At 61.6% G+C, this 56828-nt stretch carries 55 protein-coding genes and 1 pseudogene (1 of these 56 running past the window's edge); 29 read left to right on the plus strand and 27 right to left on the minus strand.

Features of this window, described 5'->3' with window-relative positions:
* Window positions 1–384: pseudogene (locus GR198_RS32375) on the plus strand (hypothetical protein); the annotation flags it as partial.
* 105 nt (window positions 385–489) lie between these two features.
* Window positions 490–1422 (plus strand): ribose-phosphate pyrophosphokinase, encoded by a 933-nt coding sequence (locus tag GR198_RS32380; RefSeq protein WP_025395455.1) that lies wholly within the window; start codon window positions 490–492, stop codon window positions 1420–1422.
* A 221-nt stretch (window positions 1423–1643) separates the two neighbouring features.
* On the opposite strand, the gene GR198_RS32385 is transcribed toward GR198_RS32380, so the two are convergent.
* Together GR198_RS32385 and GR198_RS32390 are read right to left on the minus strand one after the other, a co-directional pair.
* Entirely contained in the window at window positions 1644–3188 is a 1545-nt protein-coding gene (locus GR198_RS32385; protein WP_029873292.1) for a hypothetical protein, read from the minus strand.
* Window positions 3189–3290: 102 nt separating this feature from the next.
* A complete protein-coding gene (locus GR198_RS32390; RefSeq protein ID WP_029873291.1) occupies window positions 3291–5375 on the minus strand; it encodes a putative bifunctional diguanylate cyclase/phosphodiesterase in 2085 nt (694 codons plus the stop codon).
* 296 nt (window positions 5376–5671) lie between these two features.
* Between GR198_RS32390 and GR198_RS32395 the strand changes: the two genes are divergently transcribed.
* The 5 genes from GR198_RS32395 (at window position 5672) to GR198_RS32415 (ending at window position 10935) form a co-directional block, all read left to right on the plus strand.
* Window positions 5672–6280, plus strand: a complete 609-nt coding sequence (locus tag GR198_RS32395; RefSeq protein WP_029873290.1) for a 50S ribosomal protein L25/general stress protein Ctc — start codon at window positions 5672–5674, stop codon at window positions 6278–6280.
* Window positions 6281–6464: 184 nt separating this feature from the next.
* Window positions 6465–8816 (plus strand): EAL domain-containing protein, encoded by a 2352-nt coding sequence (locus tag GR198_RS32400; RefSeq protein WP_029873289.1) that lies wholly within the window; start codon window positions 6465–6467, stop codon window positions 8814–8816.
* 25 nt (window positions 8817–8841) lie between these two features.
* On the plus strand, window positions 8842–9555 hold the full coding sequence (locus GR198_RS32405; RefSeq protein WP_029873288.1) for a substrate-binding periplasmic protein: 714 nt from the start codon (window positions 8842–8844) through the stop codon (window positions 9553–9555).
* A 190-nt stretch (window positions 9556–9745) separates the two neighbouring features.
* Window positions 9746–10477 carry an aminoacyl-tRNA hydrolase gene (gene pth, locus GR198_RS32410; RefSeq protein WP_029873287.1) on the plus strand — a complete coding sequence of 244 codons (732 nt, stop codon included), beginning with the start codon at window positions 9746–9748 and terminating at the stop codon, window positions 10475–10477.
* 5 nt (window positions 10478–10482) lie between these two features.
* On the plus strand, window positions 10483–10935 hold the full coding sequence (locus tag GR198_RS32415; protein ID WP_029873286.1) for a GNAT family N-acetyltransferase: 453 nt from the start codon (window positions 10483–10485) through the stop codon (window positions 10933–10935).
* A gap of 31 nt (window positions 10936–10966) precedes the next feature.
* Here GR198_RS32415 and clpS read toward each other — a convergent pair whose 3' ends face one another.
* Window positions 10967–11278, minus strand: coding sequence for an ATP-dependent Clp protease adapter ClpS (gene clpS / locus GR198_RS32420; protein ID WP_003541733.1), 312 nt, complete (start codon window positions 11276–11278; stop codon window positions 10967–10969).
* Window positions 11279–11619: 341 nt separating this feature from the next.
* Between clpS and ychF the strand changes: the two genes are divergently transcribed.
* A complete protein-coding gene (ychF, locus tag GR198_RS32425) occupies window positions 11620–12723 on the plus strand; it encodes a redox-regulated ATPase YchF (RefSeq protein ID WP_003541736.1) in 1104 nt (367 codons plus the stop codon).
* 72 nt (window positions 12724–12795) lie between these two features.
* Here the strand turns inward: ychF and GR198_RS32430 are convergent, their stop codons facing one another.
* Window positions 12796–13908 carry a hypothetical protein gene (locus tag GR198_RS32430; protein WP_029873285.1) on the minus strand — a complete coding sequence of 371 codons (1113 nt, stop codon included), beginning with the start codon at window positions 13906–13908 and terminating at the stop codon, window positions 12796–12798.
* 81 nt (window positions 13909–13989) lie between these two features.
* On the opposite strand from GR198_RS32430, the gene GR198_RS32435 reads away from it, so the two are divergent.
* Window positions 13990–14481 (plus strand): MaoC family dehydratase, encoded by a 492-nt coding sequence (locus GR198_RS32435; RefSeq protein ID WP_029873284.1) that lies wholly within the window; start codon window positions 13990–13992, stop codon window positions 14479–14481.
* 16 nt (window positions 14482–14497) lie between these two features.
* Window positions 14498–14965 (plus strand): MaoC family dehydratase, encoded by a 468-nt coding sequence (locus GR198_RS32440; protein ID WP_029873283.1) that lies wholly within the window; start codon window positions 14498–14500, stop codon window positions 14963–14965.
* A 24-nt stretch (window positions 14966–14989) separates the two neighbouring features.
* Here the strand turns inward: GR198_RS32440 and GR198_RS32445 are convergent, their stop codons facing one another.
* From GR198_RS32445 to petA, 4 genes are all read right to left on the minus strand, one after another.
* The gene (locus tag GR198_RS32445) at window positions 14990–15532 is read right to left on the minus strand and encodes an adenine phosphoribosyltransferase (protein ID WP_003541749.1); all 543 of its coding nucleotides are present in this window, start codon (window positions 15530–15532) and stop codon (window positions 14990–14992) included.
* A gap of 116 nt (window positions 15533–15648) precedes the next feature.
* Complete coding sequence (locus GR198_RS32450; RefSeq protein ID WP_003541750.1) at window positions 15649–16533, minus strand: cytochrome c1; 885 nt, start codon at window positions 16531–16533, stop codon at window positions 15649–15651.
* Between the two features lie 25 nt (window positions 16534–16558).
* Window positions 16559–17827, minus strand: coding sequence for a cytochrome b (locus tag GR198_RS32455; protein ID WP_003541751.1), 1269 nt, complete (start codon window positions 17825–17827; stop codon window positions 16559–16561).
* Between the two features lie 14 nt (window positions 17828–17841).
* Complete coding sequence (petA, locus tag GR198_RS32460; RefSeq protein WP_003541752.1) at window positions 17842–18420, minus strand: ubiquinol-cytochrome c reductase iron-sulfur subunit; 579 nt, start codon at window positions 18418–18420, stop codon at window positions 17842–17844.
* Between the two features lie 283 nt (window positions 18421–18703).
* Here petA and GR198_RS32465 point away from each other — a divergent pair, with 283 nt between their 5' ends.
* Window positions 18704–19636, plus strand: a complete 933-nt coding sequence (locus GR198_RS32465) for an endonuclease/exonuclease/phosphatase family protein (protein WP_029873282.1) — start codon at window positions 18704–18706, stop codon at window positions 19634–19636.
* Here the strand turns inward: GR198_RS32465 and GR198_RS32470 are convergent.
* Window positions 19592–21505 carry an ABC transporter ATP-binding protein gene (locus GR198_RS32470; protein ID WP_164070315.1) on the minus strand — a complete coding sequence of 638 codons (1914 nt, stop codon included), beginning with the start codon at window positions 21503–21505 and terminating at the stop codon, window positions 19592–19594. The genes GR198_RS32465 and GR198_RS32470 overlap by 45 nt on opposite strands.
* A 162-nt stretch (window positions 21506–21667) precedes the next feature.
* Between GR198_RS32470 and GR198_RS32475 the strand changes: the two genes are divergently transcribed.
* Window positions 21668–21898 (plus strand): CopG family ribbon-helix-helix protein, encoded by a 231-nt coding sequence (locus GR198_RS32475; RefSeq protein ID WP_026159969.1) that lies wholly within the window; start codon window positions 21668–21670, stop codon window positions 21896–21898.
* 346 nt (window positions 21899–22244) lie between these two features.
* Here GR198_RS32475 and GR198_RS32480 read toward each other — a convergent pair whose 3' ends face one another.
* Both GR198_RS32480 and GR198_RS32485 read right to left on the minus strand, forming a co-directional pair.
* On the minus strand, window positions 22245–22514 hold the full coding sequence (locus GR198_RS32480; RefSeq protein WP_003541771.1) for a ribbon-helix-helix domain-containing protein: 270 nt from the start codon (window positions 22512–22514) through the stop codon (window positions 22245–22247).
* Window positions 22515–22616: 102 nt separating this feature from the next.
* Window positions 22617–24473 (minus strand): ABC transporter ATP-binding protein, encoded by a 1857-nt coding sequence (locus GR198_RS32485; RefSeq protein ID WP_029873280.1) that lies wholly within the window; start codon window positions 24471–24473, stop codon window positions 22617–22619.
* Between the two features lie 386 nt (window positions 24474–24859).
* On the opposite strand from GR198_RS32485, the gene GR198_RS32490 reads away from it, so the two are divergent.
* Both GR198_RS32490 and GR198_RS32495 read left to right on the plus strand, forming a co-directional pair.
* On the plus strand, window positions 24860–25321 hold the full coding sequence (locus GR198_RS32490) for a tRNA (cytidine(34)-2'-O)-methyltransferase (RefSeq protein ID WP_029873279.1): 462 nt from the start codon (window positions 24860–24862) through the stop codon (window positions 25319–25321).
* A 216-nt stretch (window positions 25322–25537) separates the two neighbouring features.
* On the plus strand, window positions 25538–27184 hold the full coding sequence (locus GR198_RS32495) for a Na/Pi cotransporter family protein (RefSeq protein ID WP_029873278.1): 1647 nt from the start codon (window positions 25538–25540) through the stop codon (window positions 27182–27184).
* Window positions 27185–27187: 3 nt separating this feature from the next.
* On the opposite strand, the gene GR198_RS32500 is transcribed toward GR198_RS32495, so the two are convergent.
* A complete protein-coding gene (locus tag GR198_RS32500; RefSeq protein ID WP_029873277.1) occupies window positions 27188–27448 on the minus strand; it encodes a hypothetical protein in 261 nt (86 codons plus the stop codon).
* 178 nt (window positions 27449–27626) lie between these two features.
* On the opposite strand from GR198_RS32500, the gene hemF reads away from it, so the two are divergent.
* From hemF to GR198_RS32515, 3 genes are all read left to right on the plus strand, one after another.
* Window positions 27627–28538: an oxygen-dependent coproporphyrinogen oxidase gene (gene hemF, locus GR198_RS32505; protein WP_029873276.1), complete on the plus strand. Its 912-nt coding sequence runs from the start codon at window positions 27627–27629 to the stop codon at window positions 28536–28538.
* A 103-nt stretch (window positions 28539–28641) separates the two neighbouring features.
* Window positions 28642–28911, plus strand: coding sequence for a hypothetical protein (locus GR198_RS32510; protein WP_024319518.1), 270 nt, complete (start codon window positions 28642–28644; stop codon window positions 28909–28911).
* A gap of 114 nt (window positions 28912–29025) precedes the next feature.
* On the plus strand, window positions 29026–29211 hold the full coding sequence (locus tag GR198_RS32515; protein WP_027683567.1) for a DUF1059 domain-containing protein: 186 nt from the start codon (window positions 29026–29028) through the stop codon (window positions 29209–29211).
* Here GR198_RS32515 and GR198_RS32520 read toward each other — a convergent pair whose 3' ends face one another.
* The 3 genes from GR198_RS32520 to GR198_RS32530 are packed head-to-tail and all read right to left on the minus strand — an operon-like array spanning window position 29212 to window position 31732.
* Window positions 29212–30465, minus strand: a complete 1254-nt coding sequence (locus GR198_RS32520; protein ID WP_017994828.1) for a CCA tRNA nucleotidyltransferase — start codon at window positions 30463–30465, stop codon at window positions 29212–29214.
* On the minus strand, window positions 30462–31112 hold the full coding sequence (locus GR198_RS32525; protein ID WP_017994829.1) for a CoA pyrophosphatase: 651 nt from the start codon (window positions 31110–31112) through the stop codon (window positions 30462–30464). Before GR198_RS32525 ends, GR198_RS32520 begins: the two co-directional genes overlap by 4 nt.
* Window positions 31109–31732, minus strand: coding sequence for a DUF1285 domain-containing protein (locus GR198_RS32530; protein WP_017994830.1), 624 nt, complete (start codon window positions 31730–31732; stop codon window positions 31109–31111). The genes GR198_RS32525 and GR198_RS32530 overlap by 4 nt, the downstream gene beginning before the upstream one ends.
* 158 nt (window positions 31733–31890) lie before the next feature.
* On the opposite strand from GR198_RS32530, the gene GR198_RS32535 reads away from it, so the two are divergent.
* From GR198_RS32535 to GR198_RS32555, 5 genes are read left to right on the plus strand one after another with little or no spacing between them, the layout of a single operon-like run.
* Window positions 31891–32901 carry an AAA family ATPase gene (locus GR198_RS32535; RefSeq protein WP_029873273.1) on the plus strand — a complete coding sequence of 337 codons (1011 nt, stop codon included), beginning with the start codon at window positions 31891–31893 and terminating at the stop codon, window positions 32899–32901.
* Window positions 32902–32914: 13 nt separating this feature from the next.
* Window positions 32915–33835, plus strand: a complete 921-nt coding sequence (locus tag GR198_RS32540; protein WP_029873272.1) for a DUF58 domain-containing protein — start codon at window positions 32915–32917, stop codon at window positions 33833–33835.
* A complete protein-coding gene (locus GR198_RS32545; protein ID WP_164070316.1) occupies window positions 33832–36645 on the plus strand; it encodes a DUF4159 domain-containing protein in 2814 nt (937 codons plus the stop codon). The genes GR198_RS32540 and GR198_RS32545 overlap by 4 nt, the downstream gene beginning before the upstream one ends.
* Window position 36646: 1 nt before the next feature.
* Window positions 36647–38716 carry a hypothetical protein gene (locus GR198_RS32550; RefSeq protein ID WP_164070317.1) on the plus strand — a complete coding sequence of 690 codons (2070 nt, stop codon included), beginning with the start codon at window positions 36647–36649 and terminating at the stop codon, window positions 38714–38716.
* Between the two features lie 4 nt (window positions 38717–38720).
* Window positions 38721–39137, plus strand: a complete 417-nt coding sequence (locus GR198_RS32555) for a GNAT family N-acetyltransferase (RefSeq protein WP_164070318.1) — start codon at window positions 38721–38723, stop codon at window positions 39135–39137.
* A gap of 1 nt (window position 39138) precedes the next feature.
* Here GR198_RS32555 and GR198_RS32560 read toward each other — a convergent pair whose 3' ends face one another.
* Entirely contained in the window at window positions 39139–39702 is a 564-nt protein-coding gene (locus GR198_RS32560) for a GNAT family N-acetyltransferase (protein ID WP_164070319.1), read from the minus strand.
* 267 nt (window positions 39703–39969) lie between these two features.
* Between GR198_RS32560 and GR198_RS32565 the strand changes: the two genes are divergently transcribed.
* Complete coding sequence (locus GR198_RS32565) at window positions 39970–40980, plus strand: glutathione S-transferase family protein (protein WP_164070320.1); 1011 nt, start codon at window positions 39970–39972, stop codon at window positions 40978–40980.
* A gap of 23 nt (window positions 40981–41003) precedes the next feature.
* On the opposite strand, the gene GR198_RS32570 is transcribed toward GR198_RS32565, so the two are convergent.
* Window positions 41004–41483 carry an NUDIX domain-containing protein gene (locus GR198_RS32570; RefSeq protein WP_164070321.1) on the minus strand — a complete coding sequence of 160 codons (480 nt, stop codon included), beginning with the start codon at window positions 41481–41483 and terminating at the stop codon, window positions 41004–41006.
* A gap of 70 nt (window positions 41484–41553) precedes the next feature.
* On the opposite strand from GR198_RS32570, the gene GR198_RS32575 reads away from it, so the two are divergent.
* The 4 genes from GR198_RS32575 to GR198_RS32590 all read left to right on the plus strand — a co-directional run bounded on the left by GR198_RS32575 (window position 41554) and on the right by GR198_RS32590 (window position 44727).
* Window positions 41554–42462 carry a metallophosphoesterase family protein gene (locus tag GR198_RS32575; RefSeq protein WP_029873265.1) on the plus strand — a complete coding sequence of 303 codons (909 nt, stop codon included), beginning with the start codon at window positions 41554–41556 and terminating at the stop codon, window positions 42460–42462.
* 159 nt (window positions 42463–42621) lie between these two features.
* Entirely contained in the window at window positions 42622–43182 is a 561-nt protein-coding gene (locus GR198_RS32580; RefSeq protein ID WP_011652984.1) for a tetratricopeptide repeat protein, read from the plus strand.
* 187 nt (window positions 43183–43369) lie between these two features.
* Window positions 43370–43879, plus strand: coding sequence for an RNA polymerase sigma factor (locus tag GR198_RS32585; protein WP_003541801.1), 510 nt, complete (start codon window positions 43370–43372; stop codon window positions 43877–43879).
* A 2-nt stretch (window positions 43880–43881) separates the two neighbouring features.
* The gene (locus tag GR198_RS32590) at window positions 43882–44727 is read left to right on the plus strand and encodes an anti-sigma factor family protein (RefSeq protein WP_164052758.1); all 846 of its coding nucleotides are present in this window, start codon (window positions 43882–43884) and stop codon (window positions 44725–44727) included.
* A gap of 57 nt (window positions 44728–44784) precedes the next feature.
* Here GR198_RS32590 and GR198_RS32595 read toward each other — a convergent pair whose 3' ends face one another.
* Window positions 44785–45765 (minus strand): quinone oxidoreductase family protein, encoded by a 981-nt coding sequence (locus tag GR198_RS32595; RefSeq protein WP_164052756.1) that lies wholly within the window; start codon window positions 45763–45765, stop codon window positions 44785–44787.
* A 5-nt stretch (window positions 45766–45770) separates the two neighbouring features.
* On the opposite strand from GR198_RS32595, the gene GR198_RS32600 reads away from it, so the two are divergent.
* Window positions 45771–46280 (plus strand): winged helix-turn-helix transcriptional regulator, encoded by a 510-nt coding sequence (locus tag GR198_RS32600; RefSeq protein ID WP_204329240.1) that lies wholly within the window; start codon window positions 45771–45773, stop codon window positions 46278–46280.
* A gap of 91 nt (window positions 46281–46371) precedes the next feature.
* On the opposite strand, the gene leuA is transcribed toward GR198_RS32600, so the two are convergent.
* The 3 genes from leuA to GR198_RS32615 form a co-directional block, all read right to left on the minus strand.
* The gene (leuA, locus tag GR198_RS32605) at window positions 46372–48123 is read right to left on the minus strand and encodes a 2-isopropylmalate synthase (RefSeq protein ID WP_027664091.1); all 1752 of its coding nucleotides are present in this window, start codon (window positions 48121–48123) and stop codon (window positions 46372–46374) included.
* A 429-nt stretch (window positions 48124–48552) separates the two neighbouring features.
* Window positions 48553–49782, minus strand: a complete 1230-nt coding sequence (locus tag GR198_RS32610) for a benzoate/H(+) symporter BenE family transporter (RefSeq protein ID WP_164070322.1) — start codon at window positions 49780–49782, stop codon at window positions 48553–48555.
* A 209-nt stretch (window positions 49783–49991) separates the two neighbouring features.
* Window positions 49992–50576, minus strand: coding sequence for an ATP-dependent Clp protease proteolytic subunit (locus GR198_RS32615; RefSeq protein WP_003561390.1), 585 nt, complete (start codon window positions 50574–50576; stop codon window positions 49992–49994).
* A gap of 232 nt (window positions 50577–50808) precedes the next feature.
* Between GR198_RS32615 and GR198_RS32620 the strand changes: the two genes are divergently transcribed.
* On the plus strand, window positions 50809–51585 hold the full coding sequence (locus GR198_RS32620) for a DUF2076 domain-containing protein (protein WP_164070323.1): 777 nt from the start codon (window positions 50809–50811) through the stop codon (window positions 51583–51585).
* A 125-nt stretch (window positions 51586–51710) separates the two neighbouring features.
* Here the strand turns inward: GR198_RS32620 and queF are convergent, their stop codons facing one another.
* The 6 genes from queF to GR198_RS32650 all read right to left on the minus strand — a co-directional run.
* Window positions 51711–52175, minus strand: coding sequence for a preQ(1) synthase (gene queF, locus GR198_RS32625; RefSeq protein ID WP_029873256.1), 465 nt, complete (start codon window positions 52173–52175; stop codon window positions 51711–51713).
* The gene (gene emfA, locus GR198_RS32630; RefSeq protein WP_029873255.1) at window positions 52175–53089 is read right to left on the minus strand and encodes a CDF family cation efflux transporter EmfA; all 915 of its coding nucleotides are present in this window, start codon (window positions 53087–53089) and stop codon (window positions 52175–52177) included. Before emfA ends, queF begins: the two co-directional genes overlap by 1 nt.
* Before the next feature lie 153 nt (window positions 53090–53242).
* The gene (locus GR198_RS32635; protein WP_029873254.1) at window positions 53243–53914 is read right to left on the minus strand and encodes a DUF2161 domain-containing phosphodiesterase; all 672 of its coding nucleotides are present in this window, start codon (window positions 53912–53914) and stop codon (window positions 53243–53245) included.
* A 14-nt stretch (window positions 53915–53928) separates the two neighbouring features.
* Window positions 53929–54168, minus strand: coding sequence for a hypothetical protein (locus GR198_RS32640; protein WP_017961519.1), 240 nt, complete (start codon window positions 54166–54168; stop codon window positions 53929–53931).
* A 121-nt stretch (window positions 54169–54289) separates the two neighbouring features.
* Entirely contained in the window at window positions 54290–56479 is a 2190-nt protein-coding gene (locus GR198_RS32645; protein WP_003541832.1) for an anthranilate synthase, read from the minus strand.
* 266 nt (window positions 56480–56745) lie between these two features.
* Window positions 56746–56828, minus strand: the 3' portion of a protein-coding gene (locus GR198_RS32650) for a TonB-dependent hemoglobin/transferrin/lactoferrin family receptor (protein WP_164022815.1). The gene runs 2173 nt beyond the window's last position; only the last 83 of its 2256 coding nucleotides appear in the window; its start codon lies beyond the right edge, outside the window; it ends in the stop codon at window positions 56746–56748.

A 56828-nucleotide genomic window follows, 5' to 3' on the forward strand; every position in this document is an offset into this window, starting at 1 on the left:
AGTTCCTCCTCCGCCCGCGGCAATACCGTGCGCTTCCTGCCGATCATCGGCGCGCCGGTGCAGGCCGTGACACCGCTCTCGCGCCAGCTCGGTGCCGAGGCGCGCGCACACGGCCTTTCCATCAAGAGTTCGAACGACGCGAGCAGCGACTACATCCTCAAGGGCTACCTCTCCGCCTTCAGCGACGACGGCAAGGTCACCGTGGTCTATGTCTGGGACATTCTCGACAGCGGCGGCGGCCGCCTGCACCGCATCCAGGGACAGGAAAGCGTGCCGACGGCCGCGGCCGATCCATGGGCGGGCGTTCCGGCCTCGGTGATGCAGCAGATCGCCTCGAAAACCATCGCGGAATTCTCTTCCTGGCGGCAGGCTCAGGGCGGTTAGTCACAAACTTTTTGCAAATATGGAAGCCTGTGGCGCCTTTGCCCTTGCATTCACGGGGAAGCTGACTAAAAAGCGCGGCTATCAGCGCGTAACAGGCGGACCAAAATGAAGGTTTTCGCGGGCAATTCGAACCGGCAACTCGCCGAAGCGATCTGCAACTATCTCAATGTTCCCTTGGGGAAAGCCAGTGTTCGAAGGTTTGCCGATCAGGAAATCTTCGTGGAAATCCAGGAAAATGTGCGCGGCGAGGACGTTTTCCTTGTACAGCCCACCGCTTTTCCCGCAAACGACCACCTGATGGAACTGCTGATCATGATCGACGCCATGCGTCGTTCGTCAGCCCGCCGCATCACCGCCGTCCTTCCCTATTTCGGCTATGCGCGTCAGGACCGCCGTGCTTCAGGCCGCACGCCGATCTCCGCCAAGCTAGTCGCAAACCTGATTACCGAAGCCGGCGCTGATCGCGTCATGACGCTCGATCTCCATGCCGGGCAGATCCAAGGCTTCTTCGACATTCCGACCGACAATCTCTTCGCCATGCCCGTGCTGACGCGCGACATCAAGAGCCATTATGACCTCAGCAACGTCGTGGTCGTCTCGCCTGACGTCGGTGGTGTGGTTCGCGCCCGCGCGCTTGCCAAGCGGCTGGACTGTCTTCTGGCCATCGTCGACAAGCGTCGCGATCGGCCGGGTGATTCCGAAGTCATGAACATCATCGGCGACATTGCCGGCAAGGACTGCCTGCTGATCGACGATATCGTCGATTCCGGCGGCACGCTCTGCAACGCGGCCGACGCGATGCTGGCCAAGGGCGCATCCAGCGTCACCGCCTATATCACCCACGGCGTTCTCTCGGGCGGCGCAGTCACCCGCGTCACATCCTCGAAGCTGCGCGAACTCGTCATCACGGATTCGATCCAGCCGACCACGGCGGTTCTCTCGGCGCACAATATCCGCATCGTGACCACGGCCCCTCTGATCGGCGAAGCCATCAGCCGAACGGCTCAGGAAGAGTCCGTCTCCAGCCTGTTCGATTAAAGAGAGCCGGCATTCGACCGGCTCTTTCAATTTCTGCATCAGATGGACCAAGCTATTACCGGGCATGCTCTCCGAGCCGCATGAATTGCTGGCCGTTGGTTGTCGCCGAGCCGCGTTCGGTGACAACAAAAGCCCGGAATAACCCGCCGTTGCGATCGTTGGGCACAAAAAAGCCGGCACAAGGCCGGCTTCCGTTCATTTCTGATCCCAATTGATAACGCTCAAGGCTGCTGCGGCGGCGCAGGTACCGCGTCCTGACCCTGGTCCGGTTCCTGCTCCTGGTCTGACTCCAGCCCTTGATCCTGATCCGGACCATCCGGCCCCTTGACCACCTGCCCGTTGACGGCGATCGCGCCGTCGCGGCTGACGCTGATGTCCCAGCGCGAGCGGCCATCTGCATCGGTCTTGGCGAAACCCTTCACCATCATGATGCCGAAGGAGACCTGGTTGAGGTCGGGATCCGTCTTGGCAAGCTCCTGAACCGCGGCAATCGTCTTGTCGAGATCGCGGGCAAGGATCGTCGCCTCCATCGAATAGTCCTTTTCGGTGTCGACCCGCCCCTCGATCTTGCCGGTCATGTCGACGTCGTAGACATCGGACTTGGCGCTGACCTTCGGAAACTCGACGGTGAGACGACCATCAGGGAAGAGCTTCTTGCTCATCTCCTCGCCACTCGTCTCCGGCGCCTTGTCATTGAAATCCATCGCCATGAGGGCTTCGCCAAAGGTGGCGAAATCCAGATTCGGCATGGCGAGTTGCAGCTCGAAGCTGGCCGGCACGAAAGGTGAATAGCTTGCCGGCATCAGCGGGCTGTCGAGGCTGATATCCTGCGCATTGATGCCGAAGCCGAAACGCATGGCGTCGCTCGGCCCGTCGACAGCCACATTGTAACCGAATGCCTTGACGCCGCCATTGCCCATCTGGCTGCTGATGGTCAGATTATTGACCCCGATCGTCTCGCTGAACGAGGCAAGAATCGGGAAGGCTTGCTTGAGCATTCCCTTTATCTTGTCGCTATTCTCCGGGCTTAGTTCCTTCTCCTCGAGATGGTCGAGAACGAAAAGGACGATCTCGCGGATTTGCTTGGCCGGCAGGCCGTTCACCTTGGCATCGAAATCGATCGAATCGGCACGGATTTCAACGGGCGGCATTTGCAGTCCGGAAACCTGCTCGACGAAAGTCGACATCGAGCCGCTGCCCGCAAAATCGATACGTCCGTTGCCGCCTGCACTGTCCGTCGAACTCAGCTTTTGGTCGATCGCGGCGATGCTGGCATGGACTTCCTCGGTGTCGGACTTGCTGGTGACCTTGATGTCCTTGCCGGTGAAGGTGCCGGAGCGCAGATAGCTGATCGCCGGGTCGAAGACGCCGGTGTAGACAAGCGAAGCGATGGAGTAGGAAAAATCCGTCGGCTTCTGGTCGGGGCCTTTGAAATGACCGGAAACGTTGAGGTTGTTGTCACCCTCGATGTTCCAGAGCCCGCTGTCGAGCGGCGTGGCGAACATCGAGAACGGCGTCAGCCCGTTGATCGCGAATGTCGCCGGATCGGCCTTGGCAAGCAGCTTCGCCAGATCGTAGATGATCTCGTAGCGTGTGCCCGCCGGATTGACGGTGACCATGCCGCTCTTCGCCAGATCCTCGGGAAGCAGCTTCGTCAGCGTCTCCTTGACCGCATTGGCGCCATCCTGATTGATCTCGACACCCTGGGCCGTGGTGACAAGGCAAAGTGCCAGCAAGCTCGTTGCCGTGACAAGTTTGAGACGCATAGTCCGATTTCTCCTCAGCCGCTTTTTTGAATGCGGGCCATCCAAAGATGCGAAGCGCGCCGATGTCAACCTCAGCTGCGGCAGAGAATGGCAATTTGCCGCTCACGCGGCCACGGATTTCTTCACGGCCGGCGCAAGAACCCTTTCCTGCTGTACGGTCGGCACCTCGCCGTTGACGATCGCCTCGATGCCCGAGCGCGGTCCCGGCTTACCGAAGAGGAAGCCCTGCACCTGCAGGCAGCCTTCCCGTCGCAGGAAGTCGATATGGTCTTCGTTTTCGACGCCTTCAGCAAGCACCGGTATGTCGAGGCTTGCCGCAAGAATGAGCGTCGAACGCACGATCGCCGCAGACTGCTTGTTGGTGACGACGCCGTCGACGAAGGCGCGGTCGATCTTGATCTTGTCGAACGGGAAGCTCTGCAGTGTCGACAGTGACGAATAACCCGTGCCGTAATCGTCCATCGCCACCTTGACGCCGAGCGCTTTCAGCCGGCGGATTGCCTGCAGCGCATGTTGATGATCGGCGATAATGCCGGATTCGGTGATCTCGATCTCGAGTCGCGCCGCCGGCAGGCCGGTCTCGAGAAGGATCTGATGCACGATCTGCGGTAGGCGGTTGTCGCCGAGCTGCTGCGGCGCAACATTGACGGCGATGCGCAGCGGGTTCTTCCAGGTCGCCGCTTCCGTGCAAGCGGCCCGCAGCACCCATTCACCAAGCTCCATGATAAAGCCGGTCTTTTCCGCGATCGGAATGAATTCGACGGGTGAGATGTAGCCGCGCACGGGATGTCTCCAGCGCAGGAGCACTTCCAGGCCAACGATGTCGCGCGTCATCGTGTCATTCTGCTGCTGGTAGAACAGCTCGAATTCACCGCGCGCCAACCCCTCCCGCATCTCGCTCGCCAGCGCGTTGCGTTCGCGCGCTGCCTGGTCCATCGAGGGCTCATAGAAGCATATGCTGTTGGTCGCTGTCGATTTTGCCCGATACATGGCGATATCGGCCTGCGACAGCAAGTCGTCCAAAGTGTCCGCCTGTCCGGGATAGGTCGAGATACCGATACTGGAGCCGACGGTCAGCGCATGGCCGTTCCATTCGATCGGCCGGGCGATCTCGTCGAGCATGCGTTGTGCCAGTCCCTTGGCGTCCGAACGGACGAAATAATCGCACATGACGGCCACGAACTCGTCGCCGCCGACCCGCGCCACGAACTGGCCGTTCTGCGTGATCTTGGACAGCCGCTCGGCGACGGCGCGCAGCACGGCATCGCCGGCGGCATGGCCATGAACGTCGTTGATTTCCTTGAAACGGTCGAGGTCGAAGGAAAGCACGGCGATATTGGCCGTCATGTCCTTCGGCTTGTTGACCAGCGCCGACAGATGCTCGTTGAAGGCGGCGCGATTGGCAAGATTGGTCAGCGGGTCATGCAGCGACAGATGGCGGTAACGCTCGACGGCTGCCTGCGTCGACTGCATGTCGATGATATAGGTGGAGGCACCCAGCGCCAGGATGATGATCATGACGGCGCTGACGAGACCGGTCATGATGCCGTCCGAGATGATCTCGGTGGGTGCAGCAACAGTGGCATCCGGCAGGATCGTCAGCCCCGCCATGCCGGTGAAATGCGTGAGCACGATCGCAAGCATCAGCGAAAGGGCAGCCCCGTGGCGGCAGAAACGCGTGATCGGCCGGCAGACGCGATTGGTGGCGACTGCGCCGAACAAGCCGGCGAAGACCAGCGAGGCGACGACATAAGAGGTCTGCCATTCGAGACGACCCTCGATCTCGTAACCGGCGATCCCGACATAGTGCATGACCGCGATGCCGAGGCCGACGATCACGCCGCCTGCCTCGATAAGCGCGCTCTTCTGCGCGATTGACGCGATGGCAAAGCCGGTCATCGTCGTCGCGACGGCGGCAAACAGCGACAGCAGCGTCAGCGTCGGCTCATAGCCGTTCGCCACCGGCGTCTGGTAACCGAGCATGGCGATGAAATGCGTCGTCCAGATGGTCGAGCCGCCAACGAAACCGGAGAGAAACAGCCAGTTGGTTTTCTGCAGCCCCTGCGATCGGCGCACCCGGGTGAAGAGGCGCATCGACAGCATCGATCCGAGCACACAGATAACGGTGGCGAAGATCAGATGCGGAAGGCTGTGTTCGACGGTGATACAGGAAAGGACGCGCAACATGAGAGGCAACCGGCAACTTGAGACGGCTCCGCTTATATTGGCGGGTAAACGCAGGATTTATTAATCGCCGCCGATTTCGTTTTCGATGGTTAAACCTTGGCGAAAGCGTGTATATGGGCAAAAAACAACCCAAATCCGCAACTTGCGTTTCCGATCGACTTATAATATAGGCCACCGGTCCGTGTAGACACCCTTGGAGGCAACGCGGATGAGGTCGGGTCATACCGCCTCCGGTTCGTCGGAACAAGGCTTTTGCCCGCCGCCGAACTCTCCAAATAACCTCGAAAGGAATAGCCATGAGCCAGGAAACTTACGAGCTCAAGGCCGAGGCGCGCGAACGGGTTGGTAAGGGGTCCGCCCGTGATCTTCGCCGCAACGGTTTGATTCCCGCTGTCATCTATGGTGACAAGCAGGCCCCCATTGCCATCGCTCTCAACACCAATGAGGTGACGAAGCGCATTCACGCCGGTGGTTTCATGACCACCGTGGCGACGATCGACGTCGACGGCAAGAAGCACAAGGTTCTGCCGAAGGACTACCAGCTCGATCCGGTCCGTGACTTCACGATGCATGTCGATTTCCTGCGCGTCTCCGGCAACACCCAGGTGACCGTCGAAATCCCCGTGCACTTCATCAACGAAGAGAAGTCCCCGGGCCTCAAGGTCGGCGGCGTTCTAAACATCGTTCGCCATGAAGTCGAAGTTCATTGCCCGGCCGATGCGATCCCTGAGTTCTTCAACATCGACCTCAGCGGCAAGAAGATCGGCGACAGCATCCATATCGCGGAAGTCACCCTGCCGAAGGGTGTCACTCCTGTGATCGACCGCGACTTCACGATCGCGACCATCATTGCCCCGGCTGGCGGCATTGACGAGACTGCTGCGGAAGGTGGAGCCGAAGCCTGATCGCTTCGACCAATTTGTAAAGCATATGGCCCGCTTTCCCCTGGAAAGCGGGCTTTTCATTGCCCGGAAACGCCCCGTTTCAGCAACATTTAACAAATTCGTGAAAGCATGCTCCGTCAGTTGCGAAGAAGCCCGCCTCAACGCACGACAGCAAATATGGCCGGCCTGGGGAGTAGACGGAACCATGAACAATTCCGTTGAGAACAGATTTTTTGCGATAGTTTGCGGAGCGCTGCTTGTTTTTGTCGCTCCCCTCTTTGTTCTCTTCCTTTTTCTTTCCTCGGAGCGGGCCGACAAGGAAATACGCGACCATATCTCCGTTCTTCTTGTCGCCAATGCCCAGGCGCTGGCCAAACCCCTTTGGGACCTCGATGAGGACAGCGTCACCCAGATCAGCGCGACGGTCGTTTCCCAGGGCGCCATCGTCAAGGTCGAAGTGCGTGACCAGTCGGGCCAACTCGACGTCAGTCAGTCCACCATTCCGCGCTCCTTCGACGGCAAGCTCGTGCAGGTGTCGCGCGCCATCATCTACAACACCGTCGACGGTCCGAAGAACCTCGGCAGCATCAGCGTCTATTATCCTGCGCTCGGCCTGTTTTCCGGCCTGAAGCAGGAAGAGGTCGTCTTCATCTCGATCTTCATCTTCGCGGTGCTGACCGTTTTCGGCACGGCGCTGATCGGCAACCGCTTCTTCGTCATCCAGCCACTGATGCGGCTGACGGCGGCAATCGAGGCCACCCGCCAGCTAGGCTCCCGCCATCATGTCGACTGGCAGTCGAACGACGAGATGGGACGGCTTGCCCAAAGCTTCAACGAGATGCAGACCAAGCTCGAAAGCGAGGAAAAGGAGCTGAAGCTCGCACACCGCCGCGCCACCGACATCTACAATCTGACGCCCGCCATGCTCTTCTCGCTCGACGAGGAAGACCGCATCACCGCCGTCAGCGATTATTGGCTGCTTGCCACAGGTTATAACCGCGCCGCCGTCATCGGCCGCAACTTCGCCAATCTCGTCACCCCCGCGACCCGCGACAAATTCGTCAAGCGCCGCCAGGCCGAAAGCGGCATGACCGTCACCGTCAAGTTCGTTTGCCTGGATGGCCGCACCATGGACGTCCTCATCATGGAATCGGAGGCGGGAGCTGGCGCTCAAGACCGCCTCTCGCTATCGGTCATGACCGATGTGACCGAACTCAAGGCCTCCGAGGACCGCAACCACCGTCAGGCAATCACCGATCACCTGACCGGGCTTCTCAATCGCCAGGGCTTCGAAGCCGTCCTCGACAACAAGATCGCCGCCGCCGATGCCGCCGGCCAGGAACTCGCCTGTCTCTTCGTCGATCTCGACCGTTTCAAGTGGATCAACGACAATATGGGCCATGCCGCTGGTGACATGGCGCTGGTCGAGCTCGTCGAGCGCCTGAAGACCCATCTTGCCCCCTCCGACGAGGCGGCCCGTCTCGGCGGCGACGAATTTGCCATCCTGCTGCCGGCCAAGGACGCCGAAAACCGCGCCAAGGTGATGTGCGAGCAGATCGCCTCGATCTTCGAAACGCCATTCGCCCCCGACATGCATCTGAGCGCTTCCGTCGGCATCGCCATCTATCCGCATCATGCCGAAACCGCGGCCGAGCTGCTGCAAAAATCCGACATGGCGATGTATGCCAAGAAACGCGACGGCAAGAACGGCGCCCAGCTCTTCGACAATGCTATGCTCGACCGCGCTCGCAGCCGTGCCGAAATCGAGGCCAATATCGAAGCCGGCCTCGTCGACAACTGGTTCGAAGCCTTCCTGCAGCCGATCGTCACCCTGAACGGCCGCGGGATTGCCGGTTTCGAGGCGCTGATGCGCCTCAACCATCCGCAGAAGGGCTTGATGCCGCCGGCCGAGATCATCAGCGTCGCCGAGGAAACGGCAAAGATCGTCCGCGTCGGCAACGCCATCATGGAAAAGGCGATCGCCAACCTCGCGAAGATTTCCCGCATATCAGGCATGCAGGATACCTATCTCGCCATCAACTTCTCGCCGCTGCAGTTCGAGCCGGCGCTGCCGGCCCGTCTTGCCGCCATCGTCGGCCGCCACGGCATCCGCCCCGAGCGCATCGTCGTCGAGATCACCGAAGCCGTGCTGATGCACGACAACCCACAGATCCGCTTGATCGTCACGGAGCTTCGTCGCTTCGGCTGCCGCATCGCGCTTGACGATTTCGGCACGGGCTATTCGTCGCTGAGCTACCTCAATCGCTTCCCCGTCGACATCATCAAGATCGACCAGTCGTTCACCCGCGCGATCAACGACGGCGACGACGACGTGCGCCAGAAGAGCCGCATGCTGATCGAAGGCATCACTACGCTTTCCCACAAGATGAACTGCACCGTCATTGCCGAGGGCATCGAGACCGAAGAGGAATGCCGCACGCTCCATCAGATGGGGCTTGACTACGGCCAGGGCTATCTCTTCCATCGTCCGCAGCACGCCGCCACGCTGATCGAGCAACTGACGGCCTCGCAATCGGCCGTCGCACGCGCCTCGTGAACGAAGAACCAAGGAGATGAGACGGATGAAAAAGCTCCTGCTTCTCGCATGGCTGGCGCTGCCCTGCACCGCCCATGCGCAAACGGTGACGTTCACGACCGAGGACTATGCCCCCTTCAACTATCGCGAAGGCAAGGAGATCAAGGGCGCAACCGTCGAGCAGGTCGAAAAGGTGATGGCCGCGATCGGCGTCGACTACACGATCGAGATCATGCCCTGGGCGCGCGCTTTTAGCCTTGCCCGCACGGCGCCGATGACTTGTGTCTTTGCAACCGCCCACAACGCCGCACGCGACCCGTTGTTCAAATGGGTCGAGCCGCTGCTCATCGACCGCAACATCCTGATCACCCGCAAGGGCTCGGGCGTCACCGCCGGCAATCTGGACGAGGCGAAGAAATATACGGTCGGCACGCAGCGCGAGGATTATACCGAGACGATCCTGAAGGAAAAGGGTTTCACCAAGCTCGATGTCGCCAGCGACTTCAATGCGACGCTGCGCAAGCTGCTTGGCGGGCGCATCGACATGATGCCGATCTCCGAACTCTATTTCGAAAAACTGAAGGCCGACCAGCCGGTGGAATTGGTGACCGTGCTCTCCGCCCAGCCAATGGGCATCGCCTGCGAGAAGAACTTTCCGGACGATCTGCGCGCCAGGATGCAGGCTGCCCTCGACAAGCTGATCGCCGATGGCGACCAGAAGCAGATCTTCCTGAAATACGGCATGAACCTGTCGGAATGACTCCGAAGACAACTCCCCTTTCCGCTTGACTTTGCTTTCATTTCGCGGTGGTGAACGGCGGGAAGTTCTAAAGCGCGTCGCGATCTTTCAGATTCGCTCCTCGCGCTTTAGGTCTTTGTTTTTACGCATGTGGTTGTCGCAAAACCGCTGCACACTTTGCGCGACATGCTTTAGCGAGGAAAGACAGGCCATGCTGATCATCGCGGGTCTCGGCAATCCCGGCGGCAAATACGCCGGCAGCCGTCACAATATCGGCTTCATGGCCGTCGACGCCATCCATCGGCGCCACAGCTTTTCGCCCTGGTCGAAGAAGTTCAGGGCCGAGATCGCCGAGGGCGAGGTCGGCGGCGAGAAAGTGCTGCTGATGAAGCCGCAGACCTTCATGAACCTTTCCGGCGAGTCCGTCGGCGAAGCGATGCGTTTCTACAAGCTCCAGCCGGCCGATCTCGTAGCCATCTACGACGAGCTCGACCTGCCCCAGGGCAAGGCGCGGCTGAAGACCGGCGGCGGCCACAACGGCCACAACGGCATCAAGTCGCTCGATGCGCATTGCGGCAGGGAATACCGGCGGCTACGCCTCGGTATCGGCCATCCCGGCATCAAGGAAATGGTGCAGAACCATGTGCTCGGCGATTTCGCCAAGGCCGACAAGGCCTGGCTTGAGCCGCTTCTCGACACGCTCGCCGACAATGCCGACATGCTGGTGCGAAACGAGGATTCACAGCTAATGAACAAGATCGCGCTGGCGCTCGGCGGAAAGGCCGAGGAGGAGAAACCGGCGAAGGAAAAGAAGGACGCCGAGAAGAAGCCGGCCGGCCAGTCGCATATCCATCAGGCCCGCAACCACAATCAGCCGAAGTTGCCGGCCACCGGCCCGATGGCCGACATGCTGAAGAAGATGTTCGGCAAAAAGGGCGATTGAGACCGATGCCGGATCAAGACGTCATCATCCGCCCGGCTGCCCGCGGCGATCTCGCCGGTCTCATGACGCTTTACCGTCACCTGAACCCCACCGATCCGGTTCTTGACGAGGCCATTGCCGAAGAACGCTTTTCCGCCATCCTGGCCCAGCCCGGCATGACCGTCTTCATCGGTTTTGCGGGTGAGGTCGCCGTCGCCACCGTCGCAAGCGTCGTCGTGCCGAACCTGACACGGAACGGCGCGCCCTATGCGCTCATCGAAAACGTCGTCACCCATGCCGATCATCGCAAGCGCGGTTATGCCCGCACCGTCATCGGCCACGCGGTCACAGACGCCTGGAACGACGGATGCTACAAGGTGATGCTGCTTACCGGCTCCAAGAATCCGGCAACGTTGCGCTTCTACGAGAATTGCGGTTTCGTGCAGGACAAGACCGGCTATCAGATCCGCCGGTCCTGACTCCATATTCGCGGCGTCCCTCGGAAAGCGCCTATTCCTCCGGTTCGGTGGTGAACATCAGCGGAAAGCCCATGCCCTTGGCAAGGTCGATGCCTTCCTTGGCCTTGGTCTCGGCGATGTCCCTGACGCAGACCACGACCACGCAGGAACCGAGCTTGTGCGCCGTCATCATCACCCGGTAGCCGGTCTCCTCGCTCATGCGGAAGACGGCCTTCAGGATCATGATCACCAATTCGCGCGGCGTATAATCGTCATTGACGAGAATGACCTTGTAGAGCTTCGGCTTGTCCAGCTTGAGCTTCACTTTGGCCTTCGGTTTCAGGGCAATGTCATTGTCACTCATCGGAAAAATCCACCCGTTGATGACATGGGGTCAGAAATCTTCACAACCATCTAATCATTGTCGATGACGAATTTTTGACGGTTAGCCGGTGCGGCTCCCGACCTCAAACGGGCAGGAGCTGGTCGCCGGCATCGTCACCGAAAGGTCAACTGCGTCTATGCGAACAGCGGCCGGCATTCTGGTGAAATCAGCAATACGTCGAAATCTCCGTCGCTTTCAAGAATAGGCCAGCACCGATCCGTCGGCAAGTGAGCGACGCTAAAAGCTCTCTAAGACTTGACCATATTGCTCCTTTATCCCATAGGCACCAGCAAGGAATTCAAGAACAGCAGGTTTTAGCCATGGGCTTCAAATGCGGTATCGTCGGGCTGCCGAATGTCGGCAAATCGACCCTCTTCAACGCGCTCACCAAGACGGCGGCGGCACAGGCGGCGAACTACCCCTTCTGCACCATCGAGCCGAACACCGGCGAAGTCGCCGTTCCCGATCCGCGCATGCGCAAGCTTGCCGACATCGCCAAGTCGAAAGAACTGATCCCGACCCGCATCTCCTTCGTCGATATCGCCGGCCTGGTGCGCGGCGCCTCGAAGGGCGAAGGCCTCGGCAACCAGTTCCTCGCCAATATCCGCGAGGTCGACGCCATCGTCCATGTGCTCCGCTGCTTCGAAGACAGCGACATCACTCATGTCGAGGGCCGCATCAACCCGGTCGCCGATGCCGAGACGATCGAGACCGAGCTGATGCTTGCCGACCTCGAAAGCCTGGAGCGCCGCACCGAGCAGACTCGCAAGCGCGCCACCAGCAAGGACAAGGATTCGGTGGCGATGCTGCCGATCATGGAAGCCTCGCTGAAGCTGCTCAACGAAGGCAAGCCGGTGCGCACGCTGCTGTCGACGCTCGATGCGGAAGAAATCGTCATCCTCAAGAGCCTCAACCTTCTGACCTCGCATCCGGTGCTCTACGTCTGCAACGTCGCCGAAGGCGATGCTTCGACCGGCAACGAATTCACCGAGGCCGTTGCCATCATGGCGAAGGAACAGGGTGCCGAAACCGTCGTCATCTCGGCGGCGATCGAGTCTGAGGTCGCCCAGCTTCCCGACGAGGAAGCCAAGGAATTCCTCTCCGCCCTCGACCTTGACGAGGCGGGCCTCGACCGGCTGATCCGCGCCGGCTACAAGCTGCTCCACCTCATCACCTATTTTACCGTCGGCCCGAAGGAAACGCGCGCCTGGACGATCGAGCGCGGCACCAAGGCGCCGCAGGCCGCCGGCGTCATCCATTCGGATTTCGAGCGCGGCTTCATCCGCGCCAACACCATCGCCTATGATGACTACATCAAATACAACGGCGAAGTCGGCGCCAAGGATGCCGGCAAGGCGCGCGACGAAGGCAAGGAATACGTCGTCCAGGACGGCGACGTCATCCACTTCCGCTTCAACACCTGAACGGAAGTTGGCGCTATCCCGATCAATTCATTTCGCCCAAATCGCTCAGCGGTTTGGGCGAAATCGTAAGATTTACGGCGTCGCCGCCAAGACGGCAGGCGGCAGTCGTTGCGAAATGGCGGCCGGCAGCGCCCGCAGCACGATGCGGCGCAGCGGCATCCAGCCGGTTCCGATGATGAGCACGATCGCTCCGACGACGATCAGCGTCGTGAAGATATAGGTGTCAACCGTCGCACTCCCCTGCCGGAAAATGCCGTAGATCGCAAAACCGAGCGACAGCAGGCCTGACGTGACGAAGGCGCGCCGGTCGATGACAAGGCCGATCAGCATCAACACCGCCACGCTGATAACAATGATGGGCGTCTTGATCGACACCGCCTGGGCAACATCGAGCAAATTGCCGTCGAACGACATCAGCAGCCTTACGCTGAAGAGCAGAGCCGGTGCCGCGCCGAGGTGAAGCCAGAAGGCAATGTCGGAGCGTGTCGTCCGGCGCAACCGATCGCCGAGGTCGAAATAGAGCGCCGTCGCAAACAGCCCGAGCGCGCAAACGAGGAAGGCCACCGCGAGCAGGAGGGGATGGTTGGAGAAGAATTGCGGATCGCCGCTCGCCCATTGCATGAGGCGCAATAGCAGGGTGAGCACCAACGCAAGGGCCGAGGTGATGCAGAGCGCCAGCGACAGCGGCACGCGGTACCGGGCATAATAGAGGCCGAGAATGATCGGGAAGCCGGCGACGAACTGCGTCGCCTCCGCCCCAATATCATTGAAGGCTGATGTTCCCGGCTTGACGAAGAAGGACATCAGCAGGAATGTCCAGCAGAGCAGCGCAATCGTCAGGCTGACGGCCGGCAAAGCGAGCCGCTGGCGGCGCACCAGGATTTCCGAAAGCACGATGATCGCAGGCAGCACGGCATAAAGTGCGGCAAGCCCCCAGAGGCCGCCGAGCGCCACCACCACGCCGATGGTGATCAGCACGTCGTGGAAGCCACGCACGAAGCGTGGCGTCTCGGTATCCGACCAGGCCTGCCCCTCCGCTTCCATTGCCGGCTGTGCCTCAGCGACCCCACCCTCGATGACGGCGACCCCACGCTCCGTCAGGAACGGCAGAAGACGCCCGCCCGCCTCCGGCGAAATCAGCTCCTGGCGCACGGCCTCGTCGAGTATCGACCTTAGTTCAGTCATGCCGGTTTATCTCCCCGGAATCATTGAGCCCGCGCGGATGCTATTGTAAGCATTGTGCGCTGCATATGGCGGGAGGAGCGAATGTCGGCAGAAAAGCTTTCCTTCGAGGATTTCCAGCCCGGCCGCCGCTTCGCGCTTGGCCCGAAGCCGGTGACCACCGAGGAAATCATTGAGTTCGCAAGCGAATTCGACCCGCAACCGATGCATCTCGATGAGGCTGCCGGCCGCGCCAGCATTCTCGGCGGCCTTGCCGCCTCCGGCTGGCATACCTCTTCGATGTTCATGCGCATGATGGCCGACAGTTATGTGCTGCATTCGCTCTGCGAGGGTGCGCCGGGCGTCGATCTGATGGAATGGCGAAAGCCGGTGCTTGCCGGCGACACGCTCTCCGGCCACTCGATCGTGCTTGAAGCCCGGCCGATGCGATCGCGCCCCGGCATCGGCATCGTCAAGTTTCGCCACGAGGTGCTAAACCAGCGCGGCGAACTTGTCTGCGTCTCGGAGAATTCGGTCATGTTCGGCATGCGCGCCCGTCCCGCGGATATCGGCATAAGCCCGGAGACGTCAGCATGAGCCCGGAGGCGTCAGCATGAGAATGTCCGAGCTTTACGCGGTTGGCGAGAAGGCCGAGATCGGCAGCTACATTTTTACCGAGGAAAACATCATCCGTTTCGCGACGCGCTACGATCCGCAGCGTTTCCACGTCGACAAAGAAGCCGCCAAAGACACCCTCTTCGGCGATCTCTGCGCCTCAGGCTGGCACACCACCGCCGCGTGGATGCGGACATTCCTCGCCTTTTGGGAAAGGCAGAGCGCCGCACTCGCGCAAAAGGGGCTGACGTCGCCGAACCTCGGCCCTTCGCCAGGTTTCCAGAAACTTCAATGGCTGCGGCCGGTCTTCGTCGGCGACGTCGTCAGCTATTCCGTCGCCTTCCTCTCCAGCCGGGCGCTTGCGTCGCGGCCGGGATGGCACCTCAACACCATCCTCTGCGAGGGCGTCAATCAAAACGGCGATGCCGTTATCCGCTTTGAAAGCAGCGTGCTCGAATTCGACTGACGCTGCAGGCGGGAGGATGAGGGCTCAGTGGCCGGAGAATTCGACCAGCGTGTGCACGACGACGCCGAGCTCTTCCAGCTTCCTGCGGCCGCCAAGATCCGGCAGGTCGATGACGAAACAGGCGCCGACCACTTCCGCACCGATCTGGCGCAATAGCTTCGTCGCGCCGACCGCGGTACCGCCGGTGGCGATCAGGTCGTCGACCAGGATCACCTTCTCGCCGGGCTGGACAGCATCGCGATGCATCTCCATCTCGTCGACGCCATATTCCAGGCTGTAGGCGATGCGCACGGTCTCGTGCGGCAGCTTGCCTTTCTTGCGGATCGGTACGAAGCCTGAGGAAAGCTGGTGCGCCACCGCACCGCCGAGAATGAAGCCGCGCGCCTCCATGCCGGCAATCTTGTCGATCTTCGTGCCGGCATAGGGCTGCACGAGTTCGTCGACCGCCCGGCGGAAAGCCCGAGGGTTGCCAAGCAGCGTGGTGATGTCGCGGAAGATGATACCGGGCTTGGGATAGTCGGGAATGGAGCGGATGCTGGCTGCGAGCTCCGAAGTCGTATTGTTCATGGAAAGTCCATATTCTGCGAGGGCATGAAACTGGGCCGCACCCTATCAATTGCCAGAGGCGGAACCAACAAAAAAGGCGGCCAGAGGCCGCCTTTTGAATGTCGATCGGGAACCGCTCAATGTTCCTTATTGGCGTAGATCGAACGCTTCGTCAGGTAGATCAGCACCGTGAAGATCGCCAGGAAGATCATGACCATGAAGCCGGTGCGCTTGCGCGCCTCGAGGTGCGGCTCGGCGGCCCACATCAGGAAGGCGGAGACATCCCTCGAATACTGGTCGACCGTCGCCGGCGCGCCGTCGTCATAGGTCACCTGCCCGTCGGAGAGCGGCTTCGGCATGGCGAGGACGGCGGCCGCATTGAAATAAGGGTTATAATGTCCACCCTGCGGCACGTGGAAACCGGCCGGCGGCTCTTCATAGCCGGTCAGCAACGCGTGGATATAGTCCGGGCCGCTTTCCTGATACTGCGTGAAAATGTCGAAAACGAACTGCGGAAAGCCACGCTCGACCGCGCGGGCCTTGGCAATCAGCGAAAAGTCGGGCGGAGCCGCGCCATTGTTGGAAGCAGCCGCGGCTTCAGCATTGGGGAAAGGCGACGGGAAGTAATCGGAAGGAACTGCCTTGCGGGTAAACATCTCGCCGCTGGCGTCGGGACCGTCCTGGACCTCGTAATTCGCGGCGAAGGCCTTCACCTGCGCCTCGGAATAGCCGAGTTCGTCGAGCGTGCGGAAAGGCACGAGCTTCATCGAATGACAGGCTGCACAGACTTCCGTGTAGACCTTGAGGCCGCGCTGGAGCTGGCCCTTGTCGTAATGGCCGAACGGACCGGCGAAAGACCATTCCTCCTCCTTCGGATGCTTCAGCGGATAATGCGGCGTCTCACCTTCCGCGTGATGGGCCGGAGCTGCACCGTTGGCGGGCGTCGCCTCCTGGGCCAGCACCGCACTGCCGAGACCGGCGGCGAATGCGAACGAGAGAATGCTTGTAACAAGCGTTTTCATATTTCTATTCCCTTCCGTCGCTCGCTTATGCCTTGACCGCTGCGGTCTTGTTGCGCTTTTCGAGCACCGCTTCGGTGATCGAGTTCGGGATGCGGCGCGGTGTTTCCACCAAGCCGAGAACCGGCATCGCGACCAGGAAGAAAGCGAAGTAGAGGAGTGTGCAGATCTGCGAGATCGTGGTGAACAAGCCTTCCGCCGGCTGCGAGCCGAGCCAGCCGAGGATGATCGCGTTGATCACGAACAGCCAGTAGAACAGCTTGTACCAAGGGCGGTAGACGGCGGAACGGACCTTTGAGGTATCGAGCCAGGGCAGGAAGAAGAGCACGATGATCGCGCCGAACATCACGAGCACGCCGCCGAGCTTGGAGTCGATCGGGCCGATGTTGAAGGTGATCGAACGCAGCATCGCGTAGAACGGCAGGAAGTACCATTCCGGAACGATGTGGGCCGGCGTCTTCAACGGGTCGGCCGGGATGTAGTTGTCGGCATGGCCGAGGAAGTTCGGCATGTAGAAGACGAAATAGGCATAGACCATAAGGAAGATCGATACGCCGAGCGCATCCTTCATGGTCGCATAGGGCGTAAAGCGCACCGTGTCCGTCTTCGTCTTGACCTCGACGCCCGTCGGGTTCGTCTGGCCGACGACGTGCAGCGCCCAGATGTGCAGGACGACGACGCCGGCGATCATGAAGGGCAGCAGGTAGTGGAGCGAGAAAAAGCGGTTCAGCGTCGGCTGTTCGACTGCGAAACCGCCGAGCAGGAACTGCTGCAACCATTCGCCAATCAGGGGAAAGGCCGAGAAGAAGCCGGTGATGACGGTCGCGCCCCAGAAGGACATCTGGCCCCAGGGCAGAACGTAACCCATGAAGCCAGTCGCCATCATCAGGAGATAAATGACCACACCGAGAATCCAGAGAATTTCTCGCGGCGCCTTGTAGGAGCCGTAGTAGAGGCCGCGGGCAATGTGCAGGTAGACCGCGACGAAGAAGAAGGATGCGCCGTTGGCATGCATATAGCGCAGCAGCCAGCCCTGGTTGACGTCGCGCATGATCTTTTCAACGGAGTTGAAGGCGACCGACGATTCAGCAGCGTAATGCATGGCGAGCGTGACGCCCGTCAGGATCTGCACCACCAGCATGACGGCGAGCATGGCGCCGAAAGTATAGGCATAGTTCAGGTTACGCGGAACCGGGTAGGCGATGAAGCTGTCATAGACCATGCGCGGCAGCGGAAGGCGCGCATCGACCCATTTCTCGAGGCCGGTTGATGGCTCGTAGCTGGAATGGCCACTCATATATCAGTCTCCCCTCAACCGATCTTGATTTTGGTATCGGACACAAATGAAAAGGTCGGGATCGCCAGGTTCTCGGGCGCAGGACCTTTGCGAATGCGGCCGGCCGTGTCGTAGACCGAGCCATGGCAGGGACAGAACCAACCATTGTATTCGCCGGCCTGGCCGAGCGGGACGCAGCCGAGATGGGTGCAGGTGCCGATCATGACGATCCAGTTTTCCTTGCCCTTGCCGCCCGAACGGTCAACACCCGTTGCCTGAGCGTCGACAGGAAGGTTTGCATTGCGCGCGATCGGGTCCTTCAGATCAGCAAGCTGGACGGCGTTTGCCGCTTCCACTTCCTCGGGCGTGCGATTGCGGATGAAGATCGGCTTGCCGCGCCACTTGACTGTCAGCGACATGCCGGGCTCAAGGCTGGCAACGTCGACTTCGATGGAGGCGAGAGCAAGCGTCGAAGCGTCAGGACGCATCTGATCGATGAACGGCCAAGCGACCGCGACGGCGCCGACGGCGCCTGCCATACCAGTGGTGAGATAAAGGAAATCACGGCGAGTGGGTTCGCCCGTGCCCTCGCTTGTCGTTTCGTGTTCGCTCACGGCTAACATCCTCTGCGCAATTTTCGCGGAATTCCGCCCTACCCCTCTACCGGCGAATCTCTCTAGACACAATTCGGCCATAGATTCCCCAGCAATCCGGCGCGTTCTATGCTTGATCGCAAATTATGTCCAGCCTTGGCAAGGGGATGAGGGCACAATGTCGCGGGAAATTTCGGATGAATTTTTTAAGGCAAACACGCGCTTGCCGTTATGTTGCATTGCAACAAAAAAGCCGCCGTGATAGGCGCAGTCGCTACCACGCCATCGAGCCGGACCGGAGCGGATGAGAGACACGATTTTTTGCGTATTCAGCGTCCTTACGACGCTTGTTCTCGCCATCGTCTCCCTGCGATACGTCACCGATTTTTATCTGTTGTCCTTCTTTTACAGCTTCCAGGTTCATCTGGCGGCAGCCGGCGCGGTGGCCTCGGTCGCCGCCCTTCTCGTCAAGCGGCACTGGTATGGCCTGCTGACCCTTGTGGTATCGGTGGTTCTTGCAGTCCATGGCATCGTGATGATGCGCGAATTCGTCGAACCATCAGTCGAGGAGAGCCGCCCGGCCCTGTTCAGGCTGATGTCCTTCAATATCGAGAACGATAATTTCGCAAACGGCCCTGACATTGCCGACATGGTCATCGCCTCAGGCGCCGATGTCGTCAACATCCTGGAGGCCGAGCCGCTGCTGTCGGAACTGCCGCGGTTGTTGAAGACCTATCCCTATTATATCGGCTGCGGTGTCGTCATGGAGCAATGCGATACGCTGGTGCTGTCGAAGCGTCCGCTGATCGAACCCCGTATCCGCAATCTCGGCCTGCTCTGGCGCAACCGGCTGACGATCTCGACAATCGATTTCGATGGCCAGAAGGTCAATTTCCTCGCCGCGCACCTGACAAAACCTTATTACGACGAGTTCCACGGCCTCGAAATCTGGGATCTAGCAGAGATCATCCCTACCCTTTCGGGACCGCTCGTTCTCGCCGGTGATTTCAATACGTCGATTCTCGCGCCCGACGTGCAGTATCTCATGCGCACTCAAGGCTTGGGCACGGCATCGCTGGAGCCCGCGACATGGCCGATCCGCGCCGGCGCCTTCGGTATTCCGATCGATCATATCTTTACCCGGGCGCCGCTGCGGCTGAAATCGGTCCGCCGCATCGAAAACGGCTTCGGATCAAATCATTTTGGCCTCATGGCGGAATTCGTCGTCGACCCTTGAGCCTGCATCCTCATCCGTAGCAAGGAAGCCGCCGGACTGGCGCGCCCAAAGTTCGGCATAGAGCCCGCCGTGGCGAAGCAATTCGTCATGGCTGCCTTCCTCGATGATCCGTCCGAGGTCGACGACGATCAGCCGGTCGAGCGCGGCAATCGTCGACAGCCGATGGGCGATCGCAAGCACCGTCTTGCCTTCCATGATCTGATGGAGATTGGACTGGATCGCTTCTTCCACTTCCGAATCGAGCGCCGATGTCGCTTCGTCGAGGACGAGGATCGGGGCGTCCTTTAGCATGACGCGGGCAATGGCGATGCGCTGCCGTTGCCCGCCTGACAGTTTGACGCCGCGTTCGCCGACATGCGCATCGAAACCTCTGCGGCCCTGCTGATCCTGCAGGCGTTCGATGAAATCGATGGCTTCGGCGCGCCTGGCTGCCTCAACCAGCCCCTCCTCGCCGGCATCGGGCCGCCCGAACAGGATATTGTCGCGCACTGAACGATGCAGCAGCGAGGTGTCCTGGCTGACGACGCCGATCTGCATCCTGAGAGATTCCTGCGTCACGGCTGCAATATCCTGGCCGTCGATGAGAATACGGCCGTCCTGAATATCGTAGAGGCGCAGTAGCAGGTTCATCAGCGTCGATTTACCGGCGCCCGAACGGCCGACGATCCCGACCTTTTCGCCCGGGCGGATGGTCAGCGAGAAATTCTCCACGACCGTCTGGTGGCCCTTGCCGTAGCGGAAGGAAACATTGTCGAAGCGGACACCGGGCTGCCGGATCACCAAGGTTTTCGCATCAGCCCGATCGACGAGCCCCAGAGGCTGGGAGATCAACTCGGCGGCGTTCTGAATGGTGCCGAGATTGCGCATGATGCCGTTGAACTGCGTCATCAGCCTTCCCAGCAGGAAATTCAGCCTGAGCACCAGCGCCAGCGAAAACGCCACCGCACCCGAGCTGATGAGGCCGCGCAGCCAGAGATCGACGCAGAGCCCCGCCATCGTCACGATCATCAGGCCGGAGAGCAGCGCCATCGAGGCCCTGACACCGGTGATGAACCGCGTGAAGCGCAGCACCGTATCCTGATAGATATCGAAGCCTTGCCGCATGTAGCGGTCGGTCTCCTCGTCACGCGCAAACAGCTTCAGCGTCTGCATGTTGCTGTAGGAATCGACCATCCTGCCGTTCAGCATCGATCCGGCCTCCGCCGTTTCGCGGGAATGATGGCGGATCCGCGGGACAAAGTGGCGCGCCAGCAGGCTGAAGGCGCCAAGCCAGAACAGCACGACGGCTGCAAGGGAAAAGTCCAGCTGGGCGACGAGCACGAGCGTCGTTACGGCATAGATGCCGACGAACCAGACGCTTTCCATCAGCGAGGTGACGAGATCGCCGGTGGCCTGCCCCGCCGACCAGACCTTGGTGACGATGCGTCCGGAAAAATCGCTCTGGAAAAACGACAAGGATTGCCTGGAGACGTGGAGATAGGATTGCCAGCGTGCGAGATTGTAAAAACCCGGCGTGATCACCTGCTGGTCGACGAGCGCGATCAGGAAGGCGATGACGAAGCGCACCAGCCCGATGAGGGCGAGCATGCCGAACAATTCGCCGCCATGGGCGGCGAGAAGACCGCTCCAGCCGGCACCCGGCGTGATGCTCCCGAGGATATCGACGAGCCGCCCGACGAACCAGAAGAGCGCTGCCTCGATCGCCGCCGACGCGCCACCGAGAAAGAGCATGGCGATGAACGGCATCCTCGCCTGGCCGATATAGAACCAGATGAATCCGAGCGTCGAGCGCGGCGGCTGGAGATTGGCGCGTGGGCGGAACGGATCGATCCAGGTTTCGAACCGGCGGAGGATGGGGCTTAGGAACATAGAAGCGATATAGGCGGAATAACCGGACCGGCAAAGGGAATGAAAAGCGACCGAAACCTTATATTTTGGTAATTAATGGTAACATCGGCGGCATACCCATTGAATGCCCCCGAACCGGTCACAATCTCACGTTACGATCGCGCTTTACCGGAGACCACTTCCATGGAAACGAAAATGCTCGATGTGCATATTCCGCTTCCGCTTGCAGAAAGGCTGGATGCCCTGGCATTCGCCCTGGGGTTGCCGCGCGACGAGATCGTCGCCGAGGCCATTGCCACCTGGATCGATCAGGAGGAGCACCGCCGCCTCGTCGCGTTGCGCACGATCGCGGCCGCCAACACCATGGTGGTCGTCGAGCATCACCGCGTGATCGACTGGGCCGACAGTTTGTGAGCGGAAAAACAATCTCCGCATGGTCGTCGGCGGGCGTCAATCCTCGCCAAGAATGCCAATAACATCCCGGCGGCCGTGCAGAACGCGCAAGATCGTAACTGCTTCACTCTCAACGATATAATAAGTCGAATATCCTCGAAACCTGAAACAGGCCATGATCTAACGCCCGTCAAATGCGAATTGACGAAGGTTTTAGGCGTGCCGGAATGAGGATAGTCGAGAAGGCGTGTGAAAGACTGCTCGGTCGCATGCAGGAACCGCAGACCGAGCTCCTCTCCGCCATGCTCCGCAAGATAGGCAAGTTGCAACAGAATATCGTTGCGAGCGGCCGGCTTGACTGTAAGCCTCACGGCGACTTCTTTTTGCTCTGTGCGGCTAGCAACTGCGCGGCATCTTTTCTCAGATCGCTCCAGAATGCCGGCGTTGCCTCCACGGCATCACCCGATGCCAGGCCCTCGAGCAGCAAAGCCTCGAGCCGCGCCTCGTTTTCGCGCGCCTGCGCATCACGAACGAGGCCGCGGAAATATTCGCTGACATTGCCATAGCCCTTGCTGGCCATCTGACTTTCGACAAAAGCCTTGAGGCTGTCTGGCAATGAAATCGTCACGGTCGCCATAGGCGATATCCTTGTTGAGACCAGGAAATGTAGCACAGCTTCTTAATTGTTCTCAACAGTTAAGCAGGCTCCCCGCTTTCGCGGGGAGGGCCTCATTTCATCTTATTCCGCCGCCACTTCCGCTTCGTCGGCGTGATCGGAGAGGAAGCCGCCGGACTGGCGGTTCCAGAGGTCGGCATAGATACCGCCTGCTTCGATCAGTTCGCTGTGCGAGCCGGCCTCGATGATCCGGCCCTTGTCGAGCACGATCAGCCGGTCCATCTCCGTCAGCGTCGACAGCCGGTGGGCGATGGCGATCACCGTCTTGCCCTCCATCAAGGCGAAGAGGTTTTCCTGGATCGCCGCCTCGACTTCCGAGTCGAGCGCCGAGGTTGCCTCGTCGAGCACCAGGATCGGCGCGTCCTTCAGGAAGACGCGGGCGATCGCGACGCGCTGCCGCTGGCCGCCTGACAGTTTGACGCCGCGTTCGCCGACCTGCGCATCGAGCCCCGCGCGGCCCTGCATGTCGACGAGGCCTTCGATGAACTCCCAGGCATTGGCGCGTTTGGCGGCTTCGATCACCTCGTCGTCCGTTGCTTCGGGACGACCATAGGCGATGTTGTCGCGGATCGAGCGATGCAGCAGCGAGGTGTCCTGCGTCACCACGCCGATCAGCGAACGCAGGCTTTCCTGCGAGACACCGGCGATATCCTGCCCGTCGATGGTGATGCGGCCGTCCTCAAGATCATAAAAGCGCAGCAGCAGGTTCATCAGCGTCGTCTTGCCGGCACCGGAGCGCCCGACCAGACCGACCTTCTCGCCTGCCTTGATGTCGAGCGACAGGTTGTCGATGACGCCCTTGCTCTTGCCGTAGTGGAAGCGGATGCGGTCGTAGTGGATCGCGCCCTTCTTCGCCGTCAGGGTGGGTGCGTCCGGCTTGTCGACGATGTCGTGCTGTTTGCTCATCATCTCCATGCCGTCATAGACCGTGCCGATATTCTCGAACAGCGCCGAGACTTCCCACATGATCCATTGCGACATGCCGTTGACGCGCATAGCAAGACCGATAGCGATGGCGATGGCGCCGACCGAGATGGCCCCGTTCAGCCAGAACCAGATCGACAGGCCCGAGATGACGAAGAGCGCAACGCAGTTGTTCACGTAGACGAAGATGTGGAAGAGCGTCACCTTGCGCATCTGCTTGTGCACGGTCTGCAGGAACTCGTCCATGCCCTCCTTGGCATAGACCTCCTCGCGGCCCGCATGCGAAAACAGCTTAACCGTCGCGATATTCGTATAGCTGTCGACGACGCGGCCCGTCATCATCGAACGCGCATCCGCCTGCGCCGCCGCGATCTTGCGAAGCCGCGGCACGAAATAGGCGACGATGCTGATATAGACCGCGAGCCAGACGAGGATCGGGATCATCAGCCGCCAGTCCGCCGCCGCAATCACGATGATCATCGTCAGGAAGTAGGTGACGACATAGACAAAGACGTCGAGGATCTTCATCACCGTTTCGCGTACGGCCAGCGAGGTCTGCATGACCTTGGTGGCGACACGCCCGGCAAACTCGTTGGCGAAGAACGACATGCTGTGACGCAGCAGGAAGCGGTGCATCTGCCAGCGTGCGATCATCGGATAATTGCCGAGCATCATCTGGTGCATGATGAGCGAATCGAGCCCAGCGACCACAGGCAGGCCGACCAGCACCAGCGCCGCCATCCAGAAAAGCTTGTGGCCTTCTCTCTCCAGGAATGTGGCGCGGTCGGCATTGGTCAGCCAGTCGACGATGTCGCCGAGGAACTGGAAGAGCGCCACTTCGCCGATAGCGATCAGCGCGGTCAGCACGGCCATCAGGCCAAGCCAAGGCGCCGCCGGCTTGCTGTAATGCCAGCAAAAGGCAAAGAGACCTTTCGGCGGGACTACAGGGTCCTCGCTTGGAAAGGGATTGAGTCGCTGTTCGAACCAGCCAAACATGAAATTGCTCCGAAACGTCAGCGTTCCGGCTCCCGGCTTCGCGCCATCCCAGCGCTATGCAAGCACATATGGGAACCGAACGTTCAAGGGGCGAGGCTGAGACAGCCGCACAATGGATCAAAAAAGGAAATTCAGGGAAGAAACCCGCCCTATCGGCGGAAAATCGCACTGCTTGGCATCATGGCCGGGAGGCGCACATACAGCAAAATATTCATTCTGGCGCTCCTTGCTGGCGATTGAAGATATGCACCGATAACGCGAAAACGAGGAATTTTCCAGCCCTGTTGTGCCAAAAATTTCATCTCTTCGGGTCAAAACGCGCCCTGTTGCGCCGAAATCACAGTTGCATTAGGCCTTGAGCGGCGAAAGCGGGAAAACGGCGCATCATGACTTCACTCAGACTGGCACTCTATCAGCCGGATATAGCAGGCAATACCGGCACCATCCTGCGTCTTGCCGCCTGCCTTGGCTTCGCGGTCGATCTGATCGAACCCGCCGGCTTCGACATCTCCGACCGCAACCTGAAACGGGCCGGCATGGACTATATCGCCGCCGCCGCCCTCACCCGCCATGTCAACTGGGACCGCTTCGAGGCGTGGCGTCTGAGCACCGGCCGCCGCCTGATCCTCGCCTCGACAAAGGCTGCGGAGCGCTACACCGATCTTGCTTTCCGCCCGGACGATGTCCTGCTCTTCGGTCGCGAAAGCGCCGGCGTGCCGGATCAGGTGCATGAAACAGCCGATGCGCGCGTGCTGATCCCGATGGTCGAAGGCCAGCGCTCGATCAACGTCGCCGTCTCGGCCGCGATGATCGTCGGCGAGGCGATGCGCCAAACCGTCTGGGCCTGACGGACACCGGCGCTGGCGGAGCAAAGCCGGCGGAATTGCCGATACGCTCCAGAATATGTCGCAAAATAGCGTTGTCTATCTGTCAAACCGGCGTATATTTATTAGCCGGGCAATCAAAAACTCCGCATTGGCTTCCATGATTCCAACAAGTTGGAATGGCCATGTGAGAAAAACAGCACTTCTCCAGCTCTGTGAAAGAAGAATAAAAACAATAAAATGGACTCTACAATCATCATGATCAACCTGTTCGGCGCCGTGGCTCTGCTGCTGTTCGGCCTCGCGCAGGTAAAGGATGGCGTGTCCAGGGCCTTCGGCGCCCGCCTGAGAACAGGTCTGGCGACGGGCACGCGCGGCAGCCTTCGTTCTTTCCTGTCAGGACTCGTCGCAACCATCGCGCTGCAGAGCTCCACTGCAACGGCGCTGATGACCGCCTCCTTCGTCGAGCGTGACCTGATCAAGCCGCGCATGGCGCAGATCGTCCTGCTCGGTGCTAATGTCGGCACCGCGATCACCGCCTGGATCGTGGCAACGGGCATCGAATGGCTCTCTCCGCTTCTGATCCTTGCCGGCATCGTGCTTTGCCGCGGCCGTTCCAGCGCCAGCCAGGGCGGCGGCACAGCGCTGATCGGCATCGGGCTGATGCTGTTGTCGCTGCACCTCCTTGGCCTTGCAACGGAACCGATGCGCGCCTCTCCCGCCCTAGCCGCCTTCATCGGCCTGCTGGACGGCGCCCTGCCCGTGGCCATGATCGTCTCGGCAGCACTTGCCTTCGCGTCCTCGTCGAGCCTTGCGGTGGTGGTGCTCATCCTGTCGCTCGCCTCAGCCGGCATGGTCTCCGCCGAACTTGTCATCGTGCTCGTGCTCGGCGCCAATCTCGGCGGCGCAATACCGCCTGTCGTCGCGACATTGTCCGGGCCGGCTTCGGCTCGGCGCGTCACCCTCGGCAATCTCGCCGTCCGCACGCTCGGCTGCCTCATCGCCCTGCCGCTGGCGGGATATGGCGCGGAACTCATCCAAATGCTGCCCTTCGGCCCTGCCAAGCTGCCGGTCGATGCGCATCTTGCCTTCAACCTTCTGCTGGCCGCGCTGGCCTGGCCATTCTCCCGGCCGCTCGCCGCCCTGATGGCCCGGCTGGTGCCGGATCAGGCCGAGCCTGACAGCGCCCCGAAATATCTGGATGCGCAGGAGCTTTCGACGCCGGTCGTTGCCCTTGCCAGCGCCACCCGCGAAGTGCTCGGCGTCGGCGACCTGATCGAGCGCATGCTGATCCGGGTCTCCGAAGCTTTCGAGCGTAACGACGCATCGAAGCTTGCCGAGATATCCGCCCTCGAAGACCGCGTCGACCGGCTGCAGCAGGCGGTGAAAGTCTATCTCTCGAAGCTCGGCCGCGAGGGTCTCAGCGACGAGAACGCCCGCCGCTCGATCGTCGTCATCGATTATGCGATCAACCTCGAACATATGGGCGATATCATCGAGAAGGGCTTGCTGGAGCAGGTGGCGAAGAAGATCTCCCTTGGCCTGAAATTTTCCGAGGATGGTCATCAGGAACTGCGCAAGCTGTTCGACCTGACGATCGACAATCTGCGCGTCGCCCAGACGATCTTCGTCACCCGCGATTTCAATCTCGCGCGCCAGATGATGGAGGTAAAGGTCGAGGTGCGGCGGATGGAGAAACAGTCTGCCGAGCGCCATCTCGAACGCCTGCGTGACGGACGCGCCGACAGCCTGCAAACGAGTTCGCTGCATCTCGACATGCTGCGCGACCTGAAGCGCATCAACGCCCACATTGTCTCGGTGGCGCATCCGATCATGGATGAAAGCGGCCTACTGATCGAAAGCCGCGTGCGGGCGACTGCTAAGTGACGGTCAGTCGGCCGAAGGCAGGCGGCGCATGGTGAATTCGATTTGGTCGCCGTCGAGCTGGCGCCAGCTTTCCACCTCGGTCCAGTAGGCGGCTTTCGGATATTCGTCGAACCATTCGCGCGCCTTGGCGCGTGCGTCCATGAGGCCGAGGCAATATGTCTCACGCACGAAATGGTCTCTCTTGCTCGGGGGATTTTCCGCCCGATGTCTCGCTATCCTGCGCTTCAGGCCGTCGAAGGACGGAGGCCCTGGAACTTTCTTCATCAAACCTACCTCCTCGGAAAAGGTAGTATCGAAATTCTTGATTTGCGAGTCGAATCTTGGAAGTGCTCGGCGGTGCTTGCCTCGGCTTGGCGAGATGCAGCACCAACTGCTAATCATGACGTGCAATCAAGAATGAGCGAGTCGCCTCCGAAGGAGATGCCGACCGTCGGAGGCGTAAATGGAAAGACCGGAACTGCCGATCGGCTTGCCTGACGATATTGAAGAGAAGAAGGCTGCCGCCCGCAATTGGTTCGAGGGATTGCGCGATACGATCTGCGCCTCCTTCGAAGCCATCGAGGATGAGTTGGAAGGACCGCTGTCCGACCAGGAGCCCGGCCGCTTCGTTGCCAAGGACTGGTCACGCGAAAACGGCGCCGGCGGCGGTGGCCGGATGTCGATGATGGAAGGCCGCGTCTTCGAAAAGGTCGGCGTCCATACCTCCACCGTCTACGGCGAATTCGCCCCGGATTTCCGCGCCCAGATACCGGGCGCCAAGGACGATCCGCGTTTCTGGGCCTCGGGCATCTCGCTGATCGCCCATCCCGTCAACCCAAACGTTCCGGCCGTGCACATGAACACTCGCATGGTCGTCACCACCAGCCGCTGGTTCGGCGGCGGGGCCGACCTGACGCCGGTGCTGTCGCGCCGCCGCACGCAGGAGGACGAGGATAGCCAGCTCTTCCACAAGGCCATGGAGATCGCCTGCCGCAATCATGCCGTCGCCGATTACGATGCGTACAAAGCCTGGTGCGACGACTATTTCTTCCTGAAACACCGCAACGAGGCCCGCGGCATCGGCGGCATCTTCTATGACTGGCTGCATTCAAGCGAGGAAGCCGGCGGCTGGGACGCCGATTTCGCCTTCACGCGAGATGTCGGCCGGGCTTTCGCCATGGTCTATCCAAAAATCGTCCGCTCCAACTTCAATAAATTGTGGACAGAGGCCGATCGCGACGAACAATTGATCCGCCGGGGCCGCTACGTCGAATTTAATCTGCTGTATGATCGTGGCACGATCTTCGGCCTGAAGACCGGCGGCAACGTTGAATCCATTCTCTCTTCGTTGCCCCCTGTCGTCCGCTGGCCATGAAACTGTGATATCTCATCGATAAATTCGAGGTGATAGACCTTCACGAAAACTCAGTGCGTCCTAACTTTATATGTATGTGCGTAACAATCGGAGGAGGATTGTCATGACGATACAAAGTGGCTCGCCTGCGTCCGCGGATGTCCAGGAAACATCCCGCACGATCGACACCCCGGAGTTTCTAACGCGCATCGCCGAGCAACTCAGGACCAAGAGCGGCTCGGATCTGCCGCTGTCCTGCTTCATCGAGCAGGTCAAGCTGCAATTGGCCGGCGGAAAGTCGCCGGAACAGCTGCAGAACGAAGCAGCGGCCGCCAACAGCAACATGCCCGAGCACCTTTCGGATACTTACAAAGCCTGGGCGATGCCCGACTGATACTGCTTTCGCCGGCTGGCATGTCGATGCCGGCCGGAACCTTCTCTCCTCCCGCACATTCATCAGTCGCGTGAAAGCGCGATTGTCGTTGTGTTCAGGATAGAGGAAAAGACCATGCGACTTTTCGAATGTGGCACACTCGTTCCCGGCTGCGCCTGGCATACCAGGGCGGATAATGACGCCGAGGTCGTCCGCCGGGCCGTCGAGCACCTGAAAGACGCTCACGGCGAAACCACGATCCGCGAGAACATGGTGGATAATATTAAGGCTCGCATCCGCGACGAGGCGAACGCAGCCTGATTATTGCACGCGTTCCTGCAGCCGGGCGAGCAGCGCCGCCCGGTCGGAAACGAAGTTTTCCTCCACCCACTGGTTTTCCAGGCCGGCCAGCAGCTCGCCGACGCGCGGGCCGGACGCGATTCCTGCCGAAATCACGTCGCCGCCGCTCAGCGGAAACTGTGGCTTCTTCCAGTGCATTGCCCTGTCCAGCAGCTTGATAAGCCGCGCCGACCGCGCCATTTCGTCGAAATCGCTTTCAGCCTTGCCGCGCGCAACCGCAAGCGCCAGCTTCAGCCGTGTCGTGATGCCGTCGGTGCTGTTGCGGTAAAGCAGCCGTTCGAAGGCCGCCGACGACATCTCGTCATTAACGGGCGCTGCCATGGTCCAGGCCTTGAGAGTGGCCGCCTCCGCATTCGAGAGCTTGAGCCGGGCGGCAAGCGCCTCCATGCGTGCCGCATCGGGCGGCACGATCGCCGCAAGACGCAGCAACGGATCGGGCGTCCAGCCGAGCGCCTTTTCGGTGGTGATCAGCGAAGGGATCGCATCGATCCCCCATCTTTCGGTTTCCGGCAGGATTTCCGTCAGCACCGCCACCTGCCGCATCCACAGCAGCGCGCGGCCGGGATCCGCAGCACCTAGCAACTTTCGCAACTCGGACCAGACCCGTTCTGCCGAAAGCGTCGTCAGTTTCGAACGTGCGACGGAACATGCCTTCAGCCCCTCGGCATCCGGCCGCCCGGAACCGTAATAGGCAAAGAAGCGGAAGAAGCGCAGGATGCGCAGATGATCCTCGGCAATACGCCTTGCGGCATCGCCGATGAAGCGGATGTTGCGCGTCTCGATGTCGGCAAGCCCGCCAACGAGATCCACCACCTCGCCCCCCGCATCGGCATAAAGCGCGTTGATCGTCAAATCCCGCCGTTCGGCGTCTGCCTTCCAGTCGGTGCTGAAGGCAACCTTGGCATGGCGTCCGTCGGTCTCGACGTCGGTGCGAAGGGTCGTCACCTCGAAGGGCTTGCCGTCGATGACGAGCGTCACCGTGCCGTGCTCGAGGCCGGTTGGGACTGCCTTGATGCCGGTCGCCGCCGCCCGCTCCATCACCGCCTCCGGTCTGAGTGTCGTGGCTATGTCGACATCATTGACCGGCAGGCCCATCAGGCTGTTGCGCACAGCACCGCCAACCACCCGCCCTTCCCCGCCATCGGCGTTGAGAAGCGCTAAGATCCGGCCGAGCGCCGGGTCGCGGAACCATGCTTGGTCGGCGATGCCGGTCATGCATAAAGCCTTTCATAAAGCGTGCGGACGATGCCGGCGGTGATGCCCCAGATCATTCTGGTTTCATAGGGCACGCGGTAGAAATGCCGGTCGATGCCGTCGATGACACGCCTGTCGCGGGTGTGATTGGCAGGATCCATCAGGAAGGAAAGCGGCACCTCGAAAACGTCGTCCACCTCGGTCGGGTTCAGCGTCAGCGCAAAGCCCGGCGAGACGACGCCGAGCACCGGCGTAATGCGGAAGCCCGTCGAGGCAAGGTAATTCGGCAGCCGCCCGACGGTTTCGACGAAAGAACCGGCCAGGCCAATCTCCTCCTCCGTCTCGCGGATCGCCGCCATTTCGGGCGAGATATCGTCGGGATCGATCGAGCCGCCGGGAAAGGCGATCTGCCCGGAATGTTTGCGTAGCGTCGCCGTGCGCTTGGTGAAGATCACATGCGCTTCCTCGCCGTCGTCGACGACGGGCACGAGCACGGCGGCGTCGCGCAGCTTGAAGGTCTCGACCTCGGCGACGATATCGGGATTGAGGATATGATCCCCGTGATCGCGCCAGGCATGATCGACCGGCCCACCATTCTGGTTGAGCGCGCGGCGGCGGAATTCGGCTGCAGAAAACAGCGGATAACGGTGGGTAATTGCATCATTCATCGGGAAAGCGCATCCAGTTCATCGGCCGGCATCATCGCAAAGACCTCTCCGGCCGAGCGGACGGCGAACATCGCCTGTCCCTCGACCTCGAGCGTCTCGCCGAGCGCGACCAGTTCATACATCACCGCACGCGACACCAGCGCCTCCAGCCGCCCGCGCACATGCAGATAGGGTTTCAGTTCGGCATTCTCGCCCGCAATGGCAAAGCGCAGCCGATGCTCTCCTCCCGCCTCCACGACATCGCCGACATTGGTGCGGAAGGTCAGCACCTGTTGGTCTTGCCCCCCCGTCACGCTCATCTCCACGGCGATGAAAGGCGCGTCGACGACCCTTATACCGACCTTTTCCACAGGAGTTACGAGATAGGTCTTCTGGTCGTCATCTTTTCTTAAAACCGTCGAGAACAGCCGCACCAGCGCCGGTCGGCCGATCGGCGTGCCCATGTAGAACCAGGTACCATCAGCCCGGATTTCCATGTCGATATCACCGCAGAAAGGCGGATTCCACCGCTCGACCGGCGGTAATCCTCGTTTTTTACCGGCATTTTCCTGAGACGCGCGCGAAATCAGTGCGGCAAGTCCCGCCGCATCCGCCTGTCCGCTGATTTCCTCGGCTGCCATTCTTCCGTCCCGGTTTGTCCTTAACGAAGTAAAGTCACGAGATAGTCATTCGCAACGAACTTGTCAGCCCGTCACATCTCCATAACTCTATCGGGTATGAGGCACATGTATAAGTCCGCCGATTCGCTGCCGAATGATTTCAGCCGTTGGAGATACGCATGGGTATGATGAAGACCGAAGCCAGCCTCGATGATAAGGCGATCGTCGCCGCCGCCGAAAAGGCGCTCTCCGATATCGCCGCCATCCGCGGGGAAGTCTCGAAGGTGATCTTCGGTCAGGAAAGCGTCGTCGAGAACACCATTCTCGCCGTGCTGTCAGGCGGTCATGCCCTGCTCGTCGGCGTTCCCGGCCTTGCCAAGACCAGACTGGTGACGACGCTCGGCGAGGTGCTCGGCCTTGCCGCCAACCGCATCCAGTTCACGCCGGATCTGATGCCCTCGGATATTCTCGGCTCCGAGGTGATGGACCAGGACGACAGTGGACGCCGCTCCTTCCGTTTCGTCAAGGGCCCGGTCTTCGCCCAACTCCTGATGGCCGACGAGATCAACCGCGCCTCGCCGCGTACCCAGTCGGCCCTTCTGCAATCGATGCAGGAATATCACATCACGATCGCCGGCCAGCGCTATGACCTGCCGGCGCCTTTCCATGTGCTCGCCACGCAGAACCCGCTCGAGCAGGAAGGCACCTATCCCCTGCCCGAAGCCCAGCTCGACCGCTTCCTGCTGCAGGTCGACGTCAACTACCCCGAACTCGCCGCCGAGCGCCAGATCCTGCTCGAGACGACCGGCCTGGGCGAAACCCGGCCGGAAGCCGTCATCGATGCGCAGCGGCTGATCGAGATCCAGACGCTGGTCCGCCAGATGCCGGTGAGCGACACGGTTGTCGATGCCATCCTGGCGCTGGTGCGTTCCGCCCGCCCCGGACAGGGCAATGCCTCGACCGACAAGAACGTCGCCTGGGGGCCTGGCCCTCGTGCCGGCCAGGCGATGATGCTCTGCGCGCGCGCCCGCGCGCTCTACGAAGGCCGTCTCGCACCGTCTCTTGACGATATCTTCGCGCTCGCCGAACCCATTCTTCAGCACCGCATGGCGCTGACTTTCGCCGCCCGCGCCGAAGGCATGTCGGTGCGTGACGTCATCGCCGGACTGGTCAAGCAGGCAAAGGGATAAGGAAGCCGGACGCGTGGCATCTATCGGACAGATCGTCAACCCGACGTCAGGCAGCGATGCCCTTTCCCGCGCCAGGCAGCGGGCCGCCCTGGTGCCGGACTGCCTGGTGGAAGCCAAGCGCATCGCCAACACCGTGATCGCCGGCTGGCATGGTCGCCGCAAGCGCGGCATCGGCGAGAATTTCTGGCAGTTCCGTCCCTATTCCGAGGGCGAGAGCCTGTCGCGCATCGATTGGCGCCGCTCCGCCCGCGACGACCATACTTACGTGCGCGAGCGCGAATGGGAGGCGGCGCACACGATCTGGCTCTGGTGCGACATGTCGCCCTCGATGATGTACAAGTCGAGCTATGGCAGCGTCTCCAAGGAAAGCCGCGCACTGGTCGTCATGCTGGCGCTTGCCGAAATCCTCGCCCGTTCCGGCGAGCGCATCGGTTGCCCCGGCATCATGGAACCCGCCTCCGCCCGTAACGCCGCCGAACGCCTCGCAGCCGCGCTGATGCACACGCCGCTGACCGGCGGACTGCCGGAAACGGCGATGATCCGCGGCTGGAGCGACCTCGTCCTTATCGGCGATTTCCTCGACGATGCGCCGGCAATCATGGAACGGCTCGGCCCGCTTGCCCGCCGCGGCCTGCGCGGCCACGTGGTCGAGATATCAGATCCGGCCGAAGAGATATTCCCCTATAGCGGCCGCACCGAATTCACCGATCCGGAGAGCGGCGCCAAGCTTATCTCCGGCCGCGCCGAACATATCCGCGAGGCCTATCGCAACGCCTACCTCGCCCGCAGGGACAGCCTCGGCCAGTCGCTGCGCCATCTCGGCTGGACCTTCGCGAGCCACCGCACCGATCACCTTGCGTCGGAGGCGCTGGTCGCGGTGCACATGTATCTGTCCGGCATGCCGGCCAAGGCGACGCATGGAGGGCAGCTATGAACGCCCTTCCCTTCGCTTTCGCCTATCCCGCCATTCTCGGCGCGCTCGTCGCCTTGCCGGTCATCTGGTGGCTGCTGCGGCTGACGCCGCCACGTCCGAAGACCGAAGTCTTTCCGCCGCTGAAAATCCTCGCCTCGGTGCTGAAGCGCGAGGAGACGCCGGCGCAAAGCCCGTGGTGGCTGACACTGCTGCGCATGCTACTCGCTGCCGCCATCATCCTTGCGATCGCCGATCCGGTTTTCAATCCACGCACCAGTTCGCTCGCATCAGGTGGCCCGCTCGTCCTCTTCGTCGACAACAGCTGGGCGGCGGCACCCGACTGGGAGCGCCGCATCCAGACCGCCGACGCGTTGATAGACGACGCCGAATCCGCCGGCACGCCCGTGTCGATCGCCTTTACCGCCGATCCGACCAACGACGCCGTGCCCGGCACCGCCGCTGCCGCCCGCGACAAGCTGCGCGCCGCCGAGCCGCGACCGCTGGTGCCGGACCGCGAACGCACCTTCCAGGCGCTGCGCGCCGCCCTGAACGGCATCAAGCCCGGTACCCTCGCCTTCCTGACTGACGGCGCCGCCGCCAGGCCCGACGACGCGACGGTGCGCAGGCTCGCCGAACTTCAGCCCGCCGATCTGCGCCTGATCGAGGGCGATGCCGCGCGGACGGTCGCAATCACTGCGGCCAACAATGCGGCGGATGCCATGACCGTCATGGTCACGCGGCTCAACAGTTCGCAGGCAGCATCGGTAGCGCTGAACGCCGTCGATACCCAGGGCCGCTCGATCGCCAATGGCAGGGCGGATTTCCGCCCCGGCCAGAGCGTCGCGACCAGTTCGATCACCGCCCCCTTCGAGATGCGCAACGATTTCGCGCGCGTCAGCGTCGACAATGGCGCGACGGCAGGCGCCGTCCACCTTCTCGACGACGCATTCAAGCGGCGCCGCGTCGTCTTGCTGTCAGGTGAAGGGGGGGACGAGTTCCAGCCGCTGCTCTCGCCGCTCTATTATATCCAGCGGGCGCTGCAACCCTATGCGGATCTGATCCAACCTGCCGATTCCGATCTTTCGGTCGCAATACCAAAACTTCTCACCAGCAATCCCTCCATCATCATCATGGCCGACATCGGCCGGCTGCCGGAGGAGACCTACGAGCCTTTGACGCGCTGGATATCGAATGGCGGCATGCTCCTGCGTTTTGCCGGCCCACGCATGGCGGCAGCCCCTGCGGACGATCCGCTGATCCCTGTCATCCTGCGTCAGGGAGAACGGGCGCTGGGCGGCACCTTGTCCTGGAGCGAGCCGCAGTCGCTTGCCGAATTTCCGAGTTTCGGGCCTTTCGCCGGCATAGCGCGTCCCTCCGATGTCGTCGTCAAGCGGCAAGTGCTTGCCGAACCGACACCCGATCTTGCCGAACGCACCTGGGCAAGCCTGGCTGACGGCACGCCGCTCGTCACGATGAAGCAGCTCGCATCCGGTCAGATCGTCCTGTTTCACGTCACCGCGGAAGCGACCTGGTCCGATCTGCCGATCTCCGGCACTTTCGTCGACATGCTGCGCCACCTCCTGCAGATATCGCGCTCGGGCGGCGTGACATCGGAGGCGCGCGGCAATGCGCGTGTCTCCGAAACCCTGCCGCCATTCCGCATGCTGACGGCCAAGGGCACGCTCGTCTCCGAGACGGGATCGGCGCGGCCGCTCATTCCACAGGCCGGAGTCGAACCGACGGCGAATTTCGACAATCCTCCCGGGCTCTATGGTTCGGAGGATGGTTTCACCTCCCTGAACGTGCTGCCCGAGAACGCGGAACTGAAGCCGCTCGACACAACAGGGACCAATGCCGTGCGCGAAGGCCTGATCGGCGGCGAAAGCTGGTCGGCAAAACCCGCGCTCTTTCTCGCAGCCTTCCTGCTGCTCTTGGCCGATAGCCTGATCGTCCTCTTCATGAATGGCGCATTCTCGCGATTGCGCCCGGCTGTCCGCACCGCCGCGATGATCGCGGTCGCCGTCTGCGCCGGCTTTCTCGTGCAACCCGGCACGCTTCACGCCGACGACTCCCAGCCCGGCGACGACCTCATCCTGCAAAGGCTTGACAACACCCACCTCGCCTATGTCGTCACCGGCGAACAGGATGTGGACAATATATCCGAGCGCGGTCTCGAGGGACTGACCCAGTTCCTGACCTTTCGCACGACGCTGGAACCGGCACCGCCCGTCGGCATCGACCTCACCAAAGACGAGCTCTCCTTCTATCCGATCATCTACTGGCCGGTTTCGGCAACGGCGCCGATGCCATCGTCGGCGGCGATCAGCCGTATCGATGCCTATATGCGCAATGGCGGCACCGTGCTTTTCGATACGCGCGATCAGATCAGCGCATTGGACAATGGCGGCAATGTCAGCGCCAACGGTGAGAGGCTGCAGGCAATCCTTGCCAATCTCGACATTCCGGCGCTCGAACCGGTACCATCAGATCACGTGCTGACGAAATCCTTCTATCTCCTGTCGAGCTTTCCCGGTCGTTATGCCGGAAGCCCTCTTTGGATCGAGGCCCGGCAAGGCGGTCAGGGGCCGAGCGAAAAATCGGCGGCGACGGCCGACGGCGTTTCGCCGATCCTGATCACCGGCAATGATTTCGCCGGCGCCTGGGCAATCGACGAAAACGGCGTACCGATACTGCCGACCGTGCCGTCGGATGAAACGCAGCGCGAATATGCCTACCGTTCCGGCGTCAACATCATGATGTACATGCTGACCGGCAACTACAAGACCGACCAGGTCCATGTTCCCGACCTCCTCGAACGGTTAGGACAATGAGATGACGTTTGACTTTTCGCCCTTCCTGCCCTGGTCGATTCTGGCTGCATTGGCTGTCGTCAGCGCTGTTATCGCCGCCTTCGCCATCTGGCGCGGCATTCGCGGCGCCTGGATCAGAACACTGGCAGCACTCGCCATGTTGACCGCGCTTGTCAATCCTGTGCTGCTGCAGGAAGATCGTGATCAGTTGTCGACGATCGTTCCCGTTCTTGTCGATCGAAGCCAGAGCCAGCAGACGCCCGATCGCGTCAAGATGACCGACGATGCGCTTGCGGCCTTGAAGGGACAGCTCGCCCGTTTTCCCCAGATAGAGCCCCGCTTCGTCGATGTCGAAGGCGACGTCAATTCCGACGTGCCGTCCACGCGCCTGTTCGACGCGCTGTCGGCCAACATTGCCGATGTCCCGCCCGCCCGTATCGGCGGCGCCATCATGCTGACCGACGGTGAAGTCCATGATGTTCCGGGCGCCAATCAGGCGCTCGGTTTCGACGCGCCGATCCATGGCCTCGTAACCGGCAAGGCCAACGAATTCGATCGCCGCATCGAAGTCATCAAGGGACCGCGCTTCGGCATCGTCAACGAAGAGCAGCAGGTGATCTTGCGCGTCTTCGACGACGGCCCGAGCCCCGGCGGCACGGCCGATGTCACGGTAAAGCTGAATGGTGACGAGATCGCCACCCTGCAGGCGACACCCGGGCAGGATACGCCGTTCTCTTTCAAGGTGCCGGGTGGCGGCAGCAATGTGCTCGAATTCTCGGTCGCAGCACTTCCCGGCGAAGTCACCACCGCCAACAACCGCGCCGTCCATGTCATCGACGGCATCCGCCAGAATCTCCGCGTTCTGCTTGTCTCCGGCGAGCCGCATGCCGGCGAGCGCGCCTGGCGCAACCTGCTGAAATCCGATGCCTCGGTCGATCTCGTCCACTTCACCATCCTGCGTCCGCCGGAAAAGCAGGACGGCACGCCGATCAACGAGCTGTCGCTGATCGCCTTCCCGACGCGCGAGCTCTTCGTCGACAAGATCAAGGATTTCGACCTGATCATCTTCGATCGCTACCAGCACCGCGGCGTGCTGCCGCTGCTCTATTACGATTACATCGCGCAATATGTCGACAACGGCGGCGCGCTGCTGATCGCCGCCGGTCCCGAGCATGCCGGCCCCGATTCCATTGCACTGACGCCGCTTTCCTCGGTCCTGCCTGCAACGCCCACCGGAGAGATGATCGAGAAGGCCTTCTATCCCCGCCTCTCCGAGGAAGGCCGCAAACATCCCGTCACGCGCGGCCTGGACGGTTCGGGCGAGGACCCGCCGCATTGGGGCCGCTGGTTCCGCAGCGTCGATGTCGACCGGCCGCAGGGCGAGACGATCATGCTCGGCGCCGACAACCACCCGCTGCTGGTGCTGAACCGCGCCGGCCAGGGCCGCGTCGCCATGCTGCTTTCCGATCAGGGCTGGCTCTGGGCGCGCGGCTTCGAAGGCGGCGGTCCGAACGTTTCGCTCTATCGCCGTATCGCCCATTGGCTGATGAAGGAGCCGGCGCTCGAGGAAGAAGCGCTGACTGCGCGCGCCTCTGGCCGGACCCTTGAAGTCACCCGCCAGACAATCGGCGACAATCCCGGCAATGCCACAGTGCGTTATCCCTCCGGCAAGACCGAAACTCTGTCGCTCACCCAGTCCGAACCCGGGCTCTACAAAGCCGAGAAGAGGATGGACGAAATCGGCCTCTTCGAGGTCCGCAACGGCAGGCTGTCGACGCTCGTCCATATCGGCGCGGTCGACGCACCGGAATTCAAGGCGATGATCTCGACGACCGATGTACTGCAGCCGGTCGCCGACAGAAGCAAGGGTCTCGTCGCCCGCGTCTCCAATGCAAATGGCGCGATCTCCGTGCCGCCGATCCTGCCGGTGCGCGGCCAGGTCCGCGTCTCCGACAACGATCGCATGATGATTCGCATGACCAACGAGACGGTCTTGAAGGGCATCAACACGCTGCCGCTCTTTGCCGGTTTCGCCGGCGTCGGTATCCTGCTGCTCGCCTTCGGCGCCATGTGGTGGCGCGAAGGGCGCTAATCTCATGCCGGAATTCGAGCTGACTGCCTCGCCCTCGCCGGAGGAACTGGCGGTGATCACCGATGCGCTCTCGGCGTTCAACAACGCCGATGTCGGCCCATCGGATCGCCGGCCGCTCGCGGTCCTCATCCGCGATACCGACGGCAAGGTGACGGGCGGCCTTTCGGGCTTTACCGCCTGGGGCTGGCTCTTCACCCAGATGCTCTACATCCCCGATACGCTCCGCGGCACCGGCATGGCGGGCGACATCCTTGAGAAGGCGGAAGAAGAGGCGAGAGCCCGGGGTTGCCGCGGCGCCTGGATCGACACCTTCAACCCGCAGGCGCTGCGCGCCTATCTCAATCAGGGCTATGAAGTCTTCGGCGAGCTTGAGGATTTTCCGGAGGGCCGCACGCGCAGCTTCCTCAGGAAAAGCCTCTAAGTCATTCGCACCAGGCGATCGTGCCCTTCAGCCGCGCGTGCACGCCCTCGGCGATCGGAACGACGAGCACACGGCCCGGATCGACCGGGCCTGGAAAAGACAGGGCGTTGTAGGCGACCTTCTCGAAGCCGAGCGGGCCATAGTAAGGTGGATCGCCGACGAGGATAACGGCTTCCGAGCCCTTGCGTCTTGCCGCCTCCACCGCAATCCGCACCAGTTCCCGGCCGATGCCCTGGTTCTTGTGGGAGGGGCGGACGGCGAGCGGACCGAGCAGATGTCCCTTCACCGTGCCGGCCAGCACCGGCGTCATGCGCACGGAGGCGATCGTCTCACCATTATCGGTGCAGATGAAGGAAAGCGACAGATCATGGGGCCCCTGCTCGCGGATGCGCGCGGCAGCGCGCGTGAAGCGGCCGGGACCGAAGGCTTCTTCGTTGATGTGTTCGATGGCGGCGTCATGAGACGCGTCTTCAGTGAGGTAGACGAGATCGTGCTTGTACATGATGACAGAAACCGGATGGACAGATTGATGAGTCTCGAACACGCCTTGGGCGTTCGGGAGCATCAGCGTCGTCGCGGGTTTCTGGAAATGAACATCAGGCAGGGGTCCGAAAATCGTGAAAAGGCCGATAGCAGGAAAAATTTCCGTCGTCCAACGCAAAATGCACGACCACAGCGCCGCGCATCTTTTCGAGAGCCACAAAGGGCGCTGCAACACTTTGAATTATGCGGTGCCCGAACGATGTGACGCACTGTTCAATCTTTGCCGCCTGTAAAGCCCTGCCATCTGCGATATCCTCCGTCCCAACACGCAATCAAGGGAATGAAGATCATGGGAATGCTGGTGGACGGCGTCTGGCATGACGCCTGGTACGACACGAAGGAGAGCAAGGGCCATTTCAAGCGGCAGCCCTCGCAGTTCCGCAACTGGGTGACATCGGACGGTGGGGCCGGCCCTTCCGGCAACGGCGGCTTCAAGGCCGAGGCCGGGCGTTACCATCTCTATGTCTCGCTCGCCTGCCCCTGGGCGCACCGAACGCTGATCTTCCGCAAGCTGAAGAAGCTCGAAAAGCTGATCTCGGTTTCCGTCGTCGATCCGCTGATGCTCGAGAACGGCTGGGAGTTCAAGGTCGGCGACGGCGCCACCGGCGACCACCTCTTCGGCGCGTCCGCGCTTTGGCAGGTCTATGTCAAAGCCGATCCGCACTATTCCGGCCGCGTCACCGTTCCCGTGCTCTGGGACAAGAAGACCGGCACGATCGTCAACAACGAATCCGCCGAGATCATCCGCATGTTCAACGGCGCCTTCGACGGGCTGACCGGTTCGACAGCCGATTTCTATCCCGAGGACCTTCGCGCCGACATCGATGCGCTGAACGCCACCGTCTACGACACCGTCAACAACGGCGTCTACAAGGCGGGCTTTGCCACCACCCAGGAAGCCTATGCGGAAAACGTCGGCACGCTGTTCGAAACACTGGACATGCTCGACGAACGCCTCGGCAAGGGTCGCTACCTCTTCGGCAACCGTCAGACCGAGGCCGACTGGCGCCTGTTCACCACGCTGGTGCGCTTCGACGCCGTCTATGTCGGTCATTTCAAGTGCAACATCCGCCGCATCGCCGACTACCGCAACCTGCCTGGCTATCTGCGCGACCTCTACCAGACGGCGGGCGTTGCCGAGACGGTGAACCTCAACCACATCAAGCAGCACTATTACCGCAGCCACAAGACGATCAATCCGACCGGCATCGTTCCCGTCGGCCCGGCGCTCGATCTCGACAGTCCGCACGGCCGTGCCACAGCGCCGCGCGTGTTTTCAGACGCGCAAAGGACGCTGTAGCAGTTTGAATGGCTGCCTGAAGCTCACCAGCGGTGGGCAGGCTCCTGATCGCCGCGAAGCTCGGCGAGACGGCGATGCGTCGCCTTGGTCGTGCCCTCGGGCAGGCTGTCGAGGGAAAAGAAGCCGCTGTCGGAAATCTCCCAGTCCGGCGGCCGCGGCGCCGTCTGCTCGACAGTCGCGCGGTAGAAGACGACATGGTCGCGCCGTGTGGTCGTGGTATTAAAATAGACCTGGAACAGCTGCGGCTTGCCGATGATCGTGAGGTTGCCCTCCTCGCGCAATTCCTTGACGAGCGCTTCCTCGACCGTCTCGTTGCGCTCCAGCCCGCCGCCCGGCATGTGCCAGCCGCCGATATAGCTGTGGCGCACGAGAAAGATGCGCCCGTCTGCATCGAAACAGGCAGCCCGCACGCCCACGGTCATGCTGCGGACGAAACTGAAATAGACATGCAGCAGGCGCAACGCCAGCCTTATGTAAAGGGGCCGGTTCTCTTTATCCACCATCGCTCCGTTTCAGCTGTTCATCGCGCCGGATGTGTTTGATTTGTCAATAAGCTGGTCTATGTCTCGTAGCATGTTCAAGCTCGCGCATATCTCCGACGTCCACCTCGGGCCGTTGCCCAGTCTTTCCATTCAAGAGCTGTTTTCAAAACGCATAACAGGCTTTGTGAACTGGCATCGAAATCGACGCAAGCACCTTTTCGGCAGCACGTTGGATCTGCTGCTCGACGACATCCGCGCCCATCAGGCCGATCACCTGGCCGTCACCGGCGACCTCGTCAATCTGGCGAGCGGCATCGAGATCCGCTCGGCTGCCGCCTGGCTGCGCGCGCTGGGCGATCCCGCAGACACGTCGGTCGTTCCCGGCAATCACGATGCCTATGTGCCCGGCTCCTACGAGAAGTCGATGCGCGCCTGGTACGATTATGTCCGCGGCGATCTCGCTCCGCCGCAATGGCCGGAGAACCGCCATATATTTCCTTATCTGCGCGTTCGCGGCAAAGTCGCGATCGTCGGCTGTTCGACGGCGGTCGCCACCCCTCCCTTCGCCGCCTCTGGCTTTTTCGGCGCGCGACAGGCCCGCGATACCGTCAACATACTGCGTGCGGCTGGCGAAGCTGGCCTCTTCCGCGTCGTCATGATCCATCACCCGCCGATCCGCGGCGCCACGGCCTTCTACAAACGGATGATCGGCATCCGCCGCTTCGCCGCCGTGATTTCGACGGGCGGCGCCGAACTCGTGCTGCACGGCCATACGCACCTCAACACGCTGCATTGGCTGCGCGGCCAGATGCAGCCGGTGCCGGTCGTCGGCATAGCCTCTGCCTCGCAGGGACCGGGCAGCATCAAGCCGCCCGCCGCCTACAACCTCTTCTCCATCGACGGCTCTCCCGGCGCCTGGGAGCTCAGCGGCGAGCGCTTCAGCCTCAACAGGGCCGGCGACGCGGTGATGCCGGAAAGCGCCGATATTTTCGCGCCTTAGCGCTGGTTCCTAGCTCTTTTTGTGCAGCACTTGAATCGATCTGCGAGGACATCAGTCCACCGTCGCAACATTTGCCACAGAGGTTGCTTACCCTCTTGGTATTTTTAGTGGTAAGCGTACAATTCGAGCAACTGCATTGCCTGAGAACGGAGCGTGCCGATGACTTCTTCTTTCCGCCACCTGTCCAGACTTTCGCTCGCCGCCGGCTTTGCCTTCGGCATCGCCACGGCCGCTTTCGCGGCCGGCGACAGCAACGATGATACCAATCCGCCGCCGAAGACCCAGACGACCAAGACCTGCACCGGCGGCAAGGTCTGGGACAAGGCCAAGAAGGAATGTGTCAACCCGAAGAAGAGCAGCTTCAACGACGACGATCTCTATCAGTTCGCCCGCGAGTTTGCCTATGCCGGCCAGTATGACAACGCCATCACCGTGCTCAATCTCGCTCGCAACCAGAACGACCCGCGCGTCCTGAACTATCTCGGCTACGCCAACCGCAAGGCCGGCCGCATGGAGCTCGGCATGTCCTACTACCGCAAGGCGCTGCAGGCGGATGAGAATTATATCCTCGCCCGCTCCTATATGGGCATGGCGCTGGTGGAACAGGGAGACATCCAGGGTGCTCGCGTCCAGCTTGTCGAAATCCGTGATCGCGGCGGCGAAGGCACCTGGGCCTATCGCTCCCTGCTGCAAAGCTTGAACGGCTACAAGACATATTGACGCAAGCTTTGCAGGCGACAATACGAAAATCCCTTGGGAAAGAGGGATGAAGACGACCGGATGCTTGCGAAGTGCAGGAGACTTGTTTCATAAAGCGCATGCATCGACGGCGTCGATAAAGTCGGTTTCGCGCCCGACGGCGAACCCTTCGTCCGCGAAACCATTGTGAATGCTTCTTGGATAGACAATGCGTCAGCCCGCAACGACCATCGATCTCCGGCGTGATCTCGTCGGCCTCCTGCCCCGCCTTCGCCGCTTCGCGATAACGCTCGCGGGTGAGGTTGCCGTGGCCGATGAACTCGTTCAGGCCGTCTGTCAGCGCGCCATCTCCAAAGGTCATCAATGGAGCGGCGAAGGCCGGCTGGAAAGCTGGATCTACACGCTTGCGCGCCAGCAATGGACCGACGACAACCGCAAGCGCAAGCCGAAGGCTTCCGTCCGCGGCAACGTCACCGATATTCGCGAGGCCGCGCGCGAACGCTCGGCCGCGGTCGATCCCGACACCATCCATCACATGATTTCCGATATGCCGGATGGCGTTTCCAGCATGTTCCTGCTGGTCGACGTCGAAGGCCACAGCTACCAGCAGGCGGCCGACATCATGGGCATTCCGGTGGCAAACGTCGTCTCGCAGCTCGCGACCGCGAGGCTGCATTTCGCCGGGCTTGCCGGCACCCACCCGATCCACAGGTTCTGAATTTGCTCGATCTTAGGAAATTGCCGCTCGAAGCCCAGCTCACCGCCCTTCTCGACGGCGAAGTCTCGCCCGAACAGCGGCACGAACTGGAGCAGCGTCTGGCAAGCGACGAGAATGCACGCCGGCTGCATGAGAAGCTGCGCCACGGGGCTGATTTCGGCCGCCGCCGCCTCGACGATATCCTGAAGGAGCCTGTACCGCTCGCCCTCGTCCGCTCGATCAAGAGCACGCAGCCGCCGAAAACGCCGATCGCCCAGCGCGCCACGCGCCCGCAAGTGAAACTGGCGCCGAGCGGCACGCAGGCACTGGCCGCCGCCCTCATCCTCTTTGTCCTCGGTTGTGGTATCGGCTATTTCGTCGGCGCCGCGCCGGATGCCGACGAGATTGCCAGCACGGCTACCACCAATACGGCACCGGCCAATACCAGCGACTGGCTGGGCGACGTCACCGCCTATCAGCGCCTGCTGATCCGCCAGCCCCGTCATCTCGTCGAAGTGCCCGCCTCGCAGGCCGAGGAAATCTCCAGCTGGCTGACGACGGCGATCGGCGTGCCCTTCCGCGTGCCGGATCTGAGCGCCGAAGCCTGGACCTTCCAGGGCGCGCGCGTCATCCTTGGCGACAGCCGCCCTGTCGGACAGCTCGTCTATTCTAATTCCGATGGCGACATCATCTCCATTTGCTTCCGCAAGGACGCGCAGCCGCCGGAGACCGACGACTTCAAGGAAACGATCAAGGACGAGATCGGCCTCGTGACCTGGCACAATGCCGGCACCTCCTATGTGCTTGCCGGCCCCTCCGCCGAAGCAACGCTCGGCCAGCTCGCCATGGAGATCGCCACCGCTATCTGATTGCTGGAGCATGATGCCGAGCGGTATCGCACGACATCGTGCGTCGCCTTCTTTGATTTAAGGCACCAGCACCACCTTGCCGACCGCCCGCCGCCCTTCGATGGCGCGATGCGCTTCCGCCGCTTGATGCAGTGGGAAACGACCACCGTCGATAAGCGTCAGGGCATCCGCCGCGGCAAGCTCGAAGAGTTCGGCAAGATCCTCTCGTACCCCCCGAGGCGTCAGCAGCGGCAACAGCGAAAATCCCTTGATTGACTGATTGTCGTCAAGCATGTGCTCGACATCGGTCGCCTCAAGCCCGAACCGCCCCATCGCCGCCAGCACCAGCTCACCGCAAGGCGCCAGCGCATCCAGTGCCGCCCTTGAAAAGGCGCCGCCGACGGTTTCATAGATGATATCCGCGCCGAGCCCTCCGGTCAGCCTTTTGACGTCCTCCTGCCAGCCAGGCGCCGTGTAATCGACCGCATGATCAGCGCCGAGAGACAGGGAAAGCGCCCTCTTCTCGTCACTGCTCGCCGCCGCGATCACCATCTTCGCCCCGTCACGTCTCGCGAACTGCACCAGCAGCGACCCGACACCGCCCGCTGCCGCACTCACGAGAACATTCTTGCCTTTCGCGGGGCTGCGGCGCAGCAGATGCAACGCCGTCAGCCCCTGCACCATCAGCCCGGCAGCCGCCTCGAAAGAAACCGCATCCGGCAGCTGCACCACCGCCCCGCCGTCGACCGCGACGAATTCGGCATAGCCGCCCGAACCGCGCCCGATCGCAAAGAGAGGAACGGCAACCCGCATGCCAATGAGCGAGCGGTCGGCACCAGGCCCTGCTCGCTCGATCGTACCCGCGACCTCGACACCGGGAAACATCGGCAGGTCGGGCGTTGCGGCGTAACGGTCGGCCCGCATCAACACCTCGAAGAAGTTGACACCCGCCGCATGGACGCGGACGAGAACCTCACCCGGCCCCGGCTCGGGGACCGGCAGTTCTACGACCTCGAGAACATCGGGCGAGCCGAAGCGAGTGAATTGGACGGCTTTCATGACAGATGCACCTCACGTCTGATTGGCGTGGGGCAGGTTTAGCAATAGACTATCAGATAAAAATACACACTCTTTCGTGCCATACCCACCAGGAGGTGACCATGGCTGAGCCGATGAAAAGACTCCCCGAGCTGCCGGTCGAGCGTGCGCTGAAGGTGATCTCAGGACGCTGGAAGCCCATCATCCTCTACTACGTCTTCTCCGGCCCGAAGCGTCTTTCGGAGCTGAAGCGGATGATGCCCGCCATTACCCAGAAAGTGCTGATCCAGCAGCTGCGCGAGATGGAGGAGCACGGGCTGGTCGCCCGCCAGATCTTCGCCGAGGTCCCCGCCCGTGTCGAATACAGCGCGACTGAACTCGGCCTTGGTCTCGAACCGGTGCTACTGGCGCTCTGCCAATGGGGCCAGCGCCACGCAGAGGCGCGAAATGAAGCCGGCGAGGTCGCCGACTGCATCGTCAGGCCGCGCCGCGATACAGCGCCGCGCGTCTTTTCAGACGCGCATAGAGCGCTGTAACACTTTAAATTGCTGCATAATTTTTTCCTTAAATCGATTCCGATTTAAGGAATTATGCAGTAGTGCGGTCGCGGCCTGAGACCTTCCGAAATCAGGCCTTGCCGGCCTTCACGTCGAGCACGCGGTTAGCGGCCGAGACGATCGCTTCCAGCGATGCCGCGACGATGTTGGTATTGATGCCGGCGCCGAAGAGTTTGCCGCCGGGATAGGAGGTCTCGACATAGGAGATCGCCGCCGCGTTCGAGCCATGCTGGAGCGAATGCTCGGAATAGTCCTCGACCGACATCTCGATGCCGAGATAATGCGACAGCGCATTGATGAAGCCGTCGATCGGACCGTTGCCGCGCCCTTCGATGCGCTTGATCTCCCCATTGTCGGTAATCTCGGCTGCGACGATCCGCTGACCCTTGTGCTCAGTGTCAGGATAGGTGTGATGGTCGACGAAGCGCAGGCGCCCTTCCGGCTGTGTCACGTAGCGCTCGATGAAGCGGTCGTAGATGCGCCGGGACGGAAGCTCCTTGCCCTCTACGTCGGTGATGCGCTGGATATCCTCGCGGAATTCCACCTGCAGGTTGCGCGGCAGGTTCAACCCGTAATCCTGCTGCAGGATATAAGCGATGCCGCCCTTGCCGGACTGGGAGTTGATGCGGATGATCGCCTCGTAGGAACGACCGACATCGCGCGGATCGATCGGCAGGTACGGGACCTCCCACACGGGATGGTTGGCGACCTGTGCTGCCTTCATACCCTTGTTGATCGCATCCTGATGCGAGCCGGAGAAGGCCGTATAGACCAGCTCGCCGACGTAAGGATGACGCTCGCCGATCGCCATCTGGTTCGAATATTCGAACACTTCCTTGATGCGCTCGATATTCGAGCAGTCGATCTCGGGATCGACGCCTTGCGTGAACATGTTCAGCGCCATCGTCACCATGTCGACATTGCCGGTACGCTCGCCATTGCCGAACAGCGTGCCTTCGACGCGGTCGGCCCCTGCCAGCAGTGCCAGTTCGGCAGCGGCAATGCCGGTGCCGCGGTCGTTATGCGGATGCAGCGAAACGATCAGGTTCTCGCGATTGTCGAGGTTGCGGCACATCCATTCGATCTGGTCGGCATAGACGTTCGGCGTCGCCATCTCGACGGTGGACGGCAGGTTGATGATCAGCTTGTTGTCGGGCGTCGGCTTGACGACCTCGATGACGGCGTTGCAGATCTCCAGCGCCACATCGAGTTCGGTGCCGGTAAAGCTCTCCGGGGAATATTCGAAACGGTAACCGCCGCCAGCCTTCGTGGCCATATCGGTGATCATCTTGGCGGCATCGACGGCGATCTGCTTGATGCCCTGCACATCCTTGGCGAAGACGACGCGGCGCTGCAACTCACTGGTGGAGTTGTAGAAGTGCACGATCGGCCGGTTTGCGCCTTCCAGTGCTTCGAAGGTGCGGGTGATGAGTTCCGGGCGGCACTGCACCAACACCTGCAGGGAGACGTCGTCGGGCACATTGCCCTCCTCCACGCACCAGCGGGCAAAGTCGAAATCGGTCTGCGAAGCCGAGGGGAAACCGATCTCGATTTCCTTGAAGCCCATCTCGATCAGCAGATGGAACATGCGCGCCTTGCGATCGTGGCCCATCGGATCGACGAGCGCCTGGTTGCCGTCGCGCAGGTCGACCGAGCACCAGACCGGTGCCTTGGTAATGGTCTTTGTCGGCCACGTGCGGTCGGGAATGTTCACCTGCGGATAGGCGCGGTATTTAACCGCGGCGTCGGGCATGCCTTTTGCGGGGCTCATCTCGCTCTTGGAGGCCATCTTATCTCGGGGGGATTGCGTCTTCGCGTCCATCGTATCGTCTCCTCGTCCCGGCATTTGCCCGCTCTTAGCCGATCACGTCGGGCTTGGCGATAAACAAATGCGGACCTTGTCGGTCGTTAGGTCAATTTTGAAAGTGAGTCGCGAGGAGCGATGGCCGGGCGGGCTTTCGGCCGCCGGGCGCTCCTCAAAGGACCCGGCAACCGCGCGTAAGGCCGAGGAGAAGAAGCGAGGTCAGGGCGCGCGTATTGTCACGGAGGGCGATGCGGCCGCGTGCAATCGTGTCAGAAATTCTGGCGCCAGTGGTCTTCATGACCGCGCTTATAACCTCGGCCGGTGACGCTGGCAAGTCCTTGCCCGGCTTTTGGTCGTCTCCAACGGTCGACGAACTGCCCGCCTATTGCCGGCGGAGCCGCTTGAAAGCGCCAGGATCCGGCATTTGGAGAGCAGAACGACCTTCCGTTACCTCGACTGAGCCCGGTCTTTCCAAATCTTCACCAGCTGCGACAGCGCCAGCATCAGCCCACCCGCGATCAAGCCCCAGAAGGCGCCGGAAATACCACCGAAGGAAACGCCGGAGGCGGTCACGAGGAAGGTGATTGCCGCCGCCTCACGTGAGTCCGGCGCCTGGAAGGCCGACATCGCCGAGGACGAGAAGGCGCCGACCAGCGCCAGGCCCGCCACCGCCTCGATCAGGATGGACGGCGCAAGGGCGACGAAGGCCGTCACCGCGCCGGCGAGCAGCCCGAGGATGATATAGCCGACGCCGGCAATCAGTGACGCCCAATAGCGCCGCTTCGGATCGGCATGGGCATCCTGCCCGGCGCACATCGCCGCGGTGATGGCCGCCAGATTGACCGCGTGGCCGCCGAACGGCGCCGAGAGCAGCGAGAAGAAGCCGGTGACGGCAAAGAGCGGACCGGGCTTCGGGTCGTAGTGGTTGACCTTCAGCACCGCGATACCCGGAATGTTCTGCGAAGCCATGGTGACGATGAAGAGCGGCAGCGCGATCGAGATGAGGCCGGCAAGATTGAACACTGGCCGGACGATCTCCGCCGTCGGCACCAGTGATTGCTCCAGCGAGCTGAGCGCACCGTCGGGGATATCGACGCCGAAGGCGAGCACCAGCACGAAGGCCGCGAGTGCTGCCGGCACCGCCCAAAGCCGCTTGAAGGCGCCGACGACGATCCAAGCGACGACGATCGGCAGGCCGAACAGCGGATTGAAGCCGATCGCCTTTGCCGGCGCGAAGCAGAGGCCGATCAGAACGCCGGCGAGCATTGCATTGGCGAGTGGTGCCGGAATGGCGGCAACCGCTCGCCCGAGCGGCTTGAACAGTCCCGCAATGATAATCAGCGCAGCACAGATCAGGAATGCCCCGACCGCCGCATTGAAGCCACCCTCGATCACCCCGGTGCTTGCCAGCAGTGCGGCACCCGGTGTCGACCAGGCGATGCTGATCGGCAATCGGGTCACGGCACTCAGCACGATCGCGCAGACGCCCATGGAAATCGACAATGCCATCAGCCCGGAAGCCGCCTGTGCATCCGTGGCGCCGACCGCCTGCAGCCCGTGCAGCACAACGGCGAAGGAGCTGGCGGAACCGACGAAGGCGGTCAGCAGCCCCATGAACAGGGCTTGGACGGAAAAATCTTTGAGCATGGCGGGACTCGAGCTGCGCGAATGCCGCATGGAGCATGATGGTTGCCGCAGGTGCAAGTCTAGATTCAGTGCTTTCCGTTCAGACGTTGCCGCGAGGAGATCATCTCCGTTCAAACACTAAGGCCTTTCCTGGCCAGATTGCAGCATTCTGACCAGGAAAGGCTCTGGCCGAAAACAAAACGCCCTCACCTGCGATCGGCAGGCAAGGGCGGGTTCTTGGCAGTTTTGGCTGGGAAAACTTAGATATCGGCCTGCGACGTCACGATCCGTGAAACGAGGCCATACTCCTTCGCTTCTTCGGCCGAAAGCCAGTAGTCGCGATCCGTATCCTTGTCGATCTTGTCGAGCGGCTGGCCGGTGGCCGCTGCCATGATCCTGTTCAGGCGCTCGTTCATCTTGATGATCTCGCGCGCCTGGATTTCGATGTCCGATGCCATGCCGCGCGTGCCGCCGGAGGGTTGATGCAGCAGGAAGCGCGTGTTCGGCAGGCACAGGCGCCGCTCCTTCGGAGTGGCGACATAGATCAGTGCGCCAGCGGAGGCGACCCAACCGGTGCCGATCATCCAGACCTTCGGCTTGATGAACTTGATCATGTCATGAATGGAATCGCCGGATTCGACGTGGCCGCCGGGCGAATTGACATAGATGCGGATGTCCTCGTCGCTGGCCGCGGCAAGCGCCACAAGCTGCGAGCAGACCTTCTGCGCCAATTCCTGATTGATCGGTCCGTAGATGAAGATCGAACGCGACTTGAAAAGATTCGCCTCCGTTTCCTTGCCGAGCGGCAGTTCCTTCGTCTTGTCGTCCTGGTCTTCGTCGTTCATTCGAACCTCTTGGAGATGAATTCGGGTTCCTCGCACATAGTGCGACTCAATGCCTAAAACAATGCGGGAAAAACACAAGGCACCGAAGCGATGGAGATATCCTTAAGAAGCCGCGCGCCGTTCTGCAAGCCTTACTGAATTGTAACGGCGAAAGGCTTTGAAAAGCCTAAATCCGTTCCTACCTCAGCCCTCACGCGGCAAACGCCGCATCAGATCATTAGGAGGCAGGACAATGTCACCCGAAGAACGCCAATTGCTGACCGCCCTCTTCGACCGCGTACGCACCGCCGCGGCCACACCGCGCGACCGCGACGCCGAGGCCCTGATCGACCAGGCGACGCGCGAACAGCCCTCCGCCACCTATTATCTGGCCCAGGCCGTCATCGTTCAGGAAAAGGGGCTTGAGGCAGCCGCCAACCACATCAAGGAACTCGAAGAGCGTGTCCGCCAGTTGGAGGCCGGCGAGAGCGAACACCGCCAGGCCGAGCAGGGCGGCGGCTTTCTGAGCTCGATCTTCGGCAACACCCAGGCGCAGCAACCGGCGCCAGTCCCCTCCAATCCTGGCCCCTCCAATCCCGGTCCCTGGGGCCAGCAGTCCCGCGGCTATGACGATTCCCGCGGCTACGAGCGCGATGTCCGCCAGCCCCAGCAGCAGCCGACCGGCCCCTGGAGCCAGCAGGCCTCTGCGCCGTCGGCCGGCGGCAGCTTCCTGCGCGGCGCGCTCGGCACGGCGGCGGGTGTTGCCGGTGGCATGCTGCTTGCCAATTCGCTGAGCGGTATCTTCGGCAACCACATGTCCTCGCTCGGCTTGGGCTCGCCCTTCGGCGCCAATCCCTTCGGCAATGCCAGTGCGCCCACCGAGGAAACCGTCATCAACAACTATTACGGCAATGACGACACCCGCCAGGCCGCTGATACCGCGTCAGACGACAAGGATAACGACAATATCCAGCAGGCCGATTACGACGACGGCGACGACTCGTCCGGCGACGACACGACGGATGTGTGAGATTTAGCGGGTAGAGATGGGCAGCGATTGCCGCACCGTTGCCCGGCCCTTCGCTCTAGGCTCAGGGCGTTCGCCGCTGCAATCGATTCACTGGATCGATTGCTCGGGCTTTGCCCGACCGCGGCTCACCCACGGCCGCGATAGGTCGCAACGCCCTGTTCCGGCAGCCACACGCCTTCCGGCGGCTTGCCCGTCTGCCAGAAGACGTCGATCGGAATGCCGCCGCGCGGATACCAGTAGGCGCCGATCCTGAGCCATCTGGGATCGAGCAGCTCGACGATGCGCTTGGCGATGTAGATCGAGCAATCCTCGTGGAAAGCGCCGTGATTGCGGAAGGAATGCAGGAAGAGCTTCAGCGACTTCGATTCCACCAGCCATTCGCCCGGAATGTAGTCGATGACGATATGGGCGAAATCCGGTTGCCCGGTCATCGGGCAGAGCGAGGTGAATTCCGGCGCGGTGAAGCGCACGACGTAATCGGTGCCGGCATGGTTGGACGGCACTTTCTCAAGCACTGCCTCCTCCGGCGATTGCGCGGTTTCGGTCTGCTGACCCAGCATCGACAAGCTGGAAACATCGGTACTCGGCATTATGCCTCCTTGACGACTTTGACGCGGATGCCGTGAGCCTTTTCGCCCTCCGGCTCCACATGAATTGCGATAGTGGCGCCCTCGTGCACCGCCCTGATGGCATCCTCAAGGCGGTCGCATATATCATGCGCCTGCCGCACCGACATCCCGCCGGGCACCACCATGTGGAAATCGATGAAGGTGACGGTACCCGCCCGCCTCGTTTTCAGGTCATGCACGCCGATCGAACCCTCCGCGTGGGTGGCGATCGCCTGTTTGATCGCTTCCTCCTCCTGCGGTTCGACCGCCTGGTCCATCAGCCCGCCAATCGATTGCGAGATCACCCTCCAGCCCTGATAGAGGATGTTGACGGCAACGAGAATGGCAAGCACCGGGTCGAAGATCGCATATCCCGTTGCCAGCGCCAGCAGCAGGCCAACGAGCACGCCGACGGAGGTCACGACATCGGACATGATATGCTGCCCATCCGCCGTCAGCGCTGCCGAGCGATGTCTGCGTCCAGTCCGGATCAGCAACCGCGCCCAGATCGCATTGATGACACCGGCCGCGAAGTTGATCGCAAGGCCGAGCACGGGTGCATCCAGCATGCGTGGCTCGGCGAGATAACCGACCGCCTCGTTGACGATCAGCAGGGCGGCCACGACGATCAGCACGCCCTCGGTGACGGCAGACAGATATTCCGCCTTGTGATGACCGAAGGGGTGGTCGTGATCGGCCGGCTTCTGCGCATAACGAATGACGAAGAAGGCGATGAAGGCGGCAACGACGTTGACCGACGATTCGAGCCCGTCCGACAGCAGCGCCACCGACCCGGTGACCCACCAGGCCACCATCTTCAGTCCCATGACGCCGAGCGACAGCGGGATGCCCCACATCGCCAAATTCCGGACCGTAAGATCGCCGTTATCACTCATATCGTTCCCCTGCGGTTGCGAATGAATTGCAGAATTCAAGCCGTTGAAACGCAAAACCGCCCACGCGAATGTCGCGCAGGCGGTTCAGTTGATGGTGATATGGGGGAAGACGGCGGATTTGTCAAAGGGCAATGAGGTTCCCCTTCCGCGTGCTCAAGGAACAGGCTCGGAGAGAATAGTCTGCGGCCAGCGCAAGAGTGCCGCCTGCCCTGCAGGCGTCAGGGCGTAGACGCCCTTCTCCTTGCGTTCGAACCATCCGTAGACGTTGTCGAGCAGGATTCGGCCGGCATTGGGCACCTGAGCCTTCATATCCCGCGGCCGCCCGACCCCACGCTCGATTGCGGCGGCGCAGAGCAGCACCTGCTGACGATAGGCGGTCATGATTGGCGCCCGCGTGCTGCCGCCGACTGCGGGATCGCCGTGGCGGCGCTGATGCTCCTTGACGAGGCGCGTCCGCCGCTTGGGATTGGTGCGCGGCATCGGAGAGACGGAACTGACGATGATGCTGACCTCGCCGGCATCGGAGACGCCGAGCATGCCGATGCCGAGCCTGCGGCAGAGATCGCGATAGCGTTTGTCGGTCTCCCGCCCTCGACCCTTGGCGGAGACGCGGGCCGCGATCCAGACCTCATCGCTCATCGCCGCGCGGTCGACCGCCTGGAGAAGCAGTTCGAGGTTGAAGGAGAGCTTGAGTTCGCAGACCACCACGACCGGCGGCTCGGCATCGCTGAGGCCCACGAGATCGCACCCGCCGACCTCACCCTTCACGACATAACCCGCCGCCTCCAGGAAAGCTTTGACCGGCAGGTAAAGCGATGTCTCCATATGAAAACCGCGCCTCAGGCGGCGTTGAGATCGGCAATCTCACCGTATTTTGCAAGCAGCCGCGGCGAGGACATATCCCCGGTTTCCTCATCGACGATCACGGCATAAGCCGCCACGCCGACGAAACGCTCCGACATCGCCGAGGCGATTTTCTCCGCGCTGACGGAGTTCGATGCCTGACGCATTTCGCCGGGCACGAGATTGCCGCGGTTCTTGCGGTAAGGGAGAACGATGAACTTTTCAGCATTGGCCACGGCGACAGGTTCCAATTGATCGTTCCTGAAATGTTCTGATTTGCCGGAAGAAGTCAAGTCGCGGCCCGACGGCCTATTGACTGGCCCTTCCCACAGCAGGAAGGGCCAGGCGAAATTGCGGTCAGGCAGCCTTCGTCTTCACCTTGCGCGCCAGATGCGCCACGACATTTTCGATCATCCGCATCCCGGCATCGCCGCCGAGCGTCATGATCGACTCCGGATGGAACTGCACCGCGGCGATCGGTTCCTTGGCGTGTTCGATGCCCATGATCGTGCCGTCGTCGCTTTCCGCCGTGATGATGAACTCACGCGGCAGCGTCGAGGGATCGGCGAAGATCGAGTGGTAGCGGCCGACCGTCACCTCCTTGGCAAGGCCGGAGAAGACGATGCCAGGCTCCAGCACGCGGATGCGCGAGGGCTTGCCGTGCATCGGCAGCGCCAGATGGCGCAGTTCCCCGCCATAGGCTTCGGCGAGCGCCTGCAGTCCAAGGCAGACACCGAAGATCGGCAGGTTGCGCGCCCGCGCCTTCTTGATCGTCGCCTTGCAGTCGAAATCCTTCGGCGTTCCGGGTCCGGGCGACAGCACGACAAGGTCCGGGTTCAGCCGGTCGAAGATTTCCTCCGGCACCGGCGTGCGCACGGTCGAAACCGTCGCCCCTGTCTGGCGGAAGTAATTGGCGAGCGTGTGGACGAAGCTGTCCTCGTGATCGACGAGCAGGATGCTGACGCCCTTGCCGACGCTTGCGACGTCGCGCTGGACCCTGCCGGAATTGCCGGTCTTGGCGTCTCGGATGGCGGAAAGCATGGCAGAGGCCTTCAGTTCTGTTTCGGCTTCTTCTTCGTCAGGAATGGAATCGTTGAGCAGCGTCGCGCCGGCGCGCACCTCGGCGATACCATCCTTGATGCGCACGGTGCGCAGCGTCAGGCCAGTGTTCATGTCGCCGTTGAAGCCGACCATGCCGATCGCCCCACCATACCATGCGCGTGGGCTTTTTTCATGGCTCTCGATGAAGCGCATCGCCCAGAGCTTCGGGGCGCCGGTGACGGTGACGGCCCAGGCGTGGCTGAGGAAACCGTCGAAAGCGTCCATGTCGTCGCGCAGCCGCCCTTCGATATGGTCGACCGTGTGGATGAGGCGCGAATACATCTCGATCTGCCGGCGGCCGATCACCTTGACCGAACCCGGCTCGCAGACCCGGCTTTTGTCGTTGCGGTCGACATCCGAGCACATGGTGAGCTCGGACTCGTCCTTCTTGGAATTCAGGAGCTTCAGGATCTGCTCGCTGTCGGCGATCGGGTCGTCGCCGCGCTTGATCGTGCCCGAAATCGGGCAGGTCTCGATGCGACGGCCGGAAACGCGCACGAACATTTCGGGCGAGGCGCCGACTAGATATTCCTGATGGCCGAGATTGATGAAGAAGGAATAAGGCGACGGATTGATCGCCTTCAGCCGCTTTGAAATGTCGGACGGCTTGCTGTCGCAGCGCTCCATGAATTTCTGCCCGGGCACGACTTCGAAAAGGTCGCCCTTGCGGAAACTTTCCTTCGCCTTGGTGACGAGCTCGGCATATTCGCCCGGCCGGTGATCGCTCTTCGGCGGAATGGCATCGGTGCGTACGAACGGCTCGGCAGCGATATCGCCCGCTTTGCCCTCGGTCGTCACGCCGCCTTTTTCGAAGTCATAACGGTCGACCCAGGCCTTGGCGGCGTAGTTGTCGACGACGAGGATCTCGTCCGGCAGGTAGAGCACCATGTCGCGCTGGTCGGAGGGTCGCGTCAGCTTCAGATCGATCGCGTCGAACTGGAAGGCGATGTCGTATCCAAAGGCGCCGTAGAACCCGAGGCTTGCATCCGCCTGCGAATAAAACAGGTCGGTGACGGCGCGCAGCACGGTGAAGACCGTCGGCATCTTCGAGCGTTCTTCCTCGGTGAACACCCGGTCCGGCGTCTTGACGGTGAGGTCGAGGCGGCGGGCCGAGGAAGCGCCGAGCACGATGTCAGACACTGTCTTCAGCCGCTCGGTCACGAAGCCGAGGATCACCTCGCCGCGTTCATTATAGGCCTCGATCCAAACGTCGCGCCCAAAGGAAGAGATGCCGAGCGGCGGATCGACGACAGCGGTATCCCAGCGCGTATAGCGGCCCGGATATTCGTAGTTCGACGAAAACACCGCGCCGCGGCGCTCGTCGAGCTTGTCGACATAGGAAGAGACCGCATCGCCGTAGGGGATCGCCCGCCGCTGCCGCGTGACAGTAATACCGCCCTTGGTCTCGTAGATTTCCGCACCATCATCCCGCAGGATCGTTACCATTGTTCCACTCCGTTATCGGGGCCCGGACGACAGGCGGCCATAAAACAAAAAAAGCCGCCTCGAAGTTTCGGGCGGCTCACTCGTCGTCTTTGGACACGATTGGTCGAGGCCGCCTTAGCGAACCCACCACCAAACAGCAATGTTCAAGGACTTGATCATGGGAAAATTGTTAGCCTGAGATCAGCCGTCGCGCAAGAGGCGATTGCAGGATTGAAAAAGGGCGGCCCAAAAGCCGCCCCTCCCCAGCCTTGAAGGCTCAACTGGCATCAGAAGGTCTTCGTGAGCGACACCTTGAATGTGCGGCCCGGCTCGGAATACCAATCGCGCGGTTGTGATGCCGTCGCCGAGC

Origin of the sequence: Rhizobium leguminosarum, from assembly GCF_010668065.1 — a bacterium.
Lineage (GTDB): Bacteria > Pseudomonadota > Alphaproteobacteria > Rhizobiales > Rhizobiaceae > Rhizobium > Rhizobium leguminosarum_S.

Coding starts and splice junctions, on each gene's coding strand:
- GR198_RS32435 (WP_029873284.1), top strand. CDS start 13,990: ATGTCGGCAGAAAAGCTTTCCTTCGAGGATTTCCAGCCCGGCCGCCGC.
- leuA (WP_027664091.1), bottom strand. CDS start 48,123: ATGGACGCGAAGACGCAATCCCCCCGAGATAAGATGGCCTCCAAGAGC.
- GR198_RS32610 (WP_164070322.1), bottom strand. CDS start 49,782: ATGCGGCATTCGCGCAGCTCGAGTCCCGCCATGCTCAAAGATTTTTCC.
- GR198_RS32465 (WP_029873282.1), top strand. CDS start 18,704: ATGAGAGACACGATTTTTTGCGTATTCAGCGTCCTTACGACGCTTGTT.
- GR198_RS32500 (WP_029873277.1), bottom strand. CDS start 27,448: ATGAAGAAAGTTCCAGGGCCTCCGTCCTTCGACGGCCTGAAGCGCAGG.
- GR198_RS32380 (WP_025395455.1), top strand. CDS start 490: ATGAAGGTTTTCGCGGGCAATTCGAACCGGCAACTCGCCGAAGCGATC.
- queF (WP_029873256.1), bottom strand. CDS start 52,175: ATGCCGAGTACCGATGTTTCCAGCTTGTCGATGCTGGGTCAGCAGACC.
- GR198_RS32485 (WP_029873280.1), bottom strand. CDS start 24,473: ATGTTTGGCTGGTTCGAACAGCGACTCAATCCCTTTCCAAGCGAGGAC.
- GR198_RS32560 (WP_164070319.1), bottom strand. CDS start 39,702: ATGCTCCCGAACGCCCAAGGCGTGTTCGAGACTCATCAATCTGTCCAT.
- GR198_RS32635 (WP_029873254.1), bottom strand. CDS start 53,914: ATGGAGACATCGCTTTACCTGCCGGTCAAAGCTTTCCTGGAGGCGGCG.
- GR198_RS32600 (WP_204329240.1), top strand. CDS start 45,771: ATGCACCTCACGTCTGATTGGCGTGGGGCAGGTTTAGCAATAGACTAT.
- GR198_RS32530 (WP_017994830.1), bottom strand. CDS start 31,732: ATGGCAGCCGAGGAAATCAGCGGACAGGCGGATGCGGCGGGACTTGCC.
- GR198_RS32620 (WP_164070323.1), top strand. CDS start 50,809: ATGTCACCCGAAGAACGCCAATTGCTGACCGCCCTCTTCGACCGCGTA.
- GR198_RS32475 (WP_026159969.1), top strand. CDS start 21,668: ATGGAAACGAAAATGCTCGATGTGCATATTCCGCTTCCGCTTGCAGAA.
- GR198_RS32405 (WP_029873288.1), top strand. CDS start 8,842: ATGAAAAAGCTCCTGCTTCTCGCATGGCTGGCGCTGCCCTGCACCGCC.
- GR198_RS32385 (WP_029873292.1), bottom strand. CDS start 3,188: ATGCGTCTCAAACTTGTCACGGCAACGAGCTTGCTGGCACTTTGCCTT.
- GR198_RS32440 (WP_029873283.1), top strand. CDS start 14,498: ATGAGAATGTCCGAGCTTTACGCGGTTGGCGAGAAGGCCGAGATCGGC.
- GR198_RS32615 (WP_003561390.1), bottom strand. CDS start 50,576: ATGAACGACGAAGACCAGGACGACAAGACGAAGGAACTGCCGCTCGGC.
- GR198_RS32520 (WP_017994828.1), bottom strand. CDS start 30,465: ATGACCGGCATCGCCGACCAAGCATGGTTCCGCGACCCGGCGCTCGGC.
- GR198_RS32535 (WP_029873273.1), top strand. CDS start 31,891: ATGGGTATGATGAAGACCGAAGCCAGCCTCGATGATAAGGCGATCGTC.
- GR198_RS32400 (WP_029873289.1), top strand. CDS start 6,465: ATGAACAATTCCGTTGAGAACAGATTTTTTGCGATAGTTTGCGGAGCG.
- GR198_RS32415 (WP_029873286.1), top strand. CDS start 10,483: ATGCCGGATCAAGACGTCATCATCCGCCCGGCTGCCCGCGGCGATCTC.
- GR198_RS32480 (WP_003541771.1), bottom strand. CDS start 22,514: ATGGCGACCGTGACGATTTCATTGCCAGACAGCCTCAAGGCTTTTGTC.
- GR198_RS32495 (WP_029873278.1), top strand. CDS start 25,538: ATGGACTCTACAATCATCATGATCAACCTGTTCGGCGCCGTGGCTCTG.
- GR198_RS32430 (WP_029873285.1), bottom strand. CDS start 13,908: ATGACTGAACTAAGGTCGATACTCGACGAGGCCGTGCGCCAGGAGCTG.
- hemF (WP_029873276.1), top strand. CDS start 27,627: ATGGAAAGACCGGAACTGCCGATCGGCTTGCCTGACGATATTGAAGAG.
- GR198_RS32580 (WP_011652984.1), top strand. CDS start 42,622: ATGACTTCTTCTTTCCGCCACCTGTCCAGACTTTCGCTCGCCGCCGGC.
- GR198_RS32395 (WP_029873290.1), top strand. CDS start 5,672: ATGAGCCAGGAAACTTACGAGCTCAAGGCCGAGGCGCGCGAACGGGTT.
- GR198_RS32585 (WP_003541801.1), top strand. CDS start 43,370: ATGCGTCAGCCCGCAACGACCATCGATCTCCGGCGTGATCTCGTCGGC.
- GR198_RS32490 (WP_029873279.1), top strand. CDS start 24,860: ATGACTTCACTCAGACTGGCACTCTATCAGCCGGATATAGCAGGCAAT.
- GR198_RS32390 (WP_029873291.1), bottom strand. CDS start 5,375: ATGTTGCGCGTCCTTTCCTGTATCACCGTCGAACACAGCCTTCCGCAT.
- GR198_RS32450 (WP_003541750.1), bottom strand. CDS start 16,533: ATGAAAACGCTTGTTACAAGCATTCTCTCGTTCGCATTCGCCGCCGGT.
- clpS (WP_003541733.1), bottom strand. CDS start 11,278: ATGAGTGACAATGACATTGCCCTGAAACCGAAGGCCAAAGTGAAGCTC.
- GR198_RS32570 (WP_164070321.1), bottom strand. CDS start 41,483: ATGGTGGATAAAGAGAACCGGCCCCTTTACATAAGGCTGGCGTTGCGC.
- ychF (WP_003541736.1), top strand. CDS start 11,620: ATGGGCTTCAAATGCGGTATCGTCGGGCTGCCGAATGTCGGCAAATCG.
- GR198_RS32545 (WP_164070316.1), top strand. CDS start 33,832: ATGAACGCCCTTCCCTTCGCTTTCGCCTATCCCGCCATTCTCGGCGCG.
- GR198_RS32510 (WP_024319518.1), top strand. CDS start 28,642: ATGACGATACAAAGTGGCTCGCCTGCGTCCGCGGATGTCCAGGAAACA.
- GR198_RS32525 (WP_017994829.1), bottom strand. CDS start 31,112: ATGAATGATGCAATTACCCACCGTTATCCGCTGTTTTCTGCAGCCGAA.
- GR198_RS32575 (WP_029873265.1), top strand. CDS start 41,554: ATGTTCAAGCTCGCGCATATCTCCGACGTCCACCTCGGGCCGTTGCCC.
- GR198_RS32550 (WP_164070317.1), top strand. CDS start 36,647: ATGACGTTTGACTTTTCGCCCTTCCTGCCCTGGTCGATTCTGGCTGCA.
- GR198_RS32565 (WP_164070320.1), top strand. CDS start 39,970: ATGGGAATGCTGGTGGACGGCGTCTGGCATGACGCCTGGTACGACACG.
- pth (WP_029873287.1), top strand. CDS start 9,746: ATGCTGATCATCGCGGGTCTCGGCAATCCCGGCGGCAAATACGCCGGC.
- GR198_RS32515 (WP_027683567.1), top strand. CDS start 29,026: ATGCGACTTTTCGAATGTGGCACACTCGTTCCCGGCTGCGCCTGGCAT.
- GR198_RS32595 (WP_164052756.1), bottom strand. CDS start 45,765: ATGAAAGCCGTCCAATTCACTCGCTTCGGCTCGCCCGATGTTCTCGAG.
- emfA (WP_029873255.1), bottom strand. CDS start 53,089: ATGAGTGATAACGGCGATCTTACGGTCCGGAATTTGGCGATGTGGGGC.
- GR198_RS32555 (WP_164070318.1), top strand. CDS start 38,721: ATGCCGGAATTCGAGCTGACTGCCTCGCCCTCGCCGGAGGAACTGGCG.
- GR198_RS32645 (WP_003541832.1), bottom strand. CDS start 56,479: ATGGTAACGATCCTGCGGGATGATGGTGCGGAAATCTACGAGACCAAG.
- GR198_RS32445 (WP_003541749.1), bottom strand. CDS start 15,532: ATGAACAATACGACTTCGGAGCTCGCAGCCAGCATCCGCTCCATTCCC.
- GR198_RS32455 (WP_003541751.1), bottom strand. CDS start 17,827: ATGAGTGGCCATTCCAGCTACGAGCCATCAACCGGCCTCGAGAAATGG.
- GR198_RS32470 (WP_164070315.1), bottom strand. CDS start 21,505: ATGTTCCTAAGCCCCATCCTCCGCCGGTTCGAAACCTGGATCGATCCG.